Here is a 48,920-nt window from a genome sequence, read left to right as displayed (position 1 = left end):
GATGAGAATATAGCGTGTTTTCTCTGCCGATATTTATGTTCCCCAATGTCATCTCAATGCCGCGCTTTATAAAATAGATTATTGAAGATAATCATTTTTATTTGGATTCGAATGTCAATTATGAGGGATATCATGTCTGACGCCGATACAGAAATTCACCCTAAACCTGCTGAGGCAGAAACGCACCTTCGAAATGTTGATTTAAATTTGTTAACAGTTTTTGATGCCGTGATGCAATTACAAAATATTACACGTGCGGCCAATATGTTGGGGATGTCCCAGCCGGCGGTCAGTAATGCCGTTGCCCGTTTAAAAGTAATGTTTAACGATGACTTATTTGTGCGTTTCGGGCGTGGGATCCAACCAACAATGCGCGCGCGTCAGCTTTTTGGCCCTGTCAGACAGGCCTTGCAGCTCGTGATGAATGAATTACCGGGGGCAGGTTTTGACCCTTTCCTCAGTACGCGCCAGTTTAATGTCGCTATTTGCAGCCCGCTCGATAAACGCTTCACCAGCCAGGTGTTGAATGCTGCAGAAGAATTATCACCGGGTGTCAGTGTTAAACTACAGACCATTGTGAACGATGATATTGAACATCAGTTGCGTTATCAGAATATAGAATTTGTGATCAGTTATCGTAAGTTTGAACGTGCTGATTTTTGCAATCAAGCTTTATTCAATGATGAGCTGGTCCTGGTTGCAGCGCAAAATCATCCCCGTATCAGTCCGCATATGTCAGATGAAAAATATCTGAAAGAAAAACATGCTGTCATGATGATGGACCGGTTCTACTCGTTCAGCTCTCCTTATTACGACGACTCTGAGTTAGTTTCGTTGATTTCCTATCAGGGAACTGATTTATTTAGTGTCATGGAAATTGTCTCCAAAACCGACATGGTTGCACTGGTGCCGCGCTGGCTGGCACAGGCAAATGCCGGAATACTTAATTTGTCAGTCATTCCGCTACCGTGGATGAAAAATACACTCACATGTTATCTTTCCTGGCATGAATCCTCCAGCAAAGACAAAGGCAATATGTGGATGAAAACATTATTGAGCCAGTGTGTTGTTTCTCTGTAATCAGACAGTCTTTACGATGTTTTTTGCGGCCGTGATTGCAGCGAAAGTGGCTGCCTGCTCTTCTTTACATGGTTTTTTATCCTGCAGGTTTTTTCCTCGTTAATGCCCTGCAGGTTTTTTTTCGTCATCGGATTTCCGGGACATCTTCCCAAAACCCTGCTGCTGCTCCTACAATTTCATTTCACCGTGCAATATTTGCCGGTAGACTGCGTTAAATTTTTGTAACAGAGCAACGCAGTGAGCTCCCTCCCTTTTACTGACTACGCCTGACGCCGGTATAAACGCTCAATGAATCCAACCTTAAATGATTACCATCAGATAACCCGTTTCCGTCAGCAAGTCAGTGCCCGTGCTGAACAGACTGCATTTCGCGAGTGGTCCCCGGCGGTGACATCCGCCCTGACCTGGCGTGAGCTTGGCGGAAAGGTGGATGCCTTATCCGATGTGTTATTGCAGGAACACGTTGGCGTTCAGGAACGCATCGCCATTTGTGGGAATAATTCGATAGCCTGGGCGACGGCAGACCTGGCGATCTTGCAATTGCGTGCGATCACCGTGCCGGTTTATGCAACTAATACCCCCGCGCAGTCTGCGTATGTCCTCAATGATGCGGATATCCGTATTTTGTTTGTCATCGGCCAGAAGCAATATGACGCAGCGGTGGCCGTACGTGATCTCTGTCCGCAACTGAAACATATTCTGGTGCTGGACAATGAGGTCGAGTTACGTGGCGTACCGATTGCCCGGCATGTTTCTGGCGTCGTTCCGCAGGATGCGGCTTTAGCTGCTGAGCGTGAAGTGCGGATCAATGCCCGTAACCTCGATGATCTGTTCACGCTTATCTATACCTCCGGTACCACCGGAGAAGCAAAAGGTGTGATGCTGGATTATCGCAGCATGGCGACGCAACTGATGCAGCATGAAAAGCGTCTGAGTATTACTGAACATGATGTTTCCCTCTGCTTCCTGCCGCTTGCGCATGTTTTTGAACGCGCGTGGAGTTTCTTCGTGATGCATAGCGGTGCGCAAAATGTCTTCCTGCGCGAAACCGATCTGGTGCGTGAGGCCTTGCAGGCCATTAAACCGACGGTGATGTGTGCGGTTCCGCGTTTCTATGAGAAAGTGTTCAGCGCGATCCACGACAAAGTCGCCCGCGCGGGACCCCTCAAAAAGCGGCTTTTCCACTGGGCCGTCGCACAGGGTAAAGAGAAGTTTCTGATCGAACGTCGTGGCGGGCGTCATCCGTTTTGGCTGACGCCCGCACATTTTCTCGCCGATAAGCTGGTGCTGAAAAAGTTGCGTGATTTGCTGGGAGGTAATCTGCGCTTTCTGCCTGCCGCCGGTGCGAGTCTGGATGACAACGTCATTCTTTTTTTCGAATCACTCGGCCTGAACATCAAATATGGCTACGGCCTGACGGAAACCTGCGCGACGGTGACCTGCTGGGAGGAAAATGACTTCCGCTTTGGTTCTGTCGGTACGGCATTACCAGAGATCGAAGTGCGGATCGGTGGAGAGAATGAAATTCAGGTTCGCGGTCCGACTTTACTGCGTGGTTATTTCAATAAGCCGGAAGAGACGGCGGCCAGCTTCACCGCTGACGGCTGGTTCAAAACCGGTGATGCCGGGAAAATGGATGCACAAGGTAACGTATTCATTACTGAGCGGCTGAAAGATCTGATGAAAACGTCCGGGGGTAAATACATTGCTCCACAGCGTATCGAAGGCACGCTGGTTCAGGATCGTTATATTGAGCAGGCAGCCGTTATCGCCGATGAACGGCACTTTGTTTCCGCGCTGATCGTGCCTGATTTTGATGTGCTGAATGTCTATGCCCAGGCGCACCATATCGATTACTTCAATCGCGCCGGGCTGGTGAAAAATGCGCAAATCCTCTCGCTGTTTGCTCATCAGTTACGTGAGATACAGCATGATCTGGCCGGTTTTGAGCAGGTGAAAAAGTTTGTATTGCTGACCAAACCTTTCACGATGGAGGCCGGGGAACTGACGCCAACCCTTAAACTGCGCCGCAAAATCATTTTCAGCCGTTATCAGAAGGAAATCGATCAGCTTTATCATGAGTAATGCTTCACCACCCGCTTCATCATTTTCTTTTCTGAATCACCGGTGCCTGTCACTTCGCCGGTTTTTCCCTTCGTTTTACCTCCCTTACAGACATAATTTAATACTGTAATTTTTCCAGCCTCCCTGATATTTCTGACTGGTTAATGCGCGCAGGCAGTGTTTTGTCCCGAACGAAAGAATGAAGGCAGTGTGAGGCGATAAAATTCTGTCTGCACAGAATTTTTGGCGTTTGCCTGACTCGGGTTCTGACGCTAAGGTACTGAGTTAGATTCTTGAACGCTAATAAGAACAGCAGGGTGTAGTAAGCCCGATAGAAAGTCCTAAAATTCAGCGATTTATGTTGAAATCGCTGCTGATAGAACAGCTAGCTGAAGCAAAAGTCATCCTATAGAAGAAGCAAAAAGCCTGGAGGCAAAACCATGGAGATGTTGTCAGGAGCCGAGATGGTCGTCCGGTCATTAATCGACCAGGGCGTAAAGCACGTATTCGGTTATCCCGGCGGTGCGGTGTTGGATATCTATGATGCCCTGCATACGGTCGGTGGGATAGATCATGTGCTGGTGAGACATGAACAGGGTGCGGTTCATATGGCGGATGGTTATGCGCGTGCTACGGGTGACGTGGGCGTCGTGCTGGTAACTTCTGGCCCCGGCGCAACCAATGCTATCACCGGTATTGCCACGGCTTATATGGATTCCATTCCGTTAGTGGTGCTGTCCGGCCAGGTACACAGTTCGCTGATCGGTTATGACGCATTTCAGGAATGCGACATGGTGGGGATTTCCCGCCCGGTGGTAAAACACAGCTTTCTGGTAAAACGTGCGGAAGATATTCCGACTGTACTGAAAAAAGCGTTTTATCTTGCCTCTACCGGCCGTCCTGGCCCGGTGGTTGTCGACCTGCCAAAAGACGTAGTGAATCCGCAGATTAAACTGCCTTACGCCTATCCCGAACAGGTTGCGATGCGCTCTTATAACCCGACGGTGCAAGGCCATCGCGGGCAAATCAAACGCGCGGTGCAGACATTACTGGCGGCGAAGAAACCGGTGCTGTACGTGGGCGGCGGTGCGGTTAATTCTGAATGTGACGCTGAACTGCTGCAACTGGCGGAGAAACTGAATCTGCCTGTCACCAGTTCCCTGATGGGGCTGGGCGCATTTCCTGGCACTCATCGCCAGAGCCTCGGTATGCTCGGCATGCACGGTACTTACGAAGCCAATATGGCGATGCATAACGCCGATCTGATCTTCGGGGTGGGGGTGCGTTTCGATGACCGCACCACCAACAATCTGGCGAAGTACTGCCCGAATGCGACGGTTATGCACATTGATATCGACCCGACGTCCATTTCCAAAACCGTGAATGCTGATATTCCGATCGTGGGCGATGCGAAACAGACGCTGGTTCAGATGCTGGAATTACTGGCACAAAGCGATGAAAAACAGGAATTCGATGCCCTGCGCGACTGGTGGCAAAATATTGAGAACTGGCGCGGGCGTGAGTGCCTGAGTTACGACAAAAATACCGGTACCATCAAGCCACAGGCCGTTATCGAAACGCTGCATCGCCTGACTCAGGGTGATGCGTATGTGACGTCGGACGTCGGGCAGCACCAGATGTTTGCCGCGTTGTATTATAAGTTCGACAAACCGCGTCGCTGGATCAACTCGGGGGGGCTCGGCACGATGGGCTTCGGACTGCCCGCTGCACTGGGTGTGAAACTCGGCCTGCCGGATGAAACGGTAATTTGTGTTACCGGTGACGGCAGTATTCAGATGAACATTCAGGAGCTGTCAACCGCGCTGCAATATGATTTGCCGGTGATCGTTGTGAACCTGAACAATGGTTATCTTGGCATGGTGAAGCAGTGGCAGGACATGATTTACTCCGGTCGCCATTCCCAGTCTTACATGCAATCGCTGCCTGATTTCGTGAAATTGGCGGAAGCTTACGGGCATGTGGGTATTGCTATCCGCACGCCTGATGAGCTGGAAAGCAAGCTGGCGCTGGCGCTGGAACAGAAAAACCGTCTGGTATTTGTTGATATCAGCGTGGATGAAACAGAACACGTTTACCCGATGCACATCCGTGGCGGTGCGATGGACGAAATGTGGTTAAGCAAAACGGAGAGGACCTGATCATGCGCCGGATTTTATCAGTATTACTGGAAAATGAATCGGGGGCATTGTCCCGCGTTGTTGGCCTGTTCTCTCAGCGTGGCTACAACATTGAAAGCCTGACCGTTGCACCGACGGATGATCCCACGCTGTCACGTATGACCATTCAGACCGTGGGTGATGCCAAAGTACTCGAGCAGATAGAAAAGCAGCTCCATAAGCTTGTGGACGTCTTACGAGTGACCGAGCTGGTGCAGGGCGCTCACGTTGAGCGTGAAATCATGCTGGTGAAGGTGCAGGCTTCGGGTTATGGCCGCGAAGAAGTGAAGCGTTCAACCGAGATTTTCCGTGGGCAGATCGTCGATGTCACGCCAACGCTTTACACCGTTCAGCTGGCGGGTACCAGCGACAAGCTTGACGCGTTTTTGGCCAGTATTCGTGATGTGGCTGAAATCGTCGAAGTTGCACGCTCCGGTGTAGTTGGCGTTTCCCGTGGCGACAAGATCATGCGCTAAAGTGTAAATAATCAGCAAGATGTGAAACTTATCTGATATATACAAGCCCGGCTGCTGAGCCGGGCTTTATTTTTGCGAATCTGGTGAAGCGATTCGGTAAAACACCTTGCCCGGCAGGGGCTTCTGCGGTTAGATAAAGCATTATCTTTATTAAGGGGTTTTCTCAGTGAAGCTGGATGAGATCGCGAGGTTAGCGGGCGTTTCGCGTACAACGGCCAGTTATGTCATTAATGGCAAAGCGAAACAGTATCGTGTCAGCGATAAGACAGTCGAAAAAGTGATGGCTGTCGTGAAGGAACATAACTATCACCCGAATGCGGTGGCAGCGGGCCTACGCGCCGGTCGCACCCGTTCTATTGGCCTGGTGATCCCGGATCTGGAAAATACCAGCTACACCAAAATCGCGAACTTCCTGGAACGTCAGGCCCGTCAGCGGGGTTATCAGCTGCTGATCGCCTGTTCTGAAGATCAGCCTGACAATGAGATGCGCTGCATCGAGCATTTGCTGCAACGTCAGGTCGATGCAATCATCATTTCCACGTCGTTACCGCCGGAACATCCTTTCTATCAGCGCTGGGCCAACAACGATTTCCCGATCATTGCACTTGATCGCGCTCTTGATCCTGAACATTTCATTAGTGTGGTGGGAGCCGATCAGGACGATGCACTGATGCTGGCGCAGGAACTGCGCTCTTTCCCTGCTGAATCGGTATTGTATCTTGGTGCGCTGCCTGAGCTTTCCGTGAGTTTTCTGCGTGAGCAGGGGTTCCGTCAGGCATGGGCTGAAGATCCACGTCAGCCAAAATATCTTTATGCGAATGCGTATGATCGTGAATCCGCGGCGATTGTGTTTGCCGAATGGTTGAAAACGAACCCGATGCCACAGGCGTTATTCACGACATCATTCCAGCTGCTGCAGGGCGTGATGGACGTTACGTTAAAGACGGAAGGACGTTTGCCGGTCGATCTGGTTATCGCCACATTTGGTGATAACGAACTGCTCGATTTCCTTGAATGCCCGGTTCTGGCCGTGGCTCAGCGTCATCGCGATGTGGCTGAACGCGTGCTTGAACTGGTTCTGGCTTGTCTGGATGAACCTAAAAAGCCGAAAGCAGGGCTAACCCGTATCCGGCGTAATTTGTTCCGCCGGGGCCGTCTGAGCCGAAAATAATCAGCAGGCGGGCATTCATAATGACTGCCCGACTCTTTCTTCGTTGCTGAATCGCGTTAAACCTTCCGATAATTTGTCTCACCGGTTCTTATAATCAAAATACGAAAATTCCCATATGACTTTAACGGGTAATTTAGGAGCATTCCCAGCCTGCTGAATTATTAACAAATGTTTTATGCTTTCTTGCACAGATATAAATCCTCCCATCAATTTCTAAAATACGTTAATGCTCCCCGCAAAAGTGCTGTAGAATTCCCCGCTTAATTTCCGGAAGCGTGGTTTTACTGCACGACTGGTGGTTTTGAAACTCCCCAAAGGCTTAAGCCATGCGGGTTGGCATGTAAAATGATGTTGATTTAGACGTGACAGCCAGAAAAAAATTGAAAATGATTTTTGTTAAGGCAAAGCGGTCAGGAAATGAGAGTTAGATAGCAGAAGAATATAAATAGTTAAATAATGTTCAGTTTGGCTTTTTTTTAAACGAAATTATTAACCCTCCGAAATTTCTTCAACTAATCATGACGTTATTTTCTATCCCCCCTCTAAAAAACCTCATCACATTGCGCTAAGCATTTGTGTGGCTGCGTAAATATTGCCAAACCGTCTCCGCTCTGGCTTGACAAGGTTTTAAAACCATCCGTAAACTCTTTTCTGTGGGAATTTGTGGGGGAAAGTGGTGGAAAGGGTCACAGAGGGGTAGAGCGGTCATGTTTCGTGGCGCGACGATGGTTAACCTCGACAGCAAAGGGCGACTTGCCGTACCTACCCGTTATCGGGATTTGTTGAGCGAAGAATCGCAAGGTCAAATGGTATGTACCATAGACCTCCATCACCCATGCCTTCTTCTTTACACCCTCCCTGAGTGGGAAGTTATCGAACAAAAATTGTCCCGTCTGTCGAGCATGAACCCTGTTGAGCGCCGTATTCAGCGCCTGTTACTGGGGCATGCCAGTGAGTGTCAGATGGATAACGCCGGACGTCTGCTGATTGCAACGACATTACGTCAGCATGCCGGGCTGGCAAAAGAAGTGATGCTGGTTGGGCAGTTCAACAAGTTTGAGCTGTGGGATGAACAGACCTGGTATCAACAAGTTAAGGAAGACATCGACGCTGAACAATCGTCTCAGGAACCCCTTTCTGACCGGTTACAGGACTTGTCATTATAAGCATGGTTGAAAACTATAAACACACTTCCGTTTTGCTGGATGAAGCCGTTAACGGCCTCAACATTCAACAGGACGGCATTTACATAGACGGAACTTTTGGCCGTGGTGGCCATTCACGTTTGATTCTGTCCCAGCTTGGGCCGGACGGACGCTTGCTGGCGATTGATCGCGATCCACAAGCGATCAAAGCCGCAGAATCTATTGATGATCCCCGTTTTTCCATTGTTCACGGACCTTTTTCCAACCTTGCTGACTATGCGCGGGATCGTGGTCTGGAAGGCAAGATCGACGGCGTCTTACTGGATTTAGGTGTTTCCTCTCCGCAGCTTGACGATCCTGAACGTGGATTCTCCTTCATGCGTGACGGGCCACTGGATATGCGTATGGATCCGACCCGAGGTTATTCAGCTGCTGAGTGGCTGATGAAAGCTGAAGCTGAAGATATTGCCTGGGTGTTGAAAACGTTTGGTGAAGAGCGTTTTGCCAAACGTATCGCACGCGCGATCGTCGAGCGTAACCGCGAATTGCCGATGACACGGACCAAGGAACTGGCGGATTTGATCGCTAATGCCTCGCCAGTACGTGAGAAGCACAAACACCCGGCCACACGCAGTTTCCAGGCGATCCGTATCTATATCAACAGTGAACTGGAAGAGATTGAACGCGCGCTGGATGGCGCACTGGAAATTCTGGCGCCTGAAGGCCGTTTATCCGTGATCAGCTTCCACTCTCTTGAAGACCGGATTGTAAAACGTTTCATCCGTCAGCATAGCCGTGGCGCGCAGGTGCCGGCCGGTATTCCGATGACGGAAGCACAAATCGCAGAACTTGGCGGACGTTCACTGAAATCAGTCGGGAAAATGATGCCCTCTGAAGCCGAAGTGGCCGAAAACCCACGGGCCCGCAGTTCTGTTCTGCGTTTTGCTGAGAGAACAACAGCGTGATAGGCAACGAACGCCACGGATTAGTGGGAGTTATCGCCGGCGATATTCTTCGCAACGGCAAAATCCCGTTAATTCTGATGATCGCCGTTTTGGTCAGTGCAATTTTAGTGGTCACTACCGCTCACCGTACGCGTTTGCTGACGGCTCAGCGCGAACAATTAGTCCTGGAAAGGGATGCGCTGGATATTGAATGGCGCAACCTGATCCTTGAAGAGAACGCCCTCGGCGATCACAGCCGGGTGGAACGCATCGCAACGGAGAAATTGCAGATGCAACACGTTGATCCATCTCAAGAAATTATTGTGGTTCAACCTTAAATGCCCACGGAGAATACAGGCAGCGAATGAAAGCAACACGCACCGCGAAGTTAAAGCGTCCCGAAAACCAAGCCAGCTTCATCAGCTGGCGTTTTGCGTTGTTGTGCGCCTGTATCCTGCTGGCATTGGTTGGCCTGATGTTGCGCGTGGCGTATCTGCAGGTGATTAATCCGGATAAGCTGGTGAAGGAAGGCGACCTGCGTTCCCTGCGCGTACAAACCATTCCCACATCCCGTGGCATGATTACTGATCGCTCAGGTCGCCCGCTGGCGGTCAGTGTGCCGGTTAACGCCATCTGGGCTGACCCTAAAGAAATTAGCGATCGCGGCGGTATCACCACCGATACCAAATGGAAAGCACTGGCCGATGCGCTGAATATGCCGCTTGCTCAGCTTTCTTCCCGTATTACTGCCAATCCCAACGGACGCTTTGTCTATCTGGCACGCCAGGTCAATCCTGCGGTCGGCGAATATATTCGTAAACTCAAACTGCCGGGGATTTCCCTGCGTCAGGAATCCCGCCGCTATTACCCTGCCGGGCAGGTGACATCGCATGTTATTGGCGTCACCAATATCGACGGCGAAGGTATAGAAGGCGTTGAGAAGAGTTTTGACCGCTGGCTGACCGGTAAACCGGGCGAGCGAACTATTCGTAAAGACCGCTTCGGTCGCGTTATCGAAGATATTTCTACCGTAGACAGCCAGGCGGCACACAATCTGGCGCTGAGCATCGATGAGCGTTTGCAGGCGCTGGTTTACCGCGAGCTCAATAACGCGGTGGCATTCAATAAAGCGGAGTCGGGCACTGCGGTACTGGTCGATGTGCAAACCGGTGAAGTTCTGGCGATGGCCAACAGTCCGTCCTACAACCCAAATAACATGCCGGATACGCCAAAAGACGTGATGCGTAACCGCGCCATCACCGATATCTTCGAACCGGGTTCAACCGTGAAGCCGATGGTAGTGATGACGGCATTGAAAAATGGTGTGGTGCGCGAGAACAGCGTACTCAATACCTTGCCGTACCGGATTAACGGTCATGAGATTAAAGATGTGGCCCGTTACGCGGAACTTTCCGTCACGGGTATCTTGCAGAAGTCGAGTAACGTTGGTGTTTCACGACTGGCGTTATCGATGCCATCCGCAGAGCTGGTAGACACTTACTCGCGATTCGGATTGGGAAAACCGACCAATTTGGGGCTGGTCGGAGAAAGCAGTGGCTTATACCCTAAAAAACAACGGTGGTCTGACATAGAGAGGGCCACCTTCTCTTTCGGCTACGGGCTAATGGTGACACCTCTCCAGCTAGCGCGAGTCTATGCAACCATCGGCAGCATGGGCGTTTATCGCCCGTTGTCGATTACCCGGGTTGATCCGCCGGTTTCCGGCGAGCGCGTTTTCCCTGAACCACTGGTGCGTACCGTCGTACATATGATGGAAAGCGTGGCGCTGCCCGGCGGTGGCGGTGTGAAAGCGGCGATCAAGGGCTACCGCATTGCGATCAAAACCGGTACCGCGAAAAAGGTCGGGCCGGACGGGAAATACGTTAATAAATACATTGCCTATACCGCCGGCGTTGCGCCAGCAAGCAATCCAAGATTTGCCCTTGTCGTGGTTATCAACGATCCACAGGCAGGGAAATATTACGGTGGGGCCGTTTCCGCACCGGTGTTTGGCGCCATCATGGGCGGGGTATTGCGTACCATGAACGTTGAACCAGATGCGCTGACTGCCGATGAAAACGCAGACATAGTGAATAATCAAAAAGAGGCTTCAGGTGGCAGATCGTAATTTGCGCGACATCTTAGCGCCCTGGGTGAGTGATGCCCCGGCGGTAGCGCTAAAAGACATGATTCTGGACAGCCGCGTTGCGGCTGCCGGCGATCTGTTTGTCGCGGTTTCAGGCCATACCAGTGACGGGCGTCGTTTTATTCCCCAGGCAATTGCTCAGGGCGTCGCCGCCGTGGTGGCCGAGGCAAAAGGTGAACAAAAGCACGGAACGGTCTGCCAGATGCATGGTGTACCGGTCGTTTATCTGGAAGATTTAAATATTTTGCTGTCACAGCTGGCGGGCCGTTTTTACCAGCAGCCGGGTAAAACATTACGTCTTGTTGGCGTAACAGGCACCAATGGCAAAACCACCACCACGCAACTGCTGGCGCAGTGGAGCCAGTTGCTGGGCGAAACCAGTGCCGTCATGGGCACCGTGGGCAACGGGTTGCTGGATAGCGTGGTGCCCGCCGAAAACACCACCGGTTCTGCCGTACAGGTTCAGCATATTCTGGCTGATCTGGTGAAACAGGGCGCAACTTTTGCTGCAATGGAAGTTTCTTCACACGGGCTGGTTCAGCATCGTGTTGCCGCACTGCCCTTTGCCGCTGCCGCATTTACCAACCTGAGTCGTGATCACCTTGATTATCATGGTGATATGCAAAGCTATGAAGACGCCAAATGGCAGCTTTTCGCTTCACATCAGGTCGGCCAAAAAATTATTAATGCTGACGATCACGTTGGCGCACGCTGGCTGGCAAAAACGCCAAATGCGATTGCGGTCAGCATGGAAGACAAAATTCCGGCAGGCTGGAATGGCCGCTGGCTGGTAGCCCGTAGCGTGAATTATCACGATAACGGTGCCACCGTAAACATCGATTCCAGCTGGGGCGAAGGCCGGCTGGAGAGCCGCCTGGTGGGCGCATTCAACGTCAGTAACCTGCTGGTTGCCTTGGCAACGCTGCTTTCTCTGGACTATCCGCTGGCACAATTGCTGGCGACAGCCTCTCAGTTGCAACCGGTCTGCGGTCGCATGGAAGTTTTCAATGCGCCGGGTAAACCCACTGCAGTGGTTGATTATGCTCATACGCCTGATGCACTGGAAAAAGCCCTGGCGGCAGCACGTCTGCATTGTCGTGGCACATTGTGGTGTGTCTTTGGTTGCGGTGGCGATCGTGACAAAGGCAAGCGTCCGCTGATGGGCGGTATCGCTGAGCAATACGCCGACCGCGTGATTGTTACCGATGATAATCCCCGCAGTGAAGAGCCTCGCGCTATCGTTGCCGATATTCTTGCAGGCCTGCTTGATGCCGGGCGCGCGCAGGAAATTCATGGCCGCGCAGAAGCAGTCACCAGTGCGATCATGCAGGCTAAAGAAGATGATGTCGTGTTGATTGCCGGTAAAGGGCATGAGGATTACCAGCTTGTCGGCAATCAGCGTCTCGATTATTCCGACCGCGTTACGGTCGCTCGTTTGCTGGGGGTGATCGCATGATCCGCGTTTCCCTGCAAACTCTGGCCGATGCGCTCAACGCTGAGCTTATCGGGGTTGATACCCAAATCGACAGTGTAATGACCGATACCCGTCAGGTGACCGAAGGCGGTTTGTTTGTGGCACTCAAAGGCGAAAAATTTGATGCCCACGACTTTGCGGTTGATGCCGTAAAAGCCGGTTCCGGGGCTTTACTGGTAAGTAAGCGCTTACCGGTGGATGTTCCTCAACTCCTGGTAACGGACACTCGTATTGCACTCGGACAACTGGGCGGTTGGGTGCGTCAGCAGGTTCCTGCCCGAGTCGTTGGTCTGACGGGGTCTTCCGGCAAGACTTCTGTGAAAGAGATGACAGCGGCGATTTTGCGCGAGTGCGGCAATGTGCTGTATACCGCAGGTAACTTCAATAACGATATTGGTGTTCCGCTGACATTGCTGCGACTGACGGCAGAACATGATTTTGCTGTGATAGAAATGGGCGCGAATCATCCGGGTGAAATCGCCTATACCACTGCGCTGGCGCGGCCTGAGACGGCGCTGGTAAATAACCTGTCTGCCGCACATCTGGAAGGTTTCGGTTCTCTCGCCGGCGTGGCTCGTGCGAAAGGCGAGATTTTCGAAGGGCTGCCGGAAAAAGGCATTGCCGTTATTAATGCGGACAACAATGATTATGCCAACTGGCAGCACAAGCTTAACGGCAAAACTGTCTGGCGTTTCTCCCCGATTCTTGCTGAAGGCATCGATTTCAGTGCAACTGACGTCAAGCTCAGCCCGTTAAATACCGCATTCACGCTGCATTCTCCTCAGGGAAACATTGACGTTTCACTGCCGGTGCCTGGCCGTCACAACATCGCCAATGCTCTGGCTGCGGCCGCGCTGGCGCTGTCTGTAGGCGCATCGCTGGAAAACGTGCGCGCCGGGCTGGCGACATTGCAATCCGTCAAAGGGCGTCTGTTCCCTATCGCACTTTGCGACGGCAAAACTTTGCTCGATGACAGCTACAACGCCAACGTCGGTTCTATGACCGCTGCCGCACAGGTGCTGGCAGAGATGCCGGGATACCGCGTAATGGCGGTAGGCGATATGGCGGAACTGGGCGCTGAAAGCGAAAGCTGCCACCGCCAGGTCGGCGAAGCTATCCGCGACGCCGGTATCGACAAGGTATTCAGTATTGGTCATGACAGCCGCATCATCAGTGATGTCAGCGGGTGTGGTGAACATCTGGAAGATAAGGCAGCCCTGACGGCCCGTTTAACGAGCTTACTGTCTGAACATGCGGTAATTACCGTTTTAATTAAAGGTTCACGTAGTGCCGCAATGGAGCAGGTAGTACGCGCGTTACAGGAGAATGCAACATGTTAGTTTGGCTGGCCGAACACTTGGTCAAATATTATTCCGGCTTCAACGTCTTTTCTTACCTGACGTTTCGCGCCATTGTCAGCCTGCTGACCGCGTTGTTCCTGTCGTTATGGATCGGGCCTCGCATGATTGCCCGCCTGCAGAAAATGTCTTTCGGTCAGGTTGTGCGTAACGACGGCCCGGAATCACATTTCAGTAAACGTGGTACACCGACGATGGGCGGCCTGATGATTCTGGCGTCTATCACGATTTCCGTATTGATGTGGGCCTATCCGTCCAACCCGTACGTGTGGTGTGTACTGTTCGTATTGCTGGGTTACGGGGTGGTGGGCTTTATCGATGACTACCGCAAAGTCGTGCGTAAAGACACCAAGGGCCTGATTGCCCGTTGGAAATATTTCTGGCAGTCCGTGATTGCGCTGGCGGCGGCCTTCACGATGTATGCCATTGGTAAAGACACGCCTGCGACCGAGCTCGTGGTGCCGTTCTTTAAAGACATCATGCCGCAGCTGGGTTTGATGTACATCCTGCTGAGCTATTTTGTGATTGTCGGTACCAGTAACGCAGTAAATCTGACGGACGGTCTGGATGGTCTGGCGATTATGCCAACGGTTTTCGTCGCGGCGGGGTTTGCGCTGGTGGCATGGGCGACCGGTAACATGAATTTCGCCAGCTACCTGCACATTCCGTATCTGCGCCATGCCGGTGAGCTGGTGATCGTGTGTACTGCCATTGTCGGTGCCGGGCTGGGGTTCCTGTGGTTCAACACCTATCCGGCACAAGTTTTCATGGGGGATGTCGGCTCTCTGGCTTTGGGAGGCGCGCTGGGTACTATCGCCGTGCTGCTGCGTCAGGAGTTCTTACTGGTGATTATGGGCGGTGTGTTTGTTGTCGAAACGCTGTCGGTCATCCTGCAGGTCGGGTCCTTTAAGTTACGTGGGCAGCGTATTTTCCGTATGGCGCCGATTCATCATCACTATGAACTTAAAGGCTGGCCGGAACCGCGCGTCATTGTGCGTTTCTGGATTATTTCGCTGATGCTGGTGCTGATTGGCCTGGCGACGCTGAAGGTGCGATAAATATGGCTGACTATCAGGGTAAAAAAGTGGTCATCATCGGGCTGGGTCTTACCGGCCTCTCTTGTGTTGATTTCTTTGCAGCACGTGGCGTAACGCCGCGTGTTATTGATACCCGCGTCAGCCCGCCAGGGCTCGATAAACTGGCGGATAACATTGAGTGTCACCTCGGTTCGCTCAATGAAGACTGGCTGCTGGACGCGGATTTGATCATTTCAAGTCCGGGTGTTGCGCTGGCAACGCCGGCACTCAGCGCTGCTGCAGACGCAGGCGTGGAAATCATCGGCGATATCGAATTGTTCTGCCGTGAAACGCAAACCCCGATCGTCGCCATTACCGGTTCGAACGGCAAAAGCACCGTCACCACGCTGGTTGGCGAGATGGCGAAAGCGGCCGGATGGCGCACGGGCGTAGGCGGTAATATCGGTTTGCCTGTGCTGACTATGTTGGATCACGAATATGATTTGTTTGTGCTTGAGCTCTCCAGCTTCCAGCTTGAAACCACGCACAGTCTGCACGCGGCTGCGGCGACCATTCTTAACGTAACTGAAGACCATATGGATCGCTATCCGTTTGGTTTGCAGCAATACCGGGCAGCCAAGCTGAAGGTTTACGAGAACGCAGCATTGTGTGTCGTTAATGCCGACGATGCGCTGACCATGCCGGTACGTGGTGCGGATAAACGTTGCGTGAGTTTTGGCGTCGATGTGGGTGATTACCATCTGACCCGTCAGCAAGATGATATCTGGTTGCGTGTCCGTGGTGAGAAAGTCCTGAATACCCGCGAAATGCCGCTCACAGGACGCCATAACTATACCAATGCCCTGGCGGCGCTGGCGCTGGCGGATGCGGTCGGTATCCCTCATGCATCCAGTCTGAAAGCGCTGACGACCTTTACCGGTCTGGCTCACCGTTTCCAGCTGGCATGGCAGCATAACGGCGTGCGCTGGATTAATGATTCGAAGGCCACCAATGTGGGCAGCACCGAAGCGGCATTAAACGGGCTGCATGTTGAAGGCACCTTGCACCTGCTGTTGGGCGGAGACGGGAAATCAGCTGATTTCTCGCCACTGACGCGCTATCTGCAAGGCGATAAGTTACGTATTTATTGTTTTGGTCGTGATGGTGCGGAGCTTGCGGATTTGCGTCCTGAGGTTTCCTCCCTGTTTGAAACGATGGAACAGGCGATGCGTGATATCAGCACGCGTGTGGCTTCCGGGGACATGGTTTTACTGTCGCCAGCCTGCGCGAGTCTGGATCAGTTCCGCAGTTTTGAACAACGCGGCGATGTCTTTACCGCGCTGGCGAAGGAGCTGGGCTCATGAGGATTCGGATCCCCGGGCTGAGCCTCGCCGCCAAGTTTAATGACTGGGTGATGGGTTCCAAAGAAAACGACTCCGTCACACTGGTGTTGTATGACCGGACGTTGCTGTGGCTGACATTCGGGTTGGCTATCGTCGGCTTCGTGATGGTGACATCGGCCTCAATGCCGATTGGCCAGCGTCTGGCAGATGACCCGTTTTTGTTTGCTAAACGCGATGCCATTTATCTCGGTCTGGCGTTTGGTTTATCGCTGGTGACATTACGCGTGCCGATGGCGGTCTGGCAGAAGTACAGCAACGTTCTGCTACTGCTGTCGGTGATCATGCTGCTGGTGGTACTGGTTGTGGGTAGCTCGGTTAACGGGGCATCACGCTGGATTTCTCTCGGACCCCTGCGTATTCAGCCAGCAGAGTTCTCCAAGTTGTCACTGTTTTGCTACCTCGCCAGCTATCTGGTGCGCAAAGTGGATGAAGTGCGCAGTAACTTTTGGGGCTTCTGCAAACCCATGGGCGTGATGGTGGTGCTGGCCGTATTGCTGTTGGCTCAGCCTGACCTCGGTACGGTGGTTGTGCTGTTTATCACTACGCTGGCGATGCTATTCCTGGCGGGTGCCAAGATGTGGCAGTTCCTGGCCATTATCGGTTCGGGCGTATTCGCCGTAGTACTGCTGGTTCTTGCCGAGCCATACCGTATGCGTCGTGTGACATCGTTCTGGAATCCGTGGGCGGATCCGTTTGGTAGTGGCTACCAGTTAACGCAGTCACTGATGGCATTTGGTCGTGGGGAATTCTGGGGGCAAGGATTAGGTAATTCAGTCCAGAAACTGGAGTATTTACCTGAAGCACATACTGACTTTATCTTCTCCATTTTAGGTGAAGAGTTGGGGTATTTCGGTGTGGTTTTAGCCCTGTTAATGGTATTCTTCGTCGCTTTTCGCGCCATGTCTATCGGACGCAGGGCGTTAGAAACTGACCAGCGTTTTTCCGGGTTTTTAGCCTGTTCAATTGGCGTATGGTTCAGCTTTCAGGCGTTGGTTAACGTCGGAGCCGCGGCGGGCATGTTGCCAACGAAAGGTCTGACACTGCCGCTCATCAGTTACGGCGGTTCGAGCCTGTTAATTATGTCGACGGCAATCGTGTTATTGCTGCGAGTGGATTTTGAAACGCGGCTGGCAAAAGCCCAGGCGTTTGTAAGGAGTGCCCGATGAGTGGCAATGCCCGGCGTTTAATGGTGATGGCCGGCGGTACCGGTGGACATGTTTTCCCTGGACTGGCAGTAGCCCATCATCTTATCGCGCAAGGTTGGGAAGTTCGCTGGCTGGGTACAGCAGACCGGATGGAAGCGGATTTGGTACCCAAACACGGTATCGATATTGATTTCATTAAAATTGCCGGATTGCGTGGGAAAGGTCTGAAAGCGCAACTTACTGCCCCTGTTCGCATATATCATGCGTGGCGTCAGGCGAAGGCGATCATGAAACGCTTCCAGCCAGATGTGGTATTGGGCATGGGCGGATACGTGTCCGGCCCCGGGGGGCTGGCGGCCTGGTCACTGGGCATTCCGGTGGTGTTACACGAGCAAAATGGTATTGCCGGTATGACCAATAAAGGTTTGTCGCATATTGCCAAAAAAGTGTTGCAGGCGTTTCCGGGTGCATTTCCGCATGCTGACGTTGTTGGCAATCCGGTGCGTACGGATGTCCTGGCGCTGGAATTACCGGCAACCCGACTGGCCGGTCGTGAAGGGCCAATCCGTGTGCTGGTGATTGGTGGCAGTCAGGGCGCACGCGTCCTTAATCAGAGCATGCCGGACGTGGCGGCGCTGATGGGCGATAAAATTACGCTGTGGCATCAGGTGGGTAAAGGTGCGTTGGAGTCCGTGAATCAGGCTTATGAAAAAGCCGGTCAGGCGCAGCATAAAGTGACCGAATTCATTGATGACATGGCAGAGGCTTACGCCTGGGCTGATGTGGTGGTTTGCCGTTCCGGGGCGTTAACGGTCAGCGAAATTGCTGCCGCAGGCTTACCCGCGATTTTTGTGCCTTTCCAGCACAAAGACCGTCAACAGTACTGGAATGCGCTGCCGCTGGAAAAAGCCGGCGCTGCGAAGATTATTGAGCAGAAAGATTTTAGTGCCGCCGCCGTCGCTGATCTGATGGCCGGATGGGACAGAACCCATCTGATGGGGATGGCGATGGCTGCACGTGCCGCCGCTATTCCCGATGCGACAGAGCGTGTTGCCGCAGAAGTGGTTACCGCCAGCAAAAAATGAAAGTGAACGGGCCATGCAGTGTGTGGTCCCAGCCGTAAGAAACGGATTAATCAGTAACCTGAAATAGTGAATAAAAACGTGAATACACAACAATTGGCGAAACTGCGTACCTTCGTGCCTGAGATGCATCGTGTCCGGCACATTCACTTTGTTGGCATCGGTGGTGCCGGCATGGGTGGTATCGCCGAAGTGTTGGCCAATGAAGGCTATCAGATCAGCGGTTCTGATTTAGCACCGAATGCGGTGACTCAGCAACTGACTGCACTGGGCGCGACGATTTATTTTAATCACCGCCCTGAGAACGTGCTGGATGCCAGCGTGGTGGTGGTTTCCACGGCGATTTCATCCGATAACCCGGAAATCGTTGCGGCGCGCGAAGCCCGTATTCCGGTGATCCGCCGTGCGGAAATGCTTGCAGAACTGATGCGTTTTCGTCACGGCATCGCCGTGGCAGGTACGCACGGTAAAACAACGACCACGGCAATGGTAACCAGTATTTATGCCGAGGCCGGGCTGGATCCGACCTTTGTCAACGGCGGACTGGTGAAAGCCGCAGGCACGCATGCGCGTCTGGGTTCAAGCCGTTTTCTGATTGCTGAAGCAGATGAAAGCGATGCGTCTTTCCTGCATCTGCAACCGATGGTTGCTATCGTGACCAATATCGAAGCAGATCATATGGATACGTATCAGGGTGACTTTGAAATCCTGAAACAAACCTTCATCAATTTCCTGCATAACCTGCCGTTTTACGGACGCGCAGTGATGTGCATTGATGATCCGGTGATCCGTGAGCTGATACCCCGCGTAGGCCGTCATATGACGACGTACGGTTTCAGCGAAGATGCCGATGTGATTATCGAAAACTATCGTCAGGTAGGTGCGCAAGGGCACTTTACGCTGCGCCGCCAGGACTTGCCGCTCATCAGTGTGACGCTGAACGCGCCGGGTCGTCACAATGCCCTGAACGCTGCGGCCGCCGTCGCCGTCGCGACTGACGAAAATATCAGCGACGACGCTATTTTACGTGCACTGGCAGGCTTCCAGGGTACCGGACGCCGTTTCGATTTCCTGGGCGAGTACGCGCTGGAAAATGTGAACGGTAAAACGGGGAGTGCAATGCTGGTCGATGACTACGGTCACCATCCGACAGAAGTCGATGCCACGATCAAAGCGGCACGTGCGGGCTGGGCAAACAAACGTCTGGTGATGATTTTCCAGCCGCACCGTTACACCCGTACCCGCGATTTGTACGATGATTTTGCCAATGTGCTATCACAGGTTGATGTGCTGATTATGCTGGATGTCTATCCGGCCGGAGAAGCGCCAATCCCGGGCGCGGACAGCCGCTCGTTGTGCCGCACTATTCGCGCACGCGGCAAGCTTGATCCGATTTTGGTTTCTGATATTGAGGCGGTGCCGGAAAGTCTGGCGCAAATCCTTGAAGGTGATGATTTAGTTCTGGTTCAGGGTGCCGGTAATGTCGGCAGAGTAGCCCGTAAATTGGCTGATCAAAAGCTGCAACCGGTTAAGAAAGGTGAAGAACATCATGTCTGAGAAAGTAGCGGTATTGTTCGGGGGAACTTCCGCAGAACGCGATGTGTCATTACAGTCAGGCGCCGCGGTACTGGCAGGTTTACGCGAATCTGGTGTTGATGCCCACGGCATCGATACCAAAACCTTTAATGTGGCGCTTCTCAGGGAAGAAGGTTACAGCAAAGTCTTTATCGCACTTCACGGTCGCGGTGGCGAAGACGGGACGATGCAGGGGTTGCTGGAACAAATCGGTTTGCCTTATACCGGCAGCGGTGTAATGGCGTCAGCGCTTACCATGGATAAGTTCCGCACCAAACTGGTGTGGCAGGCTTTAGGGCTACCGGTTACGCCGTTTGTCGCATTGCATCGTTCACAAATTGAAGAAGCAGGGCAGGGCGCTCTGGCGGCAAAAATCGCCGAACTGGGTCTGCCGCTGATCGTCAAACCAAGCCGTGAAGGTTCCAGTGTCGGGATGAGCAAAGTGACAACGGAAAAAGAGTTGCTGCCTGCTCTGCAGGAAGGCTTCAGGCATGACGATAACGTACTGATCGAAAAATGGCTGAGCGGCCCGGAATATACCGTGGCTATCGTGGGCGATCAGGTGATGCCATCCATTCGCATCCAGCCTGCCGGTACATTTTATGACTATCAGGCAAAATATTTGTCTGATGAAACACAATATTTTTGCCCGAGCGGGTTAAGCGAAGCGCAGGAGCAGCAGTTGACTGTACTGGCGTTGCAGGCTTATAAGGCGCTCGATTGCAGCGGCTGGGGGCGTGTCGACGTCATGCAGGACGGTGATGGCAACTTCAATTTACTGGAAGCGAATACCTCGCCAGGAATGACGAGTCACAGTCTGGTGCCGATGGCGGCTAAACACGCCGGGCTGAGTTTCCCGCAACTCGTTTTCCGTATTCTGGAACTGGCAGACTGATATGTCGCAAGCCGCCCTGAATACCCGAGAGCGTGAGACGGCTGAGAGCAACGGCCGTCGCAGTAACGGTGGCCAGCTGGCAGGGATCGTGTTTCTGCTGCTGGTGGTAGGAACGATTTTATGGAGTGCGTGGGCCGTTGTCGGCTGGATGCAGGATGCAAACCGATTGCCGTTATCCCAGTTAGTCGTCACCGGCGAGCGGCATTACACGACCAATGATGATATTCGTCAGGCGATTCTGTCCTTAGGGGCACCGGGAACGTTCATGACGCAGGATGTAAACGTCATTCAGCAGCAGATTGAGCGTTTACCCTGGATAAAACAGGTCAGCGTACGTAAGCAATGGCCGAATGAACTCAAGATACACCTCGTGGAGTATGTGCCGGTCGCACACTGGAATGATCTGCATATGGTTGATGCCGATGGCAAATCTTTCAGCATACCCGCTGAGCGTGTGGTCAAACAAAAAATGCCGTTGCTTTACGGTCCGGAAGGCAGCGAACAGGATGTTTTGCAGGGCTTTCAAACGATGAGTCAGGCGCTGGCCGCCGGTAAGTTCACGTTGAAAGCGGTAGCAATGAGTGCGCGTCACTCGTGGCAGTTAACTCTGGATAATGACGTCCGGCTGGAATTGGGGAGAGATGACCGGATGGGGCGTTTACAACGTTTTATCGAGCTTTACCCGCGATTCCAGCAACAGGCACAAGCCGATAAAAAACGCATCACTTATGTCGATTTACGTTATGACAGCGGTGCGTCGGTGGGTTGGGCTCCAGAGTTTATTGACCAGCAAAACAGTAATCAGCAACAGAATCAGGCACAGGCTAAACAACAATGATCAAGTCGACGGACAGAAAACTGGTAGTTGGGCTGGAGATCGGTACGGCAAAAGTAGCCGCATTGGTGGGGGAGGTTCTGCCCGATGGCATGGTCAATATTATCGGTGTGGGCAGTTGCCCGTCCCGGGGCATGGACAAGGGTGGCGTGAATGATCTGGAATCGGTGGTGAAGTGCGTACAGCGCGCCATCGATCAGGCTGAACTGATGGCGGATTGCCAGATTTCCTCTGTTTACCTTGCTTTGTCTGGTAAACATATCAGCTGTCAGAATGAAATAGGGATGGTTCCTATTTCAGAAGAGGAAGTCACGCAGGAAGATGTAGAGAATGTGGTGCATACCGCTAAATCAGTCCGCGTGCGGGATGAGCATCGGGTTCTGCATGTGATCCCTCAGGAATATGCCATTGATTATCAGGAAGGGATTAAAAATCCGGTCGGTCTTTCCGGCGTGCGTATGCAGGCTAAAGTCCACCTGATTACCTGCCATAACGATATGGCAAAGAACATTGTGAAGGCGGTTGAACGCTGTGGCTTAAAAGTTGACCAGCTGATTTTTGCCGGTCTGGCCGCCAGTTATGCGGTACTGACCGAAGATGAGCGTGAATTAGGGGTTTGTGTCGTTGATATTGGTGGTGGAACCATGGATATCGCGGTTTATACCGGCGGCGCACTACGTCATACTAAGGTCATCCCGTATGCAGGGAACGTGGTCACCAGCGACATCGCTTATGCGTTTGGAACGCCGCCGACCGATGCCGAAGCGATCAAAGTTCGCCACGGTTGTGCATTAGGATCGATTGTCGGCAAAGACGAAAATGTCGAAGTGCCGAGCGTCGGTGGACGTCCACCACGCAGTCTGCAGCGTCAGACACTGGCTGAAGTTATCGAGCCTCGTTACACAGAATTGCTGAATTTAGTGAACGACGAAATTTTGCAATTGCAGGAGCAGTTACGTCAGCAAGGCGTAAAACATCATCTGGCCGCTGGCATTGTACTCACAGGCGGTGCAGCACAAATTGATGGTCTGGCAGCTTGTGCGCAGCGGGTATTTCATACCCAGGTGCGCATCGGGCAACCTTTGAACATCACCGGGCTGACAGATTATGCGCAGGAACCTTACTACTCAACGGCTGTAGGGCTGCTGCACTACGGGAAGGAGTCTCACCTGAGCGGTGAGGCCGAAGTGGAAAAACGCGCCTCAGTGGGCAACTGGTTCAAACGAATCAACAGCTGGCTGAGAAAAGAGTTTTAATGTTTTAACAACGGGATCATGCTGTTAAGCTTTTTGATCCCGAAGCGACAGGCACAAAACGGAGAGAAACTATGTTTGAACCTATGGAACTGACCAATGACGCGGTGATTAAAGTCATCGGCGTCGGCGGTGGCGGTGGCAACGCTGTCGAACACATGGTGCGTGAGCGCATCGAAGGTGTTGAATTCTTTGCCGTTAATACAGACGCCCAGGCGTTACGTAAAACGGCAGTAGGACAGACTATTCAGATCGGTAGTGGTATTACCAAAGGTCTGGGTGCTGGTGCGAACCCGGAAGTGGGTCGCAATTCTGCAGAAGAAGATCGTGAAGCCCTGCGCGCTGCGCTTGAAGGTGCTGATATGGTCTTTATCGCAGCGGGCATGGGTGGCGGTACCGGTACCGGTGCAGCGCCTGTGGTGGCTGAAGTAGCAAAAGATTTAGGTATTCTGACCGTTGCTGTGGTGACTAAGCCTTTCAACTTTGAAGGCAAAAAACGCATGGCATTTGCGGAGCAGGGTATCGCTGAATTGTCCAAACATGTGGATTCTCTGATCACTATCCCGAACGACAAGCTGTTAAAAGTTCTGGGTCGCGGTATCTCTCTGCTGGACGCCTTCGGTGCGGCCAACGACGTGCTGAAAGGTGCGGTGCAGGGTATCGCTGAGCTGATCACCCGTCCGGGTTTGATGAACGTCGACTTCGCCGACGTGCGCACCGTCATGTCCGAAATGGGTTATGCCATGATGGGTTCTGGTGTGGCATGCGGTGAAGACCGTGCTGAAGAAGCGGCAGAAATGGCGATCTCCAGCCCGCTGTTGGAAGACATCGACTTGTCCGGCGCGCGCGGCGTTCTGGTCAACATTACTGCTGGCTTCGACCTGCGTCTGGATGAATTCGAAACCGTGGGTAACACCATTCGTGCTTTCGCATCAGATAACGCAACCGTGGTTATCGGTACGTCTCTTGACCCGGAAATGAATGACGAGCTGCGTGTGACCGTGGTTGCAACCGGTATCGGCATGGACAAACGTCCTGAGATCACTTTGGTGACTAACAAGCCAGCCAGCCAGCCCGTGATGGATCATCGTTACCAGCAGCACGGTATGTCTCCGTTGCCGCAGGAAACGAAACCTGCTGCTAAAGTGGTGAATGATCAAAGTGCGCAATCCAATAAAGAGCCCGACTATCTGGACATCCCGGCCTTCCTGCGTAAGCAGGCAGACTAGTCCGAATTGTAGGATCTCCGCTCTTTGTGCTAAACTGTCCCGCCGACCTTAAGGTATGCTTAGGTCGGTTGGATGGATAAACATTGCGAGATAAAAACGATGATCAAACAACGTACATTAAAACGTATCGTTCAGGCGACGGGCGTCGGTTTGCATACCGGCAAGAAAGTCACCCTGACTCTGCGTCCTGCACCGGCAAATACCGGGGTCATCTATCGTCGCACTGACTTGAATCCACCGGTTGATTTCCCGGCAGATGCAAAATCCGTGCGTGATACCATGCTCTGTACTTGCCTGGTTAATGAGCATGACGTACGCATTTCTACGGTAGAACACCTTAATGCGGCATTAGCAGGCCTGGGCATCGATAACATTATTATCGAAGTCGACGCGCCGGAAGTGCCTATTATGGACGGTAGTGCCGCACCTTTCGTCTATCTGTTGATGGATGCAGGGATTGAAGAACTGAACAGCGCGAAGAAATTCTTGCGCATCAAAGATACTGTGCGTGTTGAAGACGGTGATAAGTGGGCTGAGTTCAAACCCTTTAATGGTTTCTCTCTGGACTTCACCATCGACTTCAATCACCCGGCGATTGATTCCAGTTCTCAGCGCTACAAGATGAACTTCTCCGCAGAAGCATTTGTTCGCCAAATCAGCCGGGCACGTACTTTCGGTTTCATGCGTGATATCGAGTACCTGCAGTCACGCGGTTTGTGCCTGGGTGGCAGCTTTGATTGCGCAATTGTTGTAGATGATTACCGTGTGCTTAATGAAGATGGCCTGCGTTTTGAAGATGAATTCGTTCGTCACAAAATGCTGGATGCTATCGGTGACTTGTTCATGTGTGGGCATAACATTATTGGTGCGTTTACCGCCTACAAATCTGGCCACGCCTTGAACAACAAGTTATTGCAAGCGGTACTGGCTAAGCAGGAAGCCTGGGAATTAGTCACGTTCCAGGATGAAGCTGAAATGCCACTGGCTTTTAAAGCACCGTCTACAGTATTGGCGTAATCGGTACTTTTGGTATTACTTATTACGACTGGTTGGTTTGGCACTCTCTCCGGCCAATTCAGCCAGTCGTTCTAAAGCCTTTCTGAGTTTCTCCGGGCTCCGGCTCGCAAGTCCCCTTAATTCCTCTGCACTTTGTGCACTCAAATGCCTGACAGGCATAGATTCTGACGCGTTCGCTTTATTTTTAACCGCAATCTGCGAAGCATTTTCCATTTTCGCCATGAGCGAAGGATTAATCCTGATGTCGATTGATGACAATGATGGTAGAATTTGCGCTCGAAGTGCAGAGAGTAATGCGGGTTGTTCATAGCGTAATCGCATCATCCAGCTGGCATTAGCTATTTCAAGTACTAAAACTCCCTGTCGATAATTACCGACACGACACCAGGGTTGCATGGGTGCCGGTAACAGGCCTTTCACTGCGCGGTTGAGTTTCAATAACGCCGCCGCACGCTGTTGAACAATACGCAGCGGGCTTTGTTCAGTCGAAGAGGCGTCATCGAACAGGATATCTAATAATTGTGGGCGACTATCGCGCATGATGGGCTCCGGCGGATTGTAAACTTGTGATTGGCATTCTAAATCGTTGGCGACAATTTGGCAGAAGGTATTTTTGGCCGCATCTCCTGTTGGGGATGGTCGCGGCAAGCCTTGGCGTGTCCACTAACCTGTCGCAAACGGAACTGCCAGCGGCTCCCAATACATCCTCAAGCCTAAACCGTCTTACTATCGCCAGCACAGGGCTGAGTAATCTTGCGTTACTCCAGGCGAATCGCCGCCCGTCTTTCGGTGTAGATTACTGGCAACAGCATGCATTACGCACGGTCATCCGTCATCTTTCTTTTGCTTTGGCACCGCAGGTCGTTTACACCGTCGCGCAGCCGGAAGCAGAAATGCAGGAAGCTGAACCGCTGCATGTTCAGCAACTCGCGTTGCTGGTGACCCTGAATGCTTTACTGACCCATGAGCCAAAACCTCCGGTTATCATCCGTCAGACGCAGCAACCTTTTCTCCCTCTTGCTTCATCGTATCAAACCGGCCTGTGGTTAGCACAGGTGCAAGGCATTCGTGCCGGTCCGTCCCCTCTGATTTAACAGACTGTAATTCTAAACTCTATTTATAAATCAACAAATTATTGGCTACATTGCGTGGCCTCCAAGAGATATTAAGCACTATGTTAATCAAATTATTGACCAAAGTTTTTGGTAGCCGTAACGACCGTACTTTGCGCCGTATGCGTAAAGTGGTTGACCTGATCAACCGCATGGAACCTGAAATCCAAAAGCTGACCGATGAGCAACTGCAGGCGAAAACCAACGAATTCCGTGAGCGCCTGGCGAAAGGTGAAGTACTGGAAAACCTGATCCCGGAAGCCTTTGCGGTTGTCCGTGAATCCAGTAAACGTGTATTCGGTATGCGTCACTTCGATGTGCAGCTGCTGGGCGGTATGGTGCTGAACGAGCGTTGCATCGCAGAAATGCGTACCGGTGAAGGTAAAACGCTGACCGCAACCCTGCCAGCTTACCTGAACGCATTGAGTGGCAAGGGCGTTCACGTCGTTACCGTCAATGATTATCTGGCACAGCGTGACGCCGAAAATAACCGTCCGCTGTTTGAATTCCTTGGCCTGAGCATCGGCATCAACTTGCCAGGTATGCCTTCTCCGGCGAAGCGTGCTGCTTATGCTGCAGACATCACCTACGGTACAAACAACGAATACGGCTTTGACTATCTGCGCGACAATATGGCATTCAGCCCTGAAGAACGTGTACAACGCAAACTGCACTATGCGCTGGTGGATGAGGTTGACTCCATCCTGATTGATGAAGCACGTACCCCGCTGATTATCTCCGGCCCGGCCGAAGACAGCTCAGAAATGTATACGCGGGTAGATAAACTGATCCCTAAACTGATCCGTCAGGAAAAAGAAGATTCAGATACCTTCCAGGGTGAAGGACATTTTTCTGTTGATGAGAAAGCGCGCCAGGTTCACCTGACCGAGCGTGGCCTGGTCTTGATCGAAGAAATGTTGGTAGATGCAGGCATTATGGATGAAGGCGAATCTCTGTATTCCCCGACTAATATCATGCTGATGCACCACGTCACGGCGGCATTACGCGCGCACGTGCTGTTTACCCGCGATGTTGATTACATCGTGAAAGACGGCGAGGTCATTATCGTCGACGAACATACCGGTCGTACCATGCAAGGCCGTCGCTGGTCAGACGGTCTGCATCAGGCAGTTGAAGCCAAAGAAGGCGTTGAAATTCAAAACGAAAACCAGACGCTGGCATCCATCACCTTCCAGAACTACTTCCGTCTGTATGAAAAACTGGCCGGCATGACCGGTACTGCGGATACCGAAGCGTTCGAATTCAGCTCTATTTATAAACTGGATACCATTGTTGTGCCAACGAACCGCCCTATGGTGCGTAAAGATATGGCCGACCTGGTGTACATGACCGAAATGGAAAAAATTGGCGCGATTATCGAAGATATCCGCCAGTGTACTGCCAAAGGTCAGCCTGTTCTGGTTGGTACTATTTCCATTGAAAAATCAGAAGTTGTTTCCAACGAACTGACCAAGGCGGGCATTGCGCATAGCGTCCTTAACGCCAAATTCCATGCCAAAGAAGCAGACATTGTTGCTCAGGCGGGTCAGCCAGGTGCAGTCACCATCGCCACCAATATGGCCGGTCGTGGTACAGATATCGTGCTGGGCGGCAGCTGGCAGGTTGAAGTCGAAAACCTGGGCGAAGAAGCAACGGATGAGAAAATCGCTGAAATTAAAGCCGCATGGCAGATCCGTCATGACGCCGTTCTGGCTGCAGGTGGTTTACACATTATTGGTACTGAGCGTCATGAATCCCGTCGTATTGATAACCAGTTGCGCGGCCGTGCGGGTCGTCAGGGTGACGCCGGTTCATCCCGTTTCTATCTGTCTATGGAAGATGCCCTGATGCGTATCTTCGCCTCTGACCGCGTGTCAGGCATGATGCGTAAACTGGGTATGAAACCGGGCGAAGCGATTGAACATCCATGGGTCACTAAAGCCATTGCTAACGCTCAGCGTAAAGTTGAAAGCCGTAACTTCGATATTCGTAAGCAATTGCTGGAATACGATGATGTGGCAAGTGATCAGCGTCGTGCGATCTATAGCCAGCGTAACGAATTACTGGACGTGTCTGATGTGAGCGAAACCATCGCCAGCATCCGTGAAGATGTATTCAAAGCCACTATCGACAGTTACATTCCGCCACAATCCCTTGAAGAAATGTGGGATGTAAAAGGTCTGGAAGAGCGCCTTAAGAATGATTTCGAGCTGGAAATGCCGATTTCTGAATGGCTGGATAAAGAGCCGGAACTGCACGAAGAAACCCTGCGCGAACGTATCATGGAGATCGCGAAAGAATCTTACGCCCGTAAAGAAGAAGTGGTTGGCGCTGAAATGATGCGTAACTTCGAGAAAGGCGTGATGTTGCAGACACTGGACTCACTGTGGAAAGAGCACCTGGCGGCGATGGATTACCTGCGTCAGGGTATCCATTTACGCGGCTATGCGCAGAAGGATCCTAAGCAGGAATACAAACGCGAATCCTTCGCGATGTTTGCTGCCATGCTCGAATCCCTGAAATATGAAGTGGTCAGCGTACTAAGCAAAGTCCAGGTGCGTATGCCTGAAGAAGTGGAAGCGATGGAGATTCAGCGCCGTGAAGAAGCTGAGCGTCTGGCTCGTCAGCAGCAGCTTAGCCATCAGGATCAGCAGGAAATCGAAGTGGCTGAGGCAGCGCGACTTGCTTCTTCCGGTGATCGCAAAGTAGGCCGTAACGATCTCTGCCCGTGTGGTTCCGGTAAAAAATACAAACAATGTCATGGCCGCCTGCAAAAGTAACATCTCCGACTAAGTCATCGTGTTAATCTTGAAGGCGGCTTAATTGCCGCCTTTATTTTTGGCTAAATAGTCCTCATAACAACAGTCAATGTAGTCAGCGGATAGGTGGAACTGTGGCGCTTAAACAACTTAATATCGCAGCAGGCATTATCCGGAATGCCAGCAAAGAAATCTTTATCACTCAGCGCGATGCATCATCACATATGGCCGGGTTCTGGGAGTTTCCGGGCGGTAAGATTGAAGCGGGCGAAACACCGGAACAGGCCGTTATTCGCGAGTTACAGGAAGAGGTCGGCATAGATGCTAAATCTCCTGTGTTGCTGAAAACGTTGGAGCACCGGTTTCCGGATCGTATTATTACGCTCTATTTTTTTCTGGTAGAAGACTGGCAGGGCGAGCCGTATGGCAAAGAAGGGCAGCCGAAGCGCTGGGTTGCGCAGGCCGGCTTGAAAGAGGAGGAGTTTCCTCCCGCCAATGAAGGGATTGTTACCGCCCTCAAGAATAATCAGTACTGATTACGCCTGGAATTCAATGGTATACACAATTCGAAAGCGTATAAAAAGGGGCCGGAGCTCCTTTTTATACGCTGTACGGATTAAATCTCTTCTTCACTCCAGTCATCCAGATCATTCACATCCCCCTTACTTGGAATGCGTTTCTCTTCATCGGCCCATTCGCCGAGATCAATGAGCTGACAACGCTTGGAACAAAAAGGGCGGTAAGGGCTTTGTTCACCCCAAACCACGATTTTCTGACAGGTCGGGCAATTTACTTCAATAATTTCAGGGTCCATTTGCAACTCCTAGCAGCAGGCAAGTTCAAAATTCAGTCGCGCGGGAACCACGCCATGTTCACTGTCGAGGGGTAAAAAGCGAATGGCATAACGGGTTTTATGCCCGGATACTTGCGGATAAAGCTGGTTTTCCATCGAGAGCCGTAATCGTAACAGATCTGCGCCTTCCGCGTTGTCCTGGAAAAATCCATTCAAACTGATTTGATTACGAAACGCGCCAGACTGACGGATCAGATCCAGTACCATCATCAGCGAATTATTCAGCGGAGCCAGAGTTTCGAGCCAGTTTTGCACTTCACGATCACGTTGTGACTGTGCCAGATGAAGCCAGATATGCAGTGTCGGCAAATCAAAGCTGCAGCACCCGCCCGGGATACTCAGACGTTGGCGAACCAGCGCGACCAGACGATCCTCCTTCAGGGCTTGACCTATGCGTGGAGCTTTCATTAATACCGATGCGCATTGCTTAAGCTCAGCGCGCAGTCCTTCGATCCTTACTAAATCAACGCCCGGGACATCTTTCCATTGAGACAATTTTTGCTGCTGGCGTTCAAGCTCTTTCAGTAAATCGGTGCGAACTTCACCACGTTCCAGCACATCCAATAAATCTGCAGCGGTGCGAAAAAATAGCAGAGCAGAGGCGATATCAGTGAGTTGTGCGTTGGAATGCATCTGTTGCAATAAAAACTCGATGCGAAGCCAGGTACGCATTTTCTCATTCAGTGGATGTTCAAAGAGAACGGTTGCAGCTACATCAGTCATGCTTGGCAATATCCTGTCTGTTTACTCACACCGCAAGTTGCAGGTAGCGGTGATGTAATTGGGCAACACGCGGTTCAATTAATTTCGGATCACCGCTGTTATCAATAATGTCATCCGCGCAGGCCAGACGTTTTTCACGGCTGATCTGCGCAGCAATAATACTTTCAGCCTGCTGGCGGCTGATACCATCGCGCGACATCGTCCGGGAAAGCTGAATATGGGGTTCTACATCCACGACCAGAACGCGGTTCGCTTGCGTCTGTAATCCATTTTCAATCAGCAGCGGTACGACCCAGAGTACGTACGGCGTCTGCGCCTCAGCAATCAAATATTGTGTTCTGGCATGAATAATGGGGTGTAATAATTTATTAACCCATTCTTTTTCATCAGCATTGCTGAAAATTCGCTCACGAAGCGCCGGACGTTTCAGTGAGCCATCAGCGGAAATAATACTTTCACCAAATCGCTGACGCAGTCCTTCCAGTGCGGGTTCACCGGGTGCAACAACCTGACGGGCAATCTCATCTGCATCGACAATGCTTACGCCGTGGTGTGCGAAGCTTGCGGAAACGGTACTTTTGCCACTACCGATACCTCCGGTCAATGCAACGATATAGCTCATATTGGTGCTCTGATAAAATTCGTTAGGTAAATGATAAAGAGATTATGAGTAAGTGCAAGCCGTGGTGTTCCCGGTTTTGATGAGAAAAATTATTAATCTGCACAATCAAAAGTCTGTGATGGAGGTTGTAAAAGCCATCTTGCCGTTGTCATTTTCCTGTGTATGATAAAACCACTGGAAAGGGTGTGTAAAAATTTGCCGTGCACCCTAGCGACCCGTCGCCAAACCAGGACTCACACGCCATGCGCATTGAAGAAGATTTGAAGTTAGGTTTTAAAGACGTACTCATCCGCCCAAAACGTTCTACCCTCAAAAGTCGTTCCGAAGTTGAACTGGAGCGCACATTCACTTTTAAACACTCAGGTTTCAACTGGTCCGGCACCCCGATTATTGCCGCGAACATGGACACTGTTGGCACATTCCGCATGGCGGCCGTACTGGCGTCTTTTGGCCTGCTTACGGCTGTACACAAACATTATACCGTAGAACAGTGGCAGGCTTTCGTGACGTCCTCCGATGAATCCGTGCTGCGTAATGTCATGGTATCAACCGGGACGTCAGAAGCTGATTTCGTTAAGACCCTGCAAATTCTTGCTTTATCGCCTCTGCTGAAGTTTGTTTGTCTGGATGTTGCTAACGGTTATTCCGAGCACTTTGTAGATTTCCTGCGACGTGTACGCGAAGCCTGCCCGGATAAAGTCATTTGCGCGGGCAACGTGGTGACCGGTGAAATGGTGGAGGAGCTTATTCTCTCTGGCGCGGACATCGTAAAAGTCGGCATCGGTCCGGGGTCGGTATGTACGACTCGCGTAAAAACCGGTGTGGGATATCCGCAGCTTTCCGCTGTTATTGAATGTGCTGACGCTGCTCATGGTCTGGGCGGGCAGATTGTCAGCGATGGCGGTTGTGCTGTTCCTGGCGATGTGGCAAAAGCGTTCGGTGGCGGTGCTGATTTTGTCATGCTTGGCGGCATGCTGGCTGCGCATGATGAATGTGAAGGCACCGTCGTTGAAGAGAATGGCGAAAAATTCATGCTCTTCTATGGCATGAGTTCAGAGTCTGCCATGAAACGCCACGTTGGTGGTGTTGCTGAATACCGCGCAGCAGAAGGTAAAACAGTCAAATTGCCTTTGCGTGGCCCGGTTGAAAACACCGTGCGTGACATTCTCGGTGGATTGCGTTCTGCCTGTACTTATGTCGGTGCAGAGCGTCTGAAAGAACTGACCAAGCGAACAACCTTTATCCGTGTCGCGGAACAGGAAAATCGTCTGTTTGGCAGTAAATAAGCCCGATTCAGTCATAGCGGCGAAACATGTTTCGCCGCTATTTCACCGTTTTTTACCTCTCTGTTTACCCCATCACCGAACCCAGTTGGAAAATGGGCAGATACATCGCAATCACCAGTCCACCAACAATCACTCCCATTACAGCCATGAGTATCGGTTCAATCATTTGTGACAATGAGTCCGCAAGCGAGTTAGCTTTGTCACGATGCAGATGTGCGAGTTTCAGCAATAACTCATCCAGCGCTCCTGATTCTTCACCGATTTTTATCAGCTGATGACATAAGGTCGGGAACAGTGGCGACTGGACAAAAGCTTTATGCAGCGGCGTTCCTTGCATGATGTGCTCGCGTATGTGGTTCAGTGCAGCCTGAAAATGCAGATTAGACATTGATGCAGATGCTGCTGTGAGCCCGGCAATTAACGTCATTCCAGCCTGCTGTGTCATTGCCAGCGTTTGAAATATCTGGCTGAGGCAACTGTCTGTCACCAGGCGTGATGTCAGAGGTAGCCTGAGCAGTAACATCTGCTCGCGTAGTTTCCAATGCTTAAGCGGGTGCAATTTCTGCCAGTAGCCGAAACACAAAAGCGACAAAATACCCGCCAGCCAGGGGCCGCTGTTAAGGATGGCATCAGAAGCAACGACCAGCATGCGTGTAAACCAGGGGAGTTCGGCATCAAAAGAAGCATAAATTTTGGCAAACTCAGGCAACACTAAAGTCAGCATGAGCAACGTGACCACTATCGCGATCAGGCCGACAATCAGAGGATACCGCAGTGCTTTTTTCACTTTGCTTCTTAGTTCAGCCTGTTGTTCCTGTTGAGCGGCCAGTTGCAGACAGCATTTGTCCAGTTGTCCCGTGAGTTCACCAATAGAAATTATTTGCCTGTAAATATCTGGAAAAACATCCGGATAATAATTCAATGTGACCGATAACGGTTTCCCTTCGCGAACGCCTTTCGCGATATTTAACAATACACAATGCCACGCGGGTTTCGGGTGTTCATTGGCCAGTAAGGTCAGGCCATTCACCAGTGGTAACCCGGCTTGTAGCAGCGTTGCAAGTTGCCTGATGAACGCAACACGTTCCTGATTTTTCCAGAAACGCTTTCCCAGTCGTTGTTTCATAGTGATTTTAAGGGGTTGCAAACCGGCCGCAAAAAGCTGCGGATAAATTCTGGCCTTATCCAGCTCAATACAGTGATCTTGCTGAATACTTCCCTGTGTGTCGATAGCCTGCCAGCGATAGAGTCGCCAGGAATGAGGTGTGTCACCCTCAGTTTTCATGCCCCTTCCCCCTCACCGGTAACACGATATAGTTCTTCAAGTGAGGTGATCCCCTGTTCGACCAGCAACATACCGGCCTCATGCAATGTCTTTTGCCCTTGTTCCCGGGCAATTTTACTCAGCTCATGCACATTGGCCTCTGCCACCAGTGCCTGCTGTAGCATGGGGGTTATGTTCAGCGTTTCATAAATACCGGTACGCCCGTAATAGCCTGAAAAGCATTGATGGCATCCTGCAGGCAGCCATAAAGGTATGTGGCCGCTTATGCCATCAGCACTTTTTTCAACCAGCGACATGTGCGGTTTGCGGCAATGCGGGCACAATTTTCGTACCAGCCGCTGGGCAATCACAAGACGCAAACTGGCGGCAATATGGAAACCTTCAATCCCCATCTGTCGGAGGCGGGTCAGTGTTTCGCAGGTAGAATTAGTGTGGAGGGTTGAGAGGACCAGATGCCCGGTTTGCGCCGCCTTTACGGCGATTTCGGCTGTTTCTTTGTCTCTGATTTCGCCAACCATAATAACATCAGGATCCTGACGTAATAAGGCACGCAGGACGCTGGCAAAACTAAGATCTGTTTTGCTGTTAATCTGCGTCTGATTGATGCCACTGACCGGGATCTCAATCGGATCTTCCACGCTGCAGATATTGCGGGAGATGGCATTCAGGTGACGAAGGCCGCTGTAAAGCGTTACCGTTTTTCCACTGCCTGTCGGGCCGGTGACCAGAATTAAACCTTGTGGATGCTTCAGTGCGGTTTTGAAAAAGTCCAGGTCTCGTGGCGTAAAACCCAGTTGCGACATTGAGAGATCCTGCTGAGTCATGTGCAGAATGCGCAGCACGATTTTCTCTCCGTGCAGGGTCGGCAGGGAAGATACTCTCATGGAGTATCTCTGCTTTTGCAGCATGACTGAGAGCTGGCCATCTTGTGGCAGCCGTCGTTCAGCCACATTCAGCTGCCCCATAATCTTCAGTCGCGCACATACCCCGGCTGCCATCGAAAATTCAGGGCCGGGCACTTCCTGCAATACTCCGTCAATTCGCATACGAACCCGGAAACTGTGCTCGTAGGGCTCAAAATGTATATCAGACGCCCTGCGGGTGATTGCCAGTCTGAGTATCTGATTGAGGATGTTAATGACTGGCGCATCACTCTGATTATTCAGCTCATTGCTTTCATCCGTTTCTGCGGGCGATAACGGTTTTTCTGCAGCGATATTTTCCTTTATTTCTGAACTACCTTGCTCCATAGCTTGTTCCAGCCGCGTTTGTGGCCAGCGTTCAAGCTGCACTTTTAAGCCGGTGGCAAAGCGCAGTACCTGACTTAACGCCTCAGAATCTGCCTCTGTTTCATGGCATGCAACATGAAGCATCTGGTGGTCGCGATGCAACACAACGGCTTTGTAGCGCTGACACAATGCTTCAAGTGACGCTTCACTTTGCAGGCGGTTGTTAATGGATGGAGACTCTGGGCGCAGGGGGGTATCGCTCATTATGGCGCTCCTGTGGTGTCAAAGCGGAAAATGCTTTCGCAAGCTTCAACCATCGAGGTATTACCGGCATTGTTGCAGATTCTGCTCCATGTAATACCTCCCGCCTGGTTATCCGGAACCGGCGTCATCACAACACTGAGGCCATCCAGTGCCTGCTGACCGGTCAGTGAAATTACACCGGAATTAACCTGGATCTGGCTGACATAGCGACTGGTGGTCGTTGCCGGAATGCCCTGACTACCGGCGTTGCAATTTGTCAGCGCCCCCGTATCTATGACGCACAGTTCGACACCGGTTTTGTAGGGCACCATGGTTTGCAGCATGTCTGTCATGGCTGCTTTCTGGATATAGCTCTGGTACGCGGGTATGCCGATGGCACTGAGGATCGCAATAATCGCGATCACCACCATCAGTTCAATGAGGGTAAATCCTTGTTGCCGGTTCATGACGTTCTCCGTTTCGTAAGGCTGCGTTGTCGTTTCTCAGGCAGCAAATTAAACGGAGAAAAAACCTGACTCCAGTGCCATTTCTGGCTTTTCCACGATATCTTCCAGGATAAATATGTCCGCCAGCAAGGCAGTCAAAATTTTTGCGCGAGGACTCGCAACAACAAAGATGAAATGAAAAAAGTGATGGTGGTCAGAAGGAGAGAATGTGAGGGTAGTACGGCAAGATGAAATAGAGCGAAAGACGTCGTGTTGCCCCTGAAAAGGAATCCGGGGGCAACAGCGAAATGATTAGCTGAAGCGCATGGAAAGATCCATGGCTCTGACATGCTTGGTCAGCGCACCGACAGAAATGTAATCCACGCCGGTTTCCGCGAATTCGCGTAGCGTTGTTGCCGTCACGTTACCGGACACTTCAAGCAGCGCACGGCCTGCGGTCAGAATAACGCCTTCGCGCATCATCGGCACGGTGAAATTATCCAACATAATAATATCAGCACCTGCATCCAACGCCTGCTGAAGTTCATCGATGGATTCGACTTCTACTTCAACGGGCACCTCCGCGTGGATCCATAAGGCACGCTCTACGGCCGCTTTGATGGAGCCGCAGGCAATGATGTGGTTTTCCTTAATCAGAAACGCATCAGCCAGACCAAGGCGGTGATTGCTTCCGCCGCCACATAACACGGCATATTTCAGCGCTGTACGCAGGCCGGGTAAGGTTTTGCGGGTATCGAGCAACTGAGTTTTGGTGCCCTCAAGGATTTTCACATAGTGATTCACCTCAGTTGCCACGCCGGACAAGGTCTGCACAAAATTCAGTGCGGTACGTTCACCGGTCAGCAGCATGCGCGCGGAACCTGAGAGTTCACATAAAGTCTGGTTTTCAGATACGTTATCGCCGTCTTTAACATGCCATCTGACGGTGATTTTATCGCCAGCCAGTTGGGTAAAGACTTCGTCCAACCAGCCCTGACCGCAGAAAATGCCAGCTTCGCGGGTAATAATGGTGGCGTTAGCCTGTTTATCTTGCGGCAACAGCTGAGCTGTTAAGTCATTGTTGGCATTGACTTCGCCCCCCAGATCTTCACCGAGAGCCTGAGTAACAAGAGAAGGAATATCATTCTGGATACGTTCGAGTAACTGTGCGCGGCGACTTTCAGGGCTGTAGCTGCGGGTAGACATACAAATACTCCGAAATGGCGGATAAGAAGGAGAAAAAAACATGCTACCCTGTTGCTGTGATAAGTACCACCCGAGCACATCATTGAGGTCTTTGATGCACTTAAAACAAGGCTGGATTACTGAAGCCCGGCAGGTCGTTTCTCCCCATTTTGATCTCCGTCCTGAAGATGAAATACCCTCATTGCTGGTGATCCATAACATCAGTTTGCCGCCTGGAAAATTTGGCGGTCCTTATATTGATCAATTGTTTACCGGCACGCTGAATCCACTGGATGATCCTTATTTTGAAGGGATCAGCCATTTACGCGTTGCTGCGCATTGTTTAATTCGTCGTGATGGCGAGATTGTGCAATATGTCCCGTTTGATAAACGTGCCTGGCATGCCGGTATATCCAGCTGGCGGGGGCGTGAGCGCTGTAATGACTTTTCGATTGGTATTGAGCTGGAAGGGACTGATTTTCAACCCTTTACTGATGCACAATATCGCAGTCTGGCTTCTGTTACTGAGTTGTTAATTAAGCATTATCCTATCAGTCCCGATGCCATTACCGGACACAGTGATATTGCTCCCGGGCGTAAGACCGATCCCGGCCCTGAATTCGACTGGGCATTTTATCGCAAGCTGCTAGCGTTGCCGGTAGGGCAGAATGATCTTTCTGACCGGTAATTAACCGGGCTTCGGTATCTGTTTTACATGGGTAATGTATTAAGAGAGAGTGACAATCGATGACGTTATTTACTTTGCTTCTGGTGCTGGCTTGGGAACGCTTATTCAAACTGGGTGAACACTGGCAGTTGGATCATCGGTTTGAGGTGATTTTTCGCCGCGGCCGGCAGGCTTCTCTGGCTAAAACCCTGGCCATCATGATTATCTGGATGGTGATAATCGGGGGAGTATTGCGTGCTGTGCAGGGGCTCTTCTTCGGTGTGCCAACGCTGATCTTATGGGTGATTTTATGCCTGCTGTGCATTGGCGCTGGCATCAAGCGCAAGCATTACCGTGCCTACCTTAAGTCAGCCCGTCAGGGTGATGTCGATGCCTGTAAGGAAATGGCAGAAGAGCTGGCCTTGATCCATGGGCTGCCAACAGATTGCAGTGAAGAAGCCCGTCTGAGAGAGCTGCAAAATGCACTTCTCTGGATCAACTACCGCTACTATCTCGGGCCGTTGTTCTGGTTCGTGGTCTGCGGGCCTTACGGACCGATAGCGTTGGGCGGTTATGCCGTATTGCGGGGTTATCAGACCTGGCTGGCGCGTCACATGCCACCACTGAAACGTTCCCAGTCCGGGGTGGATGCACTGCTGCATATTCTCGACTGGATCCCGGTTCGTCTGGCTGGCGTTGCTTATGCATTGCTTGGTCACGGGGAAAAAGCCTTACCGGCCTGGTTTGCTTCGTTAGGCGATATTCACTCCTCACAATATCAGGTCTTAACACGGCTGGCGCAGTTCTCTCTTGCGCGTGACCCGCATACTGATCCGGTACAGACGCCTCGTGCGGCCGTGAGTCTCGCACGTAAAGTGACGATGATCATTCTGGTGGTTGTGGCACTGCTGACGATTTATGGCACCCTGATTTAGCGCATTTTGCCATCCACTATTTTGTGACGCTTAGCGCATTAAAAAAGCCCGGTACATTTTCATGGTCCGGGCTTTTTGCTTTTTGTCAGTGCTGTTTTTGTAACGTCAGCGGACGGTTATCGGCGGCGGGTTCTCCGAAATCGGGCATGCCATTCTCGTCCCAGCGGAAGGTTTTAATGCGCGTATGTCGGTTCGGGTCGTACAGCGGATCACCCTCAATTTCGGTGTAATTGCGGGCGTGATACACCAGCACATCTTCGCCCCGTTCATTACGGGTGAAGCTGTTATGACCAGGGCCGAACTGCCGGTTCTGCGCCTGAGTACTGAATACCGGACGCTGGGATTTATGCCAGCTCGCCGGATCCATCAGGTTGCTGTTGATATCTGCGGTAAGAAGGCCGATACAGTAATTTTCGTCGGTAGCGCTGGCGGAATAGGTGATGAAAATTTTATCACCATGTTTGATCACGGCCGGCCCTTCGTTAACCCAAAAACCGATAGTTTCCCAGTCCAGTTCAGGCTTACTGAGCATGACGGGCGGTGATTTCAGCGTCCACGGGTTTTCCATTTCAGCCAGATATAAATTGGAGTTTCCGCGAATTGTTGGGTCTTTTTGAGCCCACAGATAATAGCTTTTGCCCTGATGCTCAAAATGAGTGGCATCGAGCGAAAAACTGTCAATCGGGGTCTGGATCTGACCTTTCTCCTGCCAGGTTCCGCTGAGCGGATCAGCATCCTCACAAACCAGCGCATACATTCTGTGCTGGAATAAGCCATCGACAATTTCTTGTGACGGGGCGGCCGCATAGTAAATGACCCATTGTCCGTCGATGAAATGCAACTCCGGTGCCCAGATCAGCGCACTCATCGGGCCGGTATCTGGCTTGTGCCAGACGAGGGTAGCCGGAGCTTGAGCAAGCCCTGTCAGCGTTGACGAGCGGCGGATCTCCAGCCGGTCATATTCAGGTACTGATGCGATAAAGTAATAGTTTCCGTCGCTGTGCAGCCAGATATGCGGATCGGCACGTTGCTCAATCAGCGGGTTGGGGTAATTACTCATGTTTCAGCTCCTTGCTGGTCAGGGGGACGCTGATTATTTCTGCGTCTTGTGTATTTTTCGCGTCATGATATTCATTCAGTTCGCGGTAATTACGGCGGCGAATCTCCAGATCTGCCTGAATGGTACGCATGGTTTCGCGGTCAACTTTCAGCAGACGTACAACACCGGCGGTAATGAAATAACCCACGCCCGGAATGACAGTGAATAACAACATAATGCCGTTAATGGCATGGTCGCTTTGCTGTGTTGCGCCGGCATTGTAGCCGTACGCAGAGAGCAGGAAGCCGACCATCGCGCCTGCTACCGCCAGTCCGCATTTCAGGAAGAACAGATTACCGGAGAAGCTGATGCCGGTGACGCGCTTGCCAGTTTTCCATTCGCCGTAATCGTCAACGTCAGCCATCAGCGACCAGTGTAGCGGGGAAGGGAGTTGGTGCATGATGTTGAGGATAAAGTACGCCACCAGAATAAGTGTCGTGGCGTGCGGGTCGAGGAAATAGAATCCGCAGGAGAAAATGGTCAGGATGATGTTGGCCCAGAAGAACACTTTCAGTTTGCAGTATTTATCTGTCAGTGGTTTTGCCAGCGCGCTGCCGATCATCATGCCCACTACGCCGAGGCTGATAAACATACTGGCAAATGAAGTGGATTTTTCCATCACCCAGGTAACGTAATACATGGTGGCGGCCATACGGATGAAGCCCGGACACACGTTGCAGAACGTCAGCAGCAGGATGCGTACCCACTGGTCGTTTTTCCACACATCTTTCAGGTCAGATTTTAAGGCATGTTTTGACGGTACTGCGGGCTGGATCCGTTCTTTTACCGAGCTGAAGCAGAACAGGAACATGAACAGCGCGATGATCGCCATCACGCCCATCGACATCTGGTAGCCCTTGGCTTTGTCTGCGCCACCGAAAAAATCGGCCATCGGCAGCAAGGTGGAAGAGAGGATCAGTGTCGCGATCCCTACCATAAAGAAGCGGTAAGACTGACAGGCAACACGCTCATGCGGGTCGGCAGTAATGACGCCACCGAGCGAGCAATAAGGAATGTTGATGGCCGTGTAAGTCAGTGACATCAGGAAGTAAGTGACAAAGGCATAGATAACTTTGCTGTTGTAACTCCATTCCGGTGTGGTGAACATCAGCACGCTGAACAGTACATACGGCACTGAAACCCACAACAAATACGGGCGGAAACGTCCCCAGCGGGTGGTGGTACGGTCGGCGATCGCCCCCATTATCGGGTCGGTTACCGCGTCGATAACACGCACCGACAACAGCAATATCCCCACCAGCGCGGGGGCTAAACCGAAAACATCGGTGTAAAAATAATTAAGAAACAGCATGATGGCGCCGCCAATCATATTGCAGCCCGCATCCCCCATTCCGTACGCTACTTTCTCTTTAAACGACAGTGCGCCTTCCTTCATGGATGTTCACTCCGGCTATTGGATAAAAGGATTTTGTTAAAAAACTGTTTGATAGCCCAGAGTATTGGTCGGAGTGAGACAGAGTGGTCAGGAGGTAAGAGTCATGAAGATGGACATTTTAGTCATACGGGAGGAAATGTGAGCCAGATAACAAATACCCATCATACTTCGAGCTGCAGGTGCGTTGGCTACCATCTTTCACCCGAATCACTTACCAGAGTAAGCTCATCGGGTTCTCTTGCCTGCCGCCTTCCTGCAACTCGAATTATTTTGGGTATCTCTTAACTATTTAACTTAAGCGTTAACGGATTTCCCGCTTTGCTGATTTTTGATCCAGTAACCGATGCCCAGCACCACCAGCCACACAGGGATCAGCCACACGGAGATCGCCATGCCTGGCGTGATAGCCATGATCACCAGAATTGCTGCCATAAACAGCAGGCAGATATAGTTACCCAGCGGATACAGCAGCGCTTTGAACTTAGGTTCCACGCCTTCACGACGTTTCGCCTGACGGAATTTCATGTGCGCAAGGCTGATCATTGCCCAGTTGATCACCAGTGCAGACACCACCAGGGCCATCAGCAAGCCAAACGCCTCACCCGGCATCAGATAGTTGATCAGAACACACAGCGCTGTGGTGGCAGCAGAAACGAGGATGGAAGCCACCGGAACGCCGCGTTTATCGACATTGAGCAATGCCTTAGGCGCGTTGCCTTGCTGAGCCAGGCCAAACAGCATGCGGCTGTTACAGTAAACACAGCTGTTATAAACCGACAGCGCGGCTGTCAGGATCACCACGTTCAGGGCGTTGGCCACCAGTGCATCCCCCAGGTCATGGAAGATCAGCACAAACGGGCTGGTATCCGGTCCGACACGGGTCCATGGCATCAGCGAAAGCAGTACAGCCAGTGAGCCTACATAGAAAATCAGGATGCGGTAGATAACCTGATTGGTCGCTTTAGGGATGCTGACTTCCGGATTATCCGCTTCAGCAGCAGTAATCCCGACCAGTTCCAGGCCACCAAAGGAAAACATGATGATCGCCATCATCATCACAAGCCCGGTCATGCCGTGAGGCAGGAAACCGCCTTGCTCCCAAAGGTTACGTACTGTTGCCTGCGGGCCTGCCGTATCGCTGAACAGCAACCAGCCACCGAACAGAATCATCGCCACCACGGCAACCACTTTAATGATCGCAAACCAGAACTCCATCTCACCAAACACTTTAACGTTAGTAAGATTGATGGCGTTGATCAGCACGAAGAATACTGCGGCAGAAACCCATGTCGGGATTTCCGGCCACCAGAATTGAATATATTTACCGACGGCAGTGAGTTCGGCCATCGCAACCAGAACATACAGAACCCAGTAGTTCCAGCCGGAAGCAAACCCGGCAAATCCGCCCCAGTATTTGTAAGCAAAGTGGCTGAATGAGCCTGCAACCGGCTCCTCAACAACCATTTCCCCTAACTGACGCATAATTAAGAATGCGATAAAACCCGCAATGGCGTAGCCAAGAATAATCCCCGGCCCCGCGGACTGAATGACGGAAGCGCTGCCCAGAAACAGCCCTGTACCGACGGCCCCGCCTAATGCAATCAACTGAATATGACGGTTTTTGAGGCCGCGCTTCAGCTCATCGCCTTGTTGTTGATCAACCATTTACCTGTCCTCTGTCATAGGGGCAAAACCCATAACATTCTGTGTGTTAGAGAGAATGTAAGGCGATAATTACACTTTTTGTATCTAATTATTTACGGCTGGATTGAGCCTAAAAATCAGGATCATCTACCGTTCGGGCAAGAATAATGTTATGCGGAAAAGTTTGCACGGGGTTTATGCGCCATCCGCATAACAAATAATCAAATTGACCGGAAATTTGTTCTGGATCTCTAAAATGAGATCTCACGCAGCGTAAAAACGATAAATGATAAAAATTTGTTAAAATGTGCGGGGTCGACGCATTTACTGGGTAGCCATATGGACACAAGGTGAATACTTTGTTACTTTACGGCCACGTTTTTTAAATTGGTATTACCAATTGACTCCGGCAACTTACAGAGTCGCTACTCGCAGAGAACCGCACATATATGGCTTACAGCAAAATCCGACAGCCTAAGTTATCCGATGTGATCGAGCAGCAACTTGAGTTTCTGATCCTCGAAGGCACCTTGAGGCCTGGGGAAAAGCTTCCGCCAGAGCGCGAACTGGCCAAACAGTTTGATGTATCGCGACCTTCTCTCAGAGAGGCAATCCAAAGCCTGGAAGGGAAGGGGCTACTCCTGCGCCGTCAGGGTGGTGGCACTTTCGTACAAAGTAACCTGTGGCAAAGCGTGAGTGATCCGCTGGCCGAGTTACTGGCCGACCATCCTGAATCACAATTCGATCTCCTTGAAACACGACATGCCCTTGAAGGGATCGCTGCGTATTACGCGGCGCTTCGTGGCACAGAGGAAGATCTGCAGCGCATTCGCGATTGTCATGTGGTTATTCAGACCGCACAAGACAGCGGAGATTTGGATGCAGAAGCCGATGCGGTTATGCAGTATCAGGTCGCTGTAACAGAAGCAGCCCATAATGTGGTGCTGCTGCACCTGGTCCGCTGTATGGGGCCAATGCTCGAGAAGAATGTTCGACAGAACTTTGAATTGCTTTACTCACGCCGGGAAATGCTGGCGACAGTAAGCAACCACCGCGCCAGTATTTTCGAGGCGATTGTTGCACGGGAACCAGAAATAGCGCGTGCCGCATCTCACCGTCACCTGGCGTTCATTGAAGAAGTTTTGCTGGATCTCAGCAGGGAACACACCCGGCGGGATCGGTCTTTACGACGACTCCAGCAACGAAAAGATGAAAGTTAACCATCAGGGTTAATTTTTAGAGCCCTCATTTGAGGGCTCACGGCAACTACATGACGGGCCTGTCTTCGTGCGCTCTCTTAGCGGCGAAGCGCGTTTTTGAAAGAGTGCAGGAAGACAGGCTCCAGATAAACCAACGTATTAGAGACAGATAAGGAAAAGCACCATGTCAGAACGTGTAAATAATGACGTGGATCCGATCGAAACTCGCGACTGGCTACAAGCGATCGAATCGGTCATCCGTGAAGAAGGTGTTGAGCGTGCACAGTTCCTGATCGATCAGGTTCTCAGTGAAGCGCGCAAGGGCGGCGTAAGCGTCGCTGCTGGCGCAGCCAGCCGTAACTACGTCAATACCATCGCTGTTGAAGACGAACCTGAATACCCGGGTAACCTGGAGCTGGAACGTAACATTCGTACCGCTATCCGCTGGAACGCCATCATGACCGTTCTGCGTGCGTCCAAGAAAGACCTGGAACTCGGCGGCCACATGGCGTCCTTCCAGTCTTCTGCGACCGTGTACGAAGTGTGCTTCAACCACTTCTTCCGTGCGCGCAACGAAAAAGACGGCGGCGATCTGGTGTACTTCCAGGGCCACATCTCCCCGGGCGTATACGCACGTGCTTTCCTTGAAGGCCGCCTGACTGAAGACCAGATGAACAATTTCCGTCAGGAAGTTCACGGTAAAGGTCTGTCTTCTTATCCGCACCCTAAACTGATGCCTGAATTCTGGCAGTTCCCGACGGTATCGATGGGGTTGGGCCCGATTGGTGCCATCTACCAGGCTAAATTCCTGAAATATCTGGAACACCGTGGCCTGAAAGATACCTCCGCACAGCGCGTTTACGCATTCCTGGGCGACGGTGAAATGGACGAACCAGAATCCAAAGGTGCGATCACCATCGCGACCCGTGAGAAACTGGATAACCTGTGCTTCATCATCAACTGTAACTTACAGCGTCTTGATGGCCCGGTAACCGGCAACGGTAAAATCATCAACGAACTTGACGGCATCTTCTCAGGCGCTGGCTGGAACGTGATTAAAGTGATCTGGGGCAACCGTTGGGATGAACTGCTGCGTAAAGACACCAGCGGTAAACTGATCCAGCTGATGAACGAAACCGTTGATGGCGACTATCAGACCTTCAAGTCCCGCGACGGTAAATACGTACGTGACCATTTCTTCGGTAAATACCCTGAAACTGCGGCGCTGGTCAAAGACATGACCGACGACGAAATCTGGGCACTGAACCGTGGTGGTCATGATCCGAAGAAAGTTTTCGCTGCACTGAACAAAGCACAGAATACCAAAGGCCAGCCGACCGTTATCCTTGCGCATACCATTAAAGGTTATGGCATGGGCGACGCTGCCGAAGGTAAAAACATTGCTCACCAGGTGAAGAAAATGAACATGGATGGCGTGCGCTATATCCGTGATCGTTTCAGTGTGCCAGTCACCGATGAAAATCTGGAAAAACTGCCGTACATCACGCTGGAAAAAGACTCTGCAGAATACAAATACCTGCATGAGCGTCGTGCTGCGCTGAAAGGCTACCTGCCGACTCGTCTGCCAAACTTCACGCAGAAGCTGGAAATGCCGAAACTGGAAGACTTCTCACCACTGCTGGAAGAGCAGAAGAAAGAGATCTCTACCACTATCGCCTTCGTCCGTGCCCTGAACGTGATGCTGAAAAACGACTCCATTAAAGACCGTCTGGTCCCGATCATCGCCGATGAAGCGCGTACTTTCGGTATGGAAGGTCTGTTCCGTCAGATTGGTATTTACAGCCCGAACGGTCAGCAATACACCCCGCAGGACCGTGAGCAGGTTGCTTACTATAAAGAGGACGAGAAAGGTCAGATCCTGCAGGAAGGTATCAACGAACTGGGTGCCGCATCTTCATGGCTGGCCGCAGCGACGTCTTACAGCACCAACGATCTGCCAATGATCCCGTTCTACATCTACTACTCTATGTTTGGTTTCCAGCGTATCGGCGACCTGTGCTGGGCAGCGGGTGACCAACAGGCGCGTGGCTTCCTGATCGGCGGTACTTCGGGTCGTACTACCCTCAACGGTGAAGGTCTGCAGCATGAAGATGGCCACAGCCACATTCAGTCTCTGACTATCCCTAACTGTATTTCTTACGACCCGTCTTACGCTTACGAAGTGGCTGTCATCATGCATGATGGTCTGGTACGTATGTACGGTGAAGCGCAGGAAAACATTTATTATTACATCACCACGCTGAACGAAAACTACCACATGCCAGCCATGCCGGAAGGCGCGGAAGAAGGCATCCGTAAGGGTATCTACAAGTTAGATACGCTGGAAGGTAGCAAAGGTAAAGTGCAGTTGCTGGGCTCAGGTTCTATCCTGCGTCACGTACGTGAAGCCGCTGAGATCCTGTCCAAAGATTACGGCGTAGGTTCTGACGTTTACAGCGTGACCTCCTTCACTGAACTGGCCCGCGACGGTCAGGATTGTGAGCGCTGGAATATGCTGCATCCAACCGAAACACCACGCGTTCCGTACATCGCCCAGGTAATGAGCGATGCGCCAGCGGTAGCGTCAACTGACTACATGAAACTGTTTGCTGAACAGGTTCGTACATACGTTCCGGCCAGTGATTATCGCGTTCTGGGTACGGATGGCTTCGGTCGTTCAGACAGCCGCGAAAACCTGCGTCACCACTTCGAAGTGGATGCATCGTACGTTGTGGTTGCTGCGCTGGGTGAATTGGCTAAACGCGGCGAAATCGAAACGTCTGTAGTGGCTGAAGCCATTAAGAAATTCGATATCAATCCAGAAAAAGTTAACCCGCGTCTGGCATAAGAGGTAAAGACAGATGGCTATTGAAATTAACGTACCGGATATCGGTGCAGATGCAGTGGAAGTCACCGAAATCATGGTGAAGGTGGGCGATAAAGTTGAAGCTGAACAATCGCTGATCACCGTTGAGGGCGATAAAGCTTCTATGGAAGTGCCTTCTCCACAGGCTGGCGTGGTCAAAGAAATTAAAGTTGCGGTTGGCGATACCGTTGAAACCGGCAAACTGATCATGATCTTCGACGCCGCTGATGGTGCTGCTGATGCGGCACCTGCGAAACAGGAAGCCAAAGCAGAAGAGAAAGCGCCTGCCGCCGCACCTGCTTCCAGCGAAAGCAAAGAAGTGAACGTGCCTGATATCGGTGGCGATGAAGTAGAAGTCACTGAAATCATGGTGAAAGTGGGTGACACAGTCGAAGCGGAACAATCGCTGATCACCGTAGAAGGCGATAAAGCTTCTATGGAAGTCCCTGCACCGTTCGCGGGTAAAGTAAAAGAGATCAAAATCGCTGCGGGCGATAAAGTCAGCACCGGCTCTCTGATCATGGTCTTCGACGTGGCAGGCTCGGGTGCAGCCGCACCTGCCGCTGCTGCAGAAACCAAATCAGACGCGGCACCTGCGGCTCCGGCTCAGTCCGGCAGCAAAGAAGTGAATGTACCTGATATCGGTGGCGACGAAGTGGAAGTCACTGAAATCATGGTGAAAGTCGGCGACAAAATCAGTGCTGAACAGTCACTGATCACCGTTGAAGGCGACAAAGCCTCAATGGAAGTCCCGGCACCGTTCGCGGGCACGGTGAAAGAAATCAAAATCGCGGCGGGCGATAAAGTCAGCACCGGTTCTCTGATCATGGTCTTTGAAGTAGAAGGCGCTGCGCCTGCTGCTCCGGCGGCTAAGAAAGAAGAAGCGGCTGCCCCGGCGAAACAGGAACAAAAAGCCGCTGCACCTGCTGTTAAAGCAGAGAGCAAAGGCGAGTTCGCTGAGAACGATGCTTATGTTCACGCCACGCCGGTTATCCGCCGTCTGGCCCGTGAGTTCGGCGTTAACCTGGCGAAAGTCAAAGGGACCGGCCGTAAGGGCCGTATCCTGCGCGAAGACGTTCAGACTTACGTGAAAGACGCGGTCAAACGTGCTGAAGCCGCGCCGGCAGCAGCAACGGGTGGCGGTCTTCCTGGCATGTTGCCTTGGCCGAAAGTGGACTTCAGCAAATTCGGTGAAATTGAAGAAGTCGAACTGGGCCGTATCCAGAAAATCTCTGGTGCGAACCTGAGCCGTAACTGGGTGATGATCCCGCATGTTACGCATTTCGACAAAACCGATATCACTGAGCTGGAAGCGTTCCGTAAACAGCAGAACGATGAAGCCGCTAAACGCAAACTGGACGTGAAATTCACGCCGGTGGTCTTCATCATGAAAGCCGTTGCGGCTGCGCTTGAGCAGATGCCACGCTTCAACAGTTCTCTGTCCGAAGATGGTCAGAAACTGACGCTGAAAAAATACATCAACATCGGTGTGGCGGTCGATACGCCAAACGGTCTGGTTGTTCCGGTCTTCAAAGACGTGAACAAAAAAGGCATCGCCGAGTTGTCCCGTGAGCTGATGGCGATCTCCAAGAAAGCCCGTGACGGTAAGCTGACTGCCGGTGAAATGCAGGGCGGTTGCTTCACCATCTCCAGCCTCGGCGGTATCGGGACGACCCATTTCGCGCCAATCGTTAATGCGCCGGAAGTGGCTATCCTGGGTGTCTCCAAGTCTGCCATTGAGCCAGTCTGGAACGGTAAAGAGTTCACACCGCGTCTGATGATGCCAATGTCGCTCTCCTTCGACCACCGTGTGATTGACGGGGCCGATGGTGCGCGCTTCATTACCATCATCAACAACGTGTTGTCTGACATTCGCCGTCTGGTGA

Annotated in this window: 41 protein-coding genes; 30 read left to right on the top strand and 11 right to left on the bottom strand. The window is 51.7% G+C overall.

Going from position 1 to position 48,920, the window contains the following annotated elements; all coding sequences use genetic code 11:
* The first annotated feature begins 132 nt into the window (after nucleotides 1-132).
* The 21 genes from leuO to lpxC all read left to right on the top strand — a co-directional run bounded on the left by leuO (nucleotide 133) and on the right by lpxC (nucleotide 25,485).
* Complete coding sequence (gene leuO, locus J1781_RS03365) at nucleotides 133-1,080, top strand: transcriptional regulator LeuO (RefSeq protein WP_129953331.1); 948 nt, start codon at nucleotides 133-135, stop codon at nucleotides 1,078-1,080.
* A gap of 288 nt (nucleotides 1,081-1,368) precedes the next feature.
* Entirely contained in the window at nucleotides 1,369-3,165 is a 1,797-nt protein-coding gene (locus tag J1781_RS03360; RefSeq protein ID WP_217233205.1) for an AMP-dependent synthetase/ligase, read from the top strand.
* Nucleotides 3,166-3,584: 419 nt separating this feature from the next.
* A complete protein-coding gene (gene ilvI, locus J1781_RS03355) occupies nucleotides 3,585-5,303 on the top strand; it encodes an acetolactate synthase 3 large subunit (protein ID WP_129953209.1) in 1,719 nt (572 codons plus the stop codon).
* Nucleotides 5,304-5,305: 2 nt separating this feature from the next.
* The gene (gene ilvN, locus J1781_RS03350; protein ID WP_120132476.1) at nucleotides 5,306-5,797 is read left to right on the top strand and encodes an acetolactate synthase small subunit; all 492 of its coding nucleotides are present in this window, start codon (nucleotides 5,306-5,308) and stop codon (nucleotides 5,795-5,797) included.
* A gap of 166 nt (nucleotides 5,798-5,963) precedes the next feature.
* Complete coding sequence (gene cra, locus J1781_RS03345) at nucleotides 5,964-6,968, top strand: catabolite repressor/activator (RefSeq protein ID WP_217139508.1); 1,005 nt, start codon at nucleotides 5,964-5,966, stop codon at nucleotides 6,966-6,968.
* A gap of 707 nt (nucleotides 6,969-7,675) precedes the next feature.
* Nucleotides 7,676-8,134 (top strand): division/cell wall cluster transcriptional repressor MraZ, encoded by a 459-nt coding sequence (gene mraZ / locus J1781_RS03340; protein WP_034787151.1) that lies wholly within the window; start codon nucleotides 7,676-7,678, stop codon nucleotides 8,132-8,134.
* Nucleotides 8,135-8,136: 2 nt separating this feature from the next.
* On the top strand, nucleotides 8,137-9,078 hold the full coding sequence (rsmH, locus tag J1781_RS03335) for a 16S rRNA (cytosine(1402)-N(4))-methyltransferase RsmH (protein ID WP_129953207.1): 942 nt from the start codon (nucleotides 8,137-8,139) through the stop codon (nucleotides 9,076-9,078).
* Complete coding sequence (gene ftsL / locus J1781_RS03330; RefSeq protein ID WP_129953206.1) at nucleotides 9,075-9,395, top strand: cell division protein FtsL; 321 nt, start codon at nucleotides 9,075-9,077, stop codon at nucleotides 9,393-9,395. Before rsmH ends, ftsL begins: the two co-directional genes overlap by 4 nt.
* A 26-nt stretch (nucleotides 9,396-9,421) precedes the next feature.
* Nucleotides 9,422-11,185: a peptidoglycan DD-transpeptidase PBP3 gene (locus tag J1781_RS03325; protein ID WP_129953205.1), complete on the top strand. Its 1,764-nt coding sequence runs from the start codon at nucleotides 9,422-9,424 to the stop codon at nucleotides 11,183-11,185.
* Complete coding sequence (murE, locus tag J1781_RS03320) at nucleotides 11,172-12,659, top strand: UDP-N-acetylmuramoyl-L-alanyl-D-glutamate--2,6-diaminopimelate ligase (protein WP_217233204.1); 1,488 nt, start codon at nucleotides 11,172-11,174, stop codon at nucleotides 12,657-12,659. The genes J1781_RS03325 and murE overlap by 14 nt, the downstream gene beginning before the upstream one ends.
* A complete protein-coding gene (gene murF / locus J1781_RS03315; RefSeq protein ID WP_217233203.1) occupies nucleotides 12,656-14,017 on the top strand; it encodes a UDP-N-acetylmuramoyl-tripeptide--D-alanyl-D-alanine ligase in 1,362 nt (453 codons plus the stop codon). Before murE ends, murF begins: the two co-directional genes overlap by 4 nt.
* Nucleotides 14,011-15,093 (top strand): phospho-N-acetylmuramoyl-pentapeptide-transferase, encoded by a 1,083-nt coding sequence (gene mraY / locus J1781_RS03310; RefSeq protein WP_129953202.1) that lies wholly within the window; start codon nucleotides 14,011-14,013, stop codon nucleotides 15,091-15,093. Before murF ends, mraY begins: the two co-directional genes overlap by 7 nt.
* A 2-nt stretch (nucleotides 15,094-15,095) precedes the next feature.
* Nucleotides 15,096-16,415 carry a UDP-N-acetylmuramoyl-L-alanine--D-glutamate ligase gene (murD, locus tag J1781_RS03305; protein ID WP_129953201.1) on the top strand — a complete coding sequence of 440 codons (1,320 nt, stop codon included), beginning with the start codon at nucleotides 15,096-15,098 and terminating at the stop codon, nucleotides 16,413-16,415.
* Nucleotides 16,416-16,417: 2 nt separating this feature from the next.
* Nucleotides 16,418-17,620, top strand: coding sequence for a cell division protein FtsW (gene ftsW / locus J1781_RS03300; protein WP_370278342.1), 1,203 nt, complete (start codon nucleotides 16,418-16,420; stop codon nucleotides 17,618-17,620).
* Nucleotides 17,617-18,684 carry an undecaprenyldiphospho-muramoylpentapeptide beta-N-acetylglucosaminyltransferase gene (gene murG, locus J1781_RS03295; RefSeq protein WP_129953199.1) on the top strand — a complete coding sequence of 356 codons (1,068 nt, stop codon included), beginning with the start codon at nucleotides 17,617-17,619 and terminating at the stop codon, nucleotides 18,682-18,684. The genes ftsW and murG overlap by 4 nt, the downstream gene beginning before the upstream one ends.
* A 78-nt stretch (nucleotides 18,685-18,762) precedes the next feature.
* Nucleotides 18,763-20,238: a UDP-N-acetylmuramate--L-alanine ligase gene (gene murC / locus J1781_RS03290; RefSeq protein ID WP_015690468.1), complete on the top strand. Its 1,476-nt coding sequence runs from the start codon at nucleotides 18,763-18,765 to the stop codon at nucleotides 20,236-20,238.
* Nucleotides 20,231-21,151 carry a D-alanine--D-alanine ligase gene (locus J1781_RS03285; RefSeq protein ID WP_129953197.1) on the top strand — a complete coding sequence of 307 codons (921 nt, stop codon included), beginning with the start codon at nucleotides 20,231-20,233 and terminating at the stop codon, nucleotides 21,149-21,151. The genes murC and J1781_RS03285 overlap by 8 nt, the downstream gene beginning before the upstream one ends.
* Before the next feature lies 1 nt (nucleotide 21,152).
* A complete protein-coding gene (gene ftsQ / locus J1781_RS03280) occupies nucleotides 21,153-21,989 on the top strand; it encodes a cell division protein FtsQ (protein WP_129991313.1) in 837 nt (278 codons plus the stop codon).
* On the top strand, nucleotides 21,986-23,242 hold the full coding sequence (gene ftsA, locus J1781_RS03275; protein WP_009634688.1) for a cell division protein FtsA: 1,257 nt from the start codon (nucleotides 21,986-21,988) through the stop codon (nucleotides 23,240-23,242). Before ftsQ ends, ftsA begins: the two co-directional genes overlap by 4 nt.
* 71 nt (nucleotides 23,243-23,313) lie before the next feature.
* The gene (gene ftsZ / locus J1781_RS03270) at nucleotides 23,314-24,468 is read left to right on the top strand and encodes a cell division protein FtsZ (RefSeq protein WP_013577005.1); all 1,155 of its coding nucleotides are present in this window, start codon (nucleotides 23,314-23,316) and stop codon (nucleotides 24,466-24,468) included.
* A gap of 99 nt (nucleotides 24,469-24,567) precedes the next feature.
* Nucleotides 24,568-25,485, top strand: a complete 918-nt coding sequence (gene lpxC / locus J1781_RS03265) for a UDP-3-O-acyl-N-acetylglucosamine deacetylase (protein ID WP_129953195.1) — start codon at nucleotides 24,568-24,570, stop codon at nucleotides 25,483-25,485.
* 15 nt (nucleotides 25,486-25,500) lie between these two features.
* Here the strand turns inward: lpxC and J1781_RS03260 are convergent, their stop codons facing one another.
* Entirely contained in the window at nucleotides 25,501-26,025 is a 525-nt protein-coding gene (locus J1781_RS03260) for a DUF721 domain-containing protein (protein ID WP_129953194.1), read from the bottom strand.
* Nucleotides 26,026-26,051: 26 nt separating this feature from the next.
* Here J1781_RS03260 and secM point away from each other — a divergent pair, with 26 nt between their 5' ends.
* The 3 genes from secM to mutT all read left to right on the top strand — a co-directional run bounded on the left by secM (nucleotide 26,052) and on the right by mutT (nucleotide 29,892).
* Nucleotides 26,052-26,579 (top strand): secA translation cis-regulator SecM, encoded by a 528-nt coding sequence (gene secM, locus J1781_RS03255; protein ID WP_129953193.1) that lies wholly within the window; start codon nucleotides 26,052-26,054, stop codon nucleotides 26,577-26,579.
* An 80-nt stretch (nucleotides 26,580-26,659) separates the two neighbouring features.
* Entirely contained in the window at nucleotides 26,660-29,377 is a 2,718-nt protein-coding gene (gene secA / locus J1781_RS03250) for a preprotein translocase subunit SecA (protein WP_129953192.1), read from the top strand.
* Nucleotides 29,378-29,490: 113 nt separating this feature from the next.
* A complete protein-coding gene (gene mutT, locus J1781_RS03245) occupies nucleotides 29,491-29,892 on the top strand; it encodes an 8-oxo-dGTP diphosphatase MutT (protein ID WP_129953191.1) in 402 nt (133 codons plus the stop codon).
* 80 nt (nucleotides 29,893-29,972) lie between these two features.
* Here mutT and yacG read toward each other — a convergent pair whose 3' ends face one another.
* The 3 genes from yacG to coaE are packed head-to-tail and all read right to left on the bottom strand — an operon-like array spanning nucleotide 29,973 to nucleotide 31,554.
* Complete coding sequence (yacG, locus tag J1781_RS03240) at nucleotides 29,973-30,170, bottom strand: DNA gyrase inhibitor YacG (RefSeq protein WP_013576999.1); 198 nt, start codon at nucleotides 30,168-30,170, stop codon at nucleotides 29,973-29,975.
* A gap of 9 nt (nucleotides 30,171-30,179) precedes the next feature.
* The gene (zapD, locus tag J1781_RS03235; RefSeq protein WP_129953190.1) at nucleotides 30,180-30,932 is read right to left on the bottom strand and encodes a cell division protein ZapD; all 753 of its coding nucleotides are present in this window, start codon (nucleotides 30,930-30,932) and stop codon (nucleotides 30,180-30,182) included.
* 25 nt (nucleotides 30,933-30,957) lie between these two features.
* A complete protein-coding gene (gene coaE, locus J1781_RS03230; protein ID WP_217233202.1) occupies nucleotides 30,958-31,554 on the bottom strand; it encodes a dephospho-CoA kinase in 597 nt (198 codons plus the stop codon).
* 242 nt (nucleotides 31,555-31,796) lie between these two features.
* Here coaE and J1781_RS03225 point away from each other — a divergent pair, with 242 nt between their 5' ends.
* On the top strand, nucleotides 31,797-32,840 hold the full coding sequence (locus J1781_RS03225; RefSeq protein ID WP_217139501.1) for a GMP reductase: 1,044 nt from the start codon (nucleotides 31,797-31,799) through the stop codon (nucleotides 32,838-32,840).
* Nucleotides 32,841-32,904: 64 nt separating this feature from the next.
* Here the strand turns inward: J1781_RS03225 and hofC are convergent, their stop codons facing one another.
* The 4 genes from hofC to nadC all read right to left on the bottom strand — a co-directional run bounded on the left by hofC (nucleotide 32,905) and on the right by nadC (nucleotide 37,249).
* Nucleotides 32,905-34,125 (bottom strand): protein transport protein HofC, encoded by a 1,221-nt coding sequence (gene hofC / locus J1781_RS03220; protein ID WP_217233201.1) that lies wholly within the window; start codon nucleotides 34,123-34,125, stop codon nucleotides 32,905-32,907.
* Nucleotides 34,122-35,618, bottom strand: a complete 1,497-nt coding sequence (gene gspE, locus J1781_RS03215; protein WP_217233200.1) for a type II secretion system protein GspE — start codon at nucleotides 35,616-35,618, stop codon at nucleotides 34,122-34,124. The genes hofC and gspE overlap by 4 nt, the downstream gene beginning before the upstream one ends.
* Nucleotides 35,618-36,064 (bottom strand): prepilin peptidase-dependent pilin, encoded by a 447-nt coding sequence (gene ppdD, locus J1781_RS03210; RefSeq protein WP_129953185.1) that lies wholly within the window; start codon nucleotides 36,062-36,064, stop codon nucleotides 35,618-35,620. Before ppdD ends, gspE begins: the two co-directional genes overlap by 1 nt.
* A 291-nt stretch (nucleotides 36,065-36,355) precedes the next feature.
* Nucleotides 36,356-37,249 (bottom strand): carboxylating nicotinate-nucleotide diphosphorylase, encoded by an 894-nt coding sequence (gene nadC, locus J1781_RS03205; protein ID WP_129991319.1) that lies wholly within the window; start codon nucleotides 37,247-37,249, stop codon nucleotides 36,356-36,358.
* A gap of 94 nt (nucleotides 37,250-37,343) precedes the next feature.
* On the opposite strand from nadC, the gene ampD reads away from it, so the two are divergent.
* Both ampD and ampE read left to right on the top strand, forming a co-directional pair.
* Nucleotides 37,344-37,916, top strand: coding sequence for a 1,6-anhydro-N-acetylmuramyl-L-alanine amidase AmpD (ampD, locus tag J1781_RS03200; RefSeq protein ID WP_129991320.1), 573 nt, complete (start codon nucleotides 37,344-37,346; stop codon nucleotides 37,914-37,916).
* A 59-nt stretch (nucleotides 37,917-37,975) separates the two neighbouring features.
* Complete coding sequence (gene ampE / locus J1781_RS03195) at nucleotides 37,976-38,830, top strand: beta-lactamase regulator AmpE (protein WP_129953182.1); 855 nt, start codon at nucleotides 37,976-37,978, stop codon at nucleotides 38,828-38,830.
* Between the two features lie 85 nt (nucleotides 38,831-38,915).
* On the opposite strand, the gene J1781_RS03190 is transcribed toward ampE, so the two are convergent.
* The 3 genes from J1781_RS03190 to aroP form a co-directional block, all read right to left on the bottom strand.
* Nucleotides 38,916-39,890 (bottom strand): glycoside hydrolase family 43 protein, encoded by a 975-nt coding sequence (locus J1781_RS03190; protein ID WP_217233199.1) that lies wholly within the window; start codon nucleotides 39,888-39,890, stop codon nucleotides 38,916-38,918.
* Nucleotides 39,883-41,325, bottom strand: a complete 1,443-nt coding sequence (locus tag J1781_RS03185; protein WP_217139499.1) for an MFS transporter — start codon at nucleotides 41,323-41,325, stop codon at nucleotides 39,883-39,885. The genes J1781_RS03190 and J1781_RS03185 overlap by 8 nt, the downstream gene beginning before the upstream one ends.
* 294 nt (nucleotides 41,326-41,619) lie before the next feature.
* Nucleotides 41,620-42,990, bottom strand: coding sequence for an aromatic amino acid transporter AroP (aroP, locus tag J1781_RS03180; RefSeq protein ID WP_129953179.1), 1,371 nt, complete (start codon nucleotides 42,988-42,990; stop codon nucleotides 41,620-41,622).
* Nucleotides 42,991-43,418: 428 nt separating this feature from the next.
* Here aroP and pdhR point away from each other — a divergent pair, with 428 nt between their 5' ends.
* From pdhR to aceF, 3 genes are all read left to right on the top strand, one after another.
* Nucleotides 43,419-44,189, top strand: a complete 771-nt coding sequence (gene pdhR / locus J1781_RS03175) for a pyruvate dehydrogenase complex transcriptional repressor PdhR (protein ID WP_013576986.1) — start codon at nucleotides 43,419-43,421, stop codon at nucleotides 44,187-44,189.
* A 163-nt stretch (nucleotides 44,190-44,352) separates the two neighbouring features.
* Nucleotides 44,353-47,016 (top strand): pyruvate dehydrogenase (acetyl-transferring), homodimeric type, encoded by a 2,664-nt coding sequence (gene aceE / locus J1781_RS03170; protein ID WP_217233198.1) that lies wholly within the window; start codon nucleotides 44,353-44,355, stop codon nucleotides 47,014-47,016.
* A gap of 13 nt (nucleotides 47,017-47,029) precedes the next feature.
* Nucleotides 47,030-48,920, top strand: a 1,891-nt coding sequence (gene aceF, locus J1781_RS03165) for a pyruvate dehydrogenase complex dihydrolipoyllysine-residue acetyltransferase (RefSeq protein ID WP_217233197.1), incomplete at its 3' end; no start/stop codon positions are given.

It is taken from the genome of Rahnella perminowiae, from assembly GCF_019049695.1.
GTDB classification, from domain to species: Bacteria; Pseudomonadota; Gammaproteobacteria; order Enterobacterales; family Enterobacteriaceae; genus Rahnella; species Rahnella perminowiae.
Note: the sequence above shows the minus strand (reverse complement) of the source record. Positions and strands in the feature narration are given on the sequence as shown.

Coding starts and splice junctions, on each gene's coding strand:
- leuO (WP_129953331.1), top strand. CDS start 133: ATGTCTGACGCCGATACAGAAATTCACCCTAAACCTGCTGAGGCAGAA.
- J1781_RS03360 (WP_217233205.1), top strand. CDS start 1,369: ATGAATCCAACCTTAAATGATTACCATCAGATAACCCGTTTCCGTCAG.
- ilvI (WP_129953209.1), top strand. CDS start 3,585: ATGGAGATGTTGTCAGGAGCCGAGATGGTCGTCCGGTCATTAATCGAC.
- ilvN (WP_120132476.1), top strand. CDS start 5,306: ATGCGCCGGATTTTATCAGTATTACTGGAAAATGAATCGGGGGCATTG.
- mraZ (WP_034787151.1), top strand. CDS start 7,676: ATGTTTCGTGGCGCGACGATGGTTAACCTCGACAGCAAAGGGCGACTT.
- rsmH (WP_129953207.1), top strand. CDS start 8,137: ATGGTTGAAAACTATAAACACACTTCCGTTTTGCTGGATGAAGCCGTT.
- J1781_RS03325 (WP_129953205.1), top strand. CDS start 9,422: ATGAAAGCAACACGCACCGCGAAGTTAAAGCGTCCCGAAAACCAAGCC.
- murF (WP_217233203.1), top strand. CDS start 12,656: ATGATCCGCGTTTCCCTGCAAACTCTGGCCGATGCGCTCAACGCTGAG.
- mraY (WP_129953202.1), top strand. CDS start 14,011: ATGTTAGTTTGGCTGGCCGAACACTTGGTCAAATATTATTCCGGCTTC.
- murD (WP_129953201.1), top strand. CDS start 15,096: ATGGCTGACTATCAGGGTAAAAAAGTGGTCATCATCGGGCTGGGTCTT.
- murG (WP_129953199.1), top strand. CDS start 17,617: ATGAGTGGCAATGCCCGGCGTTTAATGGTGATGGCCGGCGGTACCGGT.
- J1781_RS03285 (WP_129953197.1), top strand. CDS start 20,231: ATGTCTGAGAAAGTAGCGGTATTGTTCGGGGGAACTTCCGCAGAACGC.
- ftsQ (WP_129991313.1), top strand. CDS start 21,153: ATGTCGCAAGCCGCCCTGAATACCCGAGAGCGTGAGACGGCTGAGAGC.
- ftsA (WP_009634688.1), top strand. CDS start 21,986: ATGATCAAGTCGACGGACAGAAAACTGGTAGTTGGGCTGGAGATCGGT.
- ftsZ (WP_013577005.1), top strand. CDS start 23,314: ATGTTTGAACCTATGGAACTGACCAATGACGCGGTGATTAAAGTCATC.
- lpxC (WP_129953195.1), top strand. CDS start 24,568: ATGATCAAACAACGTACATTAAAACGTATCGTTCAGGCGACGGGCGTC.
- J1781_RS03260 (WP_129953194.1), bottom strand. CDS start 26,025: ATGCGCGATAGTCGCCCACAATTATTAGATATCCTGTTCGATGACGCC.
- secA (WP_129953192.1), top strand. CDS start 26,660: ATGTTAATCAAATTATTGACCAAAGTTTTTGGTAGCCGTAACGACCGT.
- yacG (WP_013576999.1), bottom strand. CDS start 30,170: ATGGACCCTGAAATTATTGAAGTAAATTGCCCGACCTGTCAGAAAATC.
- zapD (WP_129953190.1), bottom strand. CDS start 30,932: ATGACTGATGTAGCTGCAACCGTTCTCTTTGAACATCCACTGAATGAG.
- coaE (WP_217233202.1), bottom strand. CDS start 31,554: ATGAGCTATATCGTTGCATTGACCGGAGGTATCGGTAGTGGCAAAAGT.
- J1781_RS03225 (WP_217139501.1), top strand. CDS start 31,797: ATGCGCATTGAAGAAGATTTGAAGTTAGGTTTTAAAGACGTACTCATC.
- hofC (WP_217233201.1), bottom strand. CDS start 34,125: ATGAAAACTGAGGGTGACACACCTCATTCCTGGCGACTCTATCGCTGG.
- gspE (WP_217233200.1), bottom strand. CDS start 35,618: ATGAGCGATACCCCCCTGCGCCCAGAGTCTCCATCCATTAACAACCGC.
- ppdD (WP_129953185.1), bottom strand. CDS start 36,064: ATGAACCGGCAACAAGGATTTACCCTCATTGAACTGATGGTGGTGATC.
- nadC (WP_129991319.1), bottom strand. CDS start 37,249: ATGTCTACCCGCAGCTACAGCCCTGAAAGTCGCCGCGCACAGTTACTC.
- ampD (WP_129991320.1), top strand. CDS start 37,344: ATGCACTTAAAACAAGGCTGGATTACTGAAGCCCGGCAGGTCGTTTCT.
- ampE (WP_129953182.1), top strand. CDS start 37,976: ATGACGTTATTTACTTTGCTTCTGGTGCTGGCTTGGGAACGCTTATTC.
- J1781_RS03190 (WP_217233199.1), bottom strand. CDS start 39,890: ATGAGTAATTACCCCAACCCGCTGATTGAGCAACGTGCCGATCCGCAT.
- J1781_RS03185 (WP_217139499.1), bottom strand. CDS start 41,325: ATGAAGGAAGGCGCACTGTCGTTTAAAGAGAAAGTAGCGTACGGAATG.
- aroP (WP_129953179.1), bottom strand. CDS start 42,990: ATGGTTGATCAACAACAAGGCGATGAGCTGAAGCGCGGCCTCAAAAAC.
- pdhR (WP_013576986.1), top strand. CDS start 43,419: ATGGCTTACAGCAAAATCCGACAGCCTAAGTTATCCGATGTGATCGAG.
- aceE (WP_217233198.1), top strand. CDS start 44,353: ATGTCAGAACGTGTAAATAATGACGTGGATCCGATCGAAACTCGCGAC.